This is a genomic window from Methylobacterium sp. (genome assembly GCF_019745455.1).
GTDB lineage: Bacteria > Pseudomonadota > Alphaproteobacteria > Rhizobiales > Beijerinckiaceae > Methylobacterium.
Genome location: NZ_JAIETD010000116.1, coordinates 1 through 41,008 on the forward strand (window position 1 = coordinate 1; position 41,008 = coordinate 41,008).

Consider the following 41,008-nt stretch of genomic DNA (forward strand, 5'->3'; position numbering starts at 1 on the left):
CTGGGGCGGCCGCCCCGCCGCCATCCTCGGCGCGCTCGATTCCGACAAGCGCACGCCCGCGCAGAGCCTCGATCACCCCCGCATCCAGATCCACGATCTCGTAGCGCGCAAACGTCCCCTGCGCCGTCGCAACATCCGCACCCTCCACAACCGCGCTCGTCGTCGGACCCGCCGCAGGCAAGACAGACGAACAGCCCGACACCGCCAGGGCGGTGAGCAGGAGGGGGAAGAGGTTACGCATCCAGGACAGCCTGTCGATTTCGCCAGCCTGCTGCCTAGACCATCACGTCGACCATGTCCGTGGCGGGTCTGTCACAGTCGCAGCGTGACGGCCCCGCATTGGACGCCGTCCCCGCTGCCCACACCAGTCCACCTCCCGGCTGACGGGTTGGTCGGGCAGGTGGATGCGATTGCCAATCTCACCCGGACCCGTATAGCGTCCCGCGAAGGATGACAGTCATCGACGCCGCCCAGCCGAGGGTGCGCCGAACAGAGCGCCAGCCTTCGATGACCTTAAGCCTGTCCTACACGCCTCCCGACCTGCAGGAGCCTCGGCCGGGCCAGGTTCGGCGCCGCCACGTCTTCTTCATCCACGGCTACGATCCGGAAGCGCGCAGCCGCTATCGCATGCTGTTCGTGCGCGAGCTCAGCCGTTACGCACGGCGCTTCGGCGAACCCGCGCGTAGGATCTCGCGCGCCGAAATGAGTTCGGACGGCCTCGTCCAGAGCTGGGACGTGGCCGCCCTGCCGGAGGTCGAGGGAGCCGAGACCCGCTACGAAGTGCTCCTCTGGGACGACATCGTCGCGCGGGATTTCGCGCGCTGGCGCGTCGTCAGCGTCGCGCTCCTCCTCGTCGGCATCCTGCACTGGATCGCCACCGGCCTCCTGGTGCGTTTCTATCGGCTCAACTGGAAGATGGGCAACGTCATCGTCTACCCGTTCTGCCTGGCGCTGATCCTCGGTCTCGCCGTCGGTCTGATCGCACATCTGGTCCATGCCCATCTCGGCGACGCCTTCGCACACAGCCTCGGCCTTCCGGTCTGGATTTCGGCCCCGATCGGCATCGTCGCCGGACTGGCCGCCCTGCGCGCGGCCGAGAAACCTCTCGTCAGAGCCTATTTCTGGCAGCTTCTGAACGACTGGGTGTTCAACTGGCAACACGGCAATGGCTGGCGGTCCGATTTCGAGCAGCGTGTCGAGGGAATGGCCGACACCATCCTCGCGGCGCTGAAGACACGGTCCATGCAGGGCGTCGAGGCCGACGAGGTGATGATCGTCGGGCATTCGTCGGGCGCGCAGACCGCCGTCGAGGTGACTGCTCGGATCCTGGCACGCGACGGGAACCTCGGGTCAGGCGGATCGAGCCTCGCACTCGTCACCCTCGGCTCCGGCATCCCCCTGGTGGCGTTTCAGGCCCGAGCCCACGGCCTGCGCCGGGAGATCGCCGAGATCGTCACCTCGCGCCGGCTGGTCTGGACCGAATTCCAGGCGCCGCAGGACTGGATGAACTTTCCCGGCTTCAACCCGGTCCGGCACCTCGCCCTCGACCTCCACGGACGACGCATCACCAATCCGCTCCTGCGGTCGGCGAGATTCCGCGATCTCATCAACCCGGAGACCTACCTGAAGGTCCGCCGCAAGCCGTTCCGGATGCATTTCCAGTTCCTGATCGCCAACGACCGCCGCGGTGACTACGACTTCTTCGCGATGATCCTCGGGCCTCAGCGACTGCGCGAGCGCGTCCTGGCGCCGGTGGTCCCCGGCGCTCGGAGCGCCGGCGCGGTGAGTGCGACAGCGGAGTAGACGCCGATGCCCGCCGGCCTCCCAGCGGACCCACAGGTGCTAGTGGTGATGGGAGTCTCGGGCTCCGGCAAGAGCACCGTGGCGGCCAAGGTCGCCGAGCGGCTCGGTTGGATCTTCGCCGATGGCGACGACTTCCACAGCGCCGCCAATGTCGCCCGGATGCGCTCTGGCCTGGCTCTCGGCGAGACCGAGCGGTCGCCCTGGCTCGCCGCCATCGCCGCCTGGATCGACGCCAAACTCGCTGAGGGCCGCTCCGCGGTGATCGCGTGCTCGGCCCTGAAGCGTCCATATCGCGACGCTCTGGTCCGGGGGCGGCCCGAGGTTCGGATCGCCTATCTCGCCGGCGATCGTGGAGTGATCGCGGAGCGGCTCGCAGGGCGAAGCGGGCACTTCATGCCAGCCTCGCTCCTCGACAGCCAGCTCGACGCCCTCGAACCGCCCGGCATCGACGAGCATCCCATCGTCGTGCCGATCACCGAGACGCCGGATCATGCCGCAGGGCTCGTGATCGAGGGGCTGGCGGCGCCGCTCTGACCGCCGATGCCGCCTGTGTCGTGTGCGCCACAACACGTGGGGAAACGGCGACGTCTGGGCCTGCTGCGCTGTGGCGGGCCGCTTTCCGGCCTCAATTGGGATCGACCTAGACCGTAACGGCTCACGTCATCGTCAGGTCTGCCACATGAATCATCGCCTCCTGCTCATCGCCGTCGCCGCCGCGTGCGTCCCCGCGTCGGCTCTCGCGCAGCAGGCGAATGCGGCCCGCGACAACATCAACGCGCTGATCGAGAGCCAGGCGAAGGCGGCGGGCCTCCCGTCGAGCTTCGTCCATCAGGTGATCAAGCGCGAGAGCAACTACAATCCGAATGCCAAAGGCGGCTCGGCGCTCGGGCTGATGCAGATCAAGCACGCCACCGCGAAAGGCATGGGCTATAGCGGTGACGCGGCCGGGCTCTACGACCCCGCAACCAACCTGCGTTTCGGCATCGCCTATCTGGCGGGGGCCTACCGGGCGGCCAAGGGCGACCTGATCCAGGCCTACACCTACTATAACCGCGGCTATTATTACGCCGCCAAGCGCCTTGGCATCAGCACCAACGTCGCCAGCCTCGAAACAGCTCCGGCTGCCGTCCCGCAATCGGGCGCCGCCTTCGGCAGCCTGTTCGGCCAGCGGCCGGTCGCCGACCCCAATATCACGGCAGCCAATACCGCGCTCGCCTACGCCGCCGCCGATCTGGCGCCGAGCGAGATGGTCGAGGTGCCGCTGCCGCCGCGCCGGCCCGCTTTCGCGGGCGATATGATGATGGCGAGCGCCGCCGTCACCAGCAGCGCGGCCCTCTCGTCCCTCTCTGTGGCGCGTGCAGCAGCAAGTCCGGCATCGACGATGTTCAACGCCGTCGCAGCAAGCGAGCCGCCGGTCACGGAGTCGGTCGAGGTGCCGCTTCCGCCGCGCCGGCCATCGCCTCAGCAACTCGCCTCGGCCGGGCGACCGATCGTCGCGAAGAAGCCCGCATCGGCCGACACGATCCTCGAAGCGTCGGCGCTCCCCGCGAACCAATAACAGCGAGGAACCGTCGGCACGCACGGCCCAGAGCTTCAGTCGGGCCGATTTCCAGTAGAATAGCGCCGAGATCGAGCGCGACGCGCCGAACTTTCCGGCAGCGGGTTCGTTCCGGCGACAAGAGGCGGCCGTCGGGCCCAGACGTGAACGCAGTGGACCCGGTACATGCCGCATGTTGCAGTGCGATGTGGAACATTGCATGCAGGCTTGGCGCGTTGGGCAGGTCGTGATGGCCGCCCGCCATCGTCGATTTGGATCCATGTTGTACGTTCTGAGTTCGCACAGAGATCGTCGGCCAACCGTGCCCGGTGGCTGTTCTCCGAGAAGCGGGGGCGACGTCGCCGAAGCTGCCGCGTTTCCACTCGGCTTCGTCTGCGAAGGTCAGCCTGCGTCATGACCGGTACGCCAGAACAGGAATCGCTCTTCCTTGCCGAGCTCGGCAGGCGAGTCCGCCATGCGCGCACCATTCGTGGCCTATCGCGAAAAGTGTTGTCGCAGAGTTCGGGCCTTTCCGAACGCTACATTGCCCAGCTCGAGAGCGGCCAGGGCAACGTCTCGATCATCCTGCTGCGCCGGGTCGCAAACGCGATGGGCGTTCGGCTCGACGATCTCATCGCCGGCGAGGAACCCTCGTCGGACTGGTACGTGGTCCGTGACCTTCTGGCGACCGCCTCACCCGAGCAGATCGGTTTGGCGAAGGGCATCCTATCGGGCAAGACCGGCTCGGGCGGCGAGACTCTGCAGCCACGCGTCGCTGTGGTGGGACTGCGCGGGGCCGGCAAGTCGACCCTCGGCCGGCGGGTCGCAGACCGGCTCGGATGGTCCTTCGTCGAACTCAATGCCGAGATCGAGCGCGAGAACGCCCTCTCGGTCAAGGAAATCTTCGCGATCTATGGCCAGGAAGGCTATCGGCGCCTCGAACAGGCTGCCCTGCGGCGCCTCACGGAGCGCCCCGGCCCCTTCGTGCTCGCCACCAGTGGCGGCATCGTCGCCGAACCCCTGACCTACGACCTCCTGCTGCAGGCGTTCTTCACGATCTGGCTTCGGGCGAAACCCGAGGAGCACATGCAGCGAGTGCGCGACCAGGGTGAGTTGCCGATCACCGGCGATCACGCCTCGGCGATGCAGGAATTGCGGGCCGTTCTGTTGAGCCGCGAACCGCTCTACGCGCGGGCATCTGCGGTGGTCGACACCTCCGACGTCGGCATCGACGTGATGGTCGACCGCCTGGCGGATGCCATCGAGGCACGGTTCGGGCAGGTGGAGACGACCTCCTAAGGTGTCGAGGTCCGATGGCGACACAGGGGCGCCGGCTCGGATGCCCTTGATCGGCGCCGCGTTGCACACCACGCTACGGATCAAGGTCTGGGCGTGCGGGTGCGAAACGGCGTCCGCCCGCTAAGACGCGGGATGCGCCGAAGAGCCGACCGATGAATTCGCATCCTCCCCGAGGAGCCACGATGTCCGCCAGCCCGTCCTTCTTCCCCGCCGAACCGGCGGTCCTCGATCCCGTCTGGAGTCGCCTGCGCACCGAGGCGGAAACGGTCTTGCGCGACGAACCGCAGCTCGCATCCTTCATCGTGGCGACCATCCTCAACCACGCGACGCTGGAGGCAGCCGTCTCGCACCGGGTCGCGGCGCGGCTCGGTCATGCCTCGCTGTCGAGCGAACTCGTCGCCCATGGCTTCAGCGAGGCCATCGCCGACGATCCGCGCATCGGCCAGGGCTTCAGGGCCGACATCGTGGCGGTGCTCGACCGCGATCCGGCCGCGAGCCGGGCGATCGAACCGGTCCTGTACTTCAAGGGCTTCCACGCCATCCAGGCCCACCGCCTCGCGCACTGGTACTGGAATCACGGCCGGCGCGACCTCGCACTCTACCTCCAGAGCCGCTCCTCCGAGGTCTTCCAGACCGACATCCATCCAGCCGCTCGGGTTGGGCGCGGCATCTTCCTCGACCATGCCACCGGCCTTGTGGTCGGCTCGACGGCGGTGATCGAGGACGACGTCTCGATGCTGCACGCGGTGACCCTCGGCGGTACCGGGAAGCAGGGCAGCGACCGCCACCCGAAGATCCGCCGCGGCGTGATGATCGGGGCCGGGGCCAAGATCCTTGGCAATATCGAAGTCGGCGCCTGCGCCCGCGTCGCCGCGGGATCCGTGGTGCTTCGCCCGGTCCCGCCCAACACCACCGTGGTCGGCGTGCCCGCCCGCGTCGTCGGCGCGGCCGGCTGCGCCGAACCGGCCCGCACGATGGACCAGTTCGTTAATATCGACCAGTTCATCCACATGGCCGAGGGCATCTGAACGCGGCGCTCATGGGTTGCCCGCTTGGGGCCAGCATGGCAATCGATCCCCGACAGCGCGCGAGGAATGCCGCGCGCAGAAGCGGCGCATGCGCCGCATGACGCGACAAAGAGGTTGAGCGTGAACAAGACCGATATCGCGAAGGTCCAGGATTATCTGCGCCGCACCTTCGCCAACACCAATATCCGCCTCGTGGCACGTCCCAAGAAGGACGATTCGGCAGAGGTCTATGTTGGCGAGGAGTTCCTCGGAGTCGTCTCCGTCGACGACGAGGACGGCGACCGATCGTTCAACTTCGCCATGGCGATCCTCGACATCGACCTCGAGGACTGACGCAACAGCCTTCGATGACCTGTGGGCCGCGTTTACCGTGCCGCAGGGAAATCCTTAACACTTCGTAAACATTCGGGCAGAGTGCGCTTCACCAATCGTACCCGGTGGAGCGCGCTCATCCATGGTCATCAGCCCTTCGGCCGTCGAATCGCTTCAGACACTCTTCCTCGGCCTTGCTTTGTCGGGCCTTCTGGCTACGGCCTTCGAACTGTTCACCGAGCGGCGCGCCAGCTTCAGCCTGCTCGAGCGCGGCGGTGTCTCAGCTGCCGCGGCCCTGCCGGTCCTTGCCTTCACTGCCCCATTCATCATCCTGCGCAACACCGTGCGCGGACGCCGCATCGAGGGACGGCCGATCCCCTTCGTGATGATCGCGACGATGATCGCCTGCGGTTGGAGCCTGCTCTCGGGCCGGGTCGTCCTCGACCTCGCCCATTCCATCGCCGGCACCTGAGACGACAGGCAGGGAGGCAGACCACCGGCTTCCTCACTCGGCCTCACGCTCCGCGCGGGGCGAAAAGGATCACGCCGCTACCGGCCAGGCAGATGCATGCGCCGACAATGTCCCACCGATCCGGAGGGTGACCCTCGACGCCCCATAGCCAGGCTATCGCGCCAACGATGTAGATGCCGCCATAGGCCGCGTAGGCCCGGCCTGCGGCGTCGCTCTCTGTCGCCGTCAGCAGGTAGGCGAACAGGACGAGAGCCGCGATGCCGGGCAGCAGCCACAGAGCAGACTTGTCGAGGCGAAGCCAGGCCCAGAAAGCGAAGCACCCGGCGATCTCGGCAAGGGCGGCACCGGCGAAAACGACGTAGGTTTTCATAGGATCGAGCTCATGCGTCCTCGATCCCACGCGGTCAAACCGCTTGGGGTCGCCGCCACGCGGACTGAAGCGGCCTGGACTGCGAGGCGGTTCGCCCCTTAGCGGTTGGCGGTGGTGACCGGCGAGGCGCCGCCGTTCAGGGCGACCCAGGCCATGCCGTGCTGGCCCTCGCGCTTCACGAAGGTGTATCCGGTTCGGGGACCCGAGAGGATCGCGTTGGTCTTGTTATCGAGGATGAGGTCGCCGCGATTGGTGCGGACCATCAGGACCGCATGACCTTCGCCGATATCGTCGATGACCACCGTCATCCGCAGGGCCCTACGGGGAATCCCGCGTTCGATCAGCATGCGGCGCTTGAGGAGCTGGAAGTCCTCGCAATCGCCGAAGCCGTCATCCGGGAAGTCCCAGCGGTCGACGATTCCCCAATGGGCGATGTCGGTGATCGGTTTGATTCGGGCGTTGACGCGGCGGTTGACGCTCGTCAGCGTCCGCCATACCGCCGGGTTGAGGGCGATCGTCACCGGCTGGCTGAGGTCGACGCCGCATTCAGCAGGATAGCGCCCGCACATCACGGTCCAGGCGGCGACAGGTTTGGCGCTGCCGTTCTCCTCGATCACGCTGGCTTCGGGGGGTGCGACGGAGGGCTCCTGCTGCGCGCTGGCGCCACCGAGCAGTAGGATCGAGCCGACGAGCGAGATTTGGATGGCACGGGCGAGGCGCTGGACGACTGGAGCGCCGCAGGCCTCGACATTCTGCAGACCCGCGTGCCGCATGACGCTCGCCTCGCCCTTCGTTGGCTGAGGCATGAGGTTTGCACGGTATGGGTCGAGGCTCAATCGAAAAAACTAAGGAGGAGTTAACTTCTCCCAGAAGGATTGGTTCCAAAAAAGATGCGATGCAATCCTGCAACTTCGAGGGAGGGGTTCCCTGGGGGGTTCGAATCGCGTCCGCACTTATTCGAGCCCAGCCGATCTCGTCCGTCCAGCCTGCCGGCTCAGCGGTTGGCGGTGGTCACCGGCGAGGTGACGCCGCCGAGCGAGACCCAGGCGAGGTTCCCCTGGCTCTCTCGTTTGATGAAGGTGTAGCCGGTCCGGTACCAGGGGAGGACATCGCCGGTCTTGTTGTCGAGGATATAGTCGCCGCGATCCGTCATCAGCGTCAGCACGGCGTGGCCTTCTCCCTTCTCGTCGATCACCACGGTCATCCGCATCGCCCGACGCGGCAGCCCGGCGGCCACGAGCATCTTGCGCTTGAGAAGTTGGTAATCCTCGCAATCGCCGGCGCCGTCCTCGGCGAGGTCCCAGCGATCGGGCACGCTCCAATGATCCATATCGGTCATGGCCCGGACCGACTTGTTGACCCGCTTGTTCACCGACACGACCACGCTCCACAAAGCCGGGGTGAGTGCAACGAGCGACGATTCGCCTGGGTCGAGGGCACATTCGGCCGCGTAAGTCTGGCAGAAGGTTACCCAGGCCGCGATCGGGCGGGCATCGCCGACCGGGACCGCCGCGGCGGAAGCCTGTGGAAGGGCCGCATAGCTCTGGGCGGAAGCGGCCGAAGGCCAGAGAGCGAGGAGCGCGGCACATGCCAGGGCGGAAGCCGCGGCGAATGGCTTGAGATCGGTCCTTGTGCGGCTGCGCATGATCGTTACCCCGTCGATGGAGGTGACGATGCCGCCGAGGCTCCTGTGCCGCGCTGAAACCGATCCGCGCAATTTTATGGAATTGGGCCTCGAGTGGCGGCGCTTTCGGACAGACCGAATTCCAGCCTGTGGCGACCACTCGAACCCGGCGGTTTTCGGTAGCGGTCCGGCAACCATGACGAGGGCGGACGTGGTCCTCGACAACGCCACGGGGCGATAGCCCCGCACCCCCGGTTCGGTCCTCTCCCTGCCAAGCGGTGAGTAAAGCACGTGGAGCTCGGAGGATGACCAGGTTCCGATGAGCTTCGACGGCTTTACAGCAACAGGCCTTCGTGGAAGCGGTCGGGCGAGATGGGCAGCATGAACTGCACGCCGAGACCCCCCTCGAAGTGGCGAACCACTCGGGCGGGCGTCTTCCCGATCATGACGCTCGTTCCGATCGACGGAATCGAGATCGTCGAGAGCGCGGCGCCCGACATCGACATGTCGATGACGCGGACCGGAACCTCTCGGCCGCTTTCGAGCCGCATCATCATGCCAGGCTGGAGCGGAACCAGGCGCTCGTGCGTGCGGCCTTCGGGCAGGCCCAGTATTTCGCGGTTGGTGAGCCAAGTGAGCTGCGAGGCGATCTTGTCGCGCTTGCGCAAGGTGGCCGAGAGCTTCACCGCGAGGCCATTGCTCGTCATCCGCGCGATCGTTCCCTCGATCCGGCCGATCTGCTCGAGATAGAGAACGATCCGCTCGCCGACCTGGCCGAGGACCGCGCAGGTGAGGCGCACTCCGCCCGGCGACATGTCCACCGTCTGGCACGGATATTCCTGCCGGTCCGGAAGCATGTAGCGGCCGAGCAACGTCACCTTGACGCGCTGGTGCCTGCGCATGTCCGAGGGGTTGGCAAGACGCAGCGCCGGCGCGTCGGAAAGGGTGCTGGCCTCGATCATGGCGATGGTGCGTCGGCTCCATCCCGGTCGGCCCGTCGCGACGGGCCTTCCTGGGAAACACGGGTTCACCGCCGGTCAGACGACGAAACGCCGGACTCACCAAGCTGTCCCGCCAACCTATCCTGATCTGGTTACGAAAGGATTTGCTGGTCCTTCCTTAAGAGCAGGGCACCGGCTTCCCTCTGGTCAGGCCCGGCCGCCGGGATGGACGAGGAGGTGGCCGTAGCGGCGCGGCGAGCTGTCGTTGGCCGGCTCGGGCAGACCCTGGAGGACGTCGATCCGCTCCTCAGCCCCAAAATCCTCCGTCCTCAGAACGCGCAGCGAGGTCGTGTCGAGCCGCACCAGCGGATGCAGGCCGAGCCAGTGCGGGACGACATGCGGGCTCAAGGAGCCGAGCACCCGCGATTGCGTCTGGCCGCGATGGCGGAGCGGAAGAAGCAGGAGTTCGAGGTCGACGGTCTCACCCATGGCGGTCTCGCCACGCAATCCCGCCACCATCCCGGCGGTATCGAGGGCGACGGTCTCGACGAGGCGCCACGGGTCGGCGCTCGGCATCGCCCAGAGGGAGGCTAAGTCGCGCCCCCTCAACTCGCGGCTGAACAGGGCGCAGACGCGGGTTCCCGCCAGCCGGAACGCGGCCTGCTCGGCAGCCACGTCGACGGAGAGGATCAGGGCGTCGGCGAGAAGGTTGCGGATCGCGCCGGGGTCGATCTCGCTGCGCTCGGGGGCGGCGCGCGCGCCACGAACACGGTCCCAATAGGCATGCAGCAGGCGGCTGGTCGGATGCTTCATGGTGTCCCGCAGATGGATAGCCCGAACCTGGGCTGTGCGATTACGGATCAGAAACGGATGCGTGACGGTCGCATCCGGGATTGTCCGGGTCGCTGGCGCACACCCTATGCCCGTCAGGTTCGAGCCGCCGCATTAAGCTCTCGGCAAGGTTAACGGCGCGGAGCTTCGGCGCGGGCGGGCAGGTCGGTTTTTCCTGCCGCAGGGGGTTGCGGCCTCCGCTCGTGCGACGACATGGTGCCGGGATGGATGCCATGCCCGATCTGCCGCGACAGAGCCGCGTTCCCGTCTTCAACCTCCCGGGCGTGGTCTCGGCCTCCATCGGCCTGATGGTGGCGATCCATGCGCTCAGGGTGTTCGTCCTCCCCGATACCTGGGACATCACCCTGCTTCTCGACCTCGCTCTGGTTCCCGGGCGTTGAACCGTTGCGCTCGATCCCTCGCGGGCGGATGCACTGCTGGCCGCCGCCTCGGCCCGCATCACCGACCCGAACGTCCTCGACGCCTATCTCGCCTTCGCCCGCTACATCGTCGCCGAACCGACGGCGATGCCCTGGACCTTCGCGACCTACGCGCTTCTCCACGGCTCGTGGATGCACGTCATCTTCAACAGCGTCTGGCTCGCCGCCTTCGGGTCACCGGTGGCCCGGCGCTGCGGGGCGATGCGCTACGGCATCCTCGCGCTGGCCGGCGCGATCGCGGGGGCCGCGCTCCACCTCCTCATCGATCCCTTGAGCCTCGCGCCCTTGGTCGGGGCCTCGGCCGGCGTCTCGGCCCTGATGGCGGCGGCGGCGCGGTTCGTGTTCCAACCGCCGGTCCCCCGCGGCGCGGCGCCGCCCTGGCAGATCCCGGCGCCACAGCCGCTCCAGACGATCCCGGAATTGCTGCGCAATCGCACGGCCGTGGTCTTCCTCGCCGTCTGGCTCGTCACCAATTTCCTGTTCGGAGTCATCGCCCTGCCGCTTGGGGCGGATTCGGGCGCGATCGCCTGGGATGCGCATCTCGGGGGCTTCGCGGTCGGCTTCTTCCTGCTGCCGCTGATCGACCGGCGTGGCCGGCGCGGATCTTAAGGAAACCCTTCCAAGCCGGCGCTTAAGCCACGGCACACGCTTGCCAGATCGCCGCAGCGGCGACACACTCTCCCCATGCAGAGCCGGGAGCCAACCCGTGCCGCCCCGTTCGCGCGATCACTGAACCGCGCTTCATCGACATCTCAGAGGGAGGGAGATCCATGACCGTCGCACGTATCCTGGCCGAGAAGGGCCGCTCGGTCGTCACCATCCAGCCGCATCGCAGCATCGACGAGGCGATCCACCTGCTGGCGGAGAAGCGCATCGGAGCCGTGGTGGTGGCCGAGGCCGATGGCGTGGTGCTCGGCATCCTGTCGGAGCGCGACATCATGCGGGCGCTCGCAGCCAGCGGAGCCGCCGCCTTCGACGCCCCGGTGGCGAACCACATGACCGCCGACGTGGTCACCTGCCAGCGCAGCGCCAGCGTCGAGGAGCTGATGCAGCTCATGACCGATGGCCGCTTCCGCCACGTGCCGGTGGTCGAGGATGGCAAGCTCGCCGGGCTTATCTCCATCGGCGACGTGGTCAAGCGCCGGATTGCGGCCGTCGAGGCCGAGCACCAGGCGATGCGCGACTACATCACCATGGCCTGAGCCGCAGCACCTGGCCGCTCACACCCTCGCGGCGGCGGAGGCCATCATGGCGCGGAGCTCGGGCAAGGCCGCCTTCGCCGCCTCGCGCCCGAGCCGGATCGCGTCCTCGGCCTTGTGGAACTCGAACAGCCCCATTGCGGCAAGCTGGGGATGCACCGAGACATCGGGCGGATCGGTGGCCAGGCGCGCGCGCGAGATCCGGTCCTGGGTGATGTTGAAGGCATCGAGCATGACCCGCGCCATGCCGGGCGCTCCGGGCTCGCGGGCCGGAGGGCGCCGGCCGGAGAGGCGGCGTCTCGCGCCGCGCAGGATCGCCCAACCGCGCCGCGCCGCGATGACCTCGCCGATCTCGCCGGAGACGGTCTCGACCTCTGGCGGATCCTCCGGCGCGGGCAAGCCCGGCCGGGACTCGCAATTCAGGTTCACGCAGACGACGAGGTCGGCGCCGAGGGCGCGCGCGACCTTGACCGGCACCGGGTTCACCAGCGTCCCGTCCATCAGGAGCTTCGCGTCGAGCCGCACGGGCGGGAAGATGCCCGGCAGCGCGTAGGAGGCGCGCATCGCCTCGACCAGCGGTCCGCTTCTCAGCCAGACCTCCTCTCCGCTGCCCAGCGCCGTGGCGACGCTGGCGAAACGTATGGGGAGATGCTCGATGCGGCGGTCGCCGAGGTCCCGCTGCAGCCGCCGCTTCAGGCGGTCGCCGGCGATCAGCCCCGAGCCGAGCCGCACGTCGATCAGGCCCATCACGCTGCGCCGGGTGAGCGACAGTGCGAAATCCTTGAGGATGCCGAGCTTGCCGGCAGCATAGCAGCCCCCGACCACGGCGCCGATCGAGCAGCCCGCCACCACGTCAGGGTGGATGCCGGCTTCCTCCAGAACCTCGATGACGCCGATATGCGACCAACCCCGCGCGGAGCCGCCGCCGAGCGCCAGCCCGATCCGCGGCACGCGCGGTGCCGGAATCGCAACCGGCTCCACCATCCCGGGCGCGAAACCCTCGCGATAAAGCGCGGGGCCGCGATAGGGCAGGCCGTCCCAACTCACGAAGCGGTTCCGAGGCTCGCCCTACCGGTGGCGGGATCGAACGCGACGATGCGGTAGAAGCAGTCGCGCCTCCCCGTGTGGCAGCACCCGCCGTCGCCTCCGACCTCCACGGTGATCAGGAGCGTGTCCTGGTCGCAATCGACCCGCATCTCGACGACCCGCTGGATCTGCCCGCTGGTGGCGCCCTTGTGCCAGAGTTCCGCCCGCGAGCGCGACCAGTACCAGGCCTCGCCCGTCTCCAGGGTCCGCGCCAGGGATTCGGCGTTCATGTACGCCATCATCAGGACGCGGCCGTCCTGCGCATCGACCGCGATGCAGGCGATCAAGCCTTGCGCGTCGAAACGGGGCGTGAAGGCCGTGCCCTCCTCGACCTCGGGGCGCGAACCGGGGCCTGCGAAGCGGGAGGTCCGATCGGTCATCGTGCTCGGCCCGGCCACACCCGTCGCGTCAGGACTTGCTGCGCACGAGAGTGAGGAAGCGGACCTGCTCGCTGGAATCATCCTTGAACACGCCGCGGAACTGCGTGGTCAGGGTCGAGACGCCAGCCTTTTGGACACCGCGCATGGCCATGCAGAGGTGCTCGGCCTCCACCATGATGGCGACGCCGCGGGGCTTCAGGATGCTCTCGATCACGTCGGCGATCTGCGCCGTCATGGTCTCCTGCGTCTGCAGCCGCTTGGCAAAGGTGTCGACCACGCGGGCGAGTTTCGACAGGCCGACGACGCCTTTGCTCGGATAGTAGGCGATGTGCGCGAGACCCATGAACGGCACCATGTGGTGCTCGCAATGCGAATAGAACGGAATGTCGCGAACGAGCACGATGTCCGAATAGCCCTCGACCTCCTCGAACACCCGCTCGAGCAGGGAATCGGCGTCCTGGCGGTAGCCGGAGAAGATCTGCTCGTAGGCCTTGGCGACGCGGGCGGGCGTATCGAGCAGGCCTTCGCGGTTCGGGTCGTCGCCGGCCCAGCGCAGGAGCACGCGAACGGCGGCCTCGGCCTCCTCGCGGCTCGGGCGGCCGAGGGCGATCTCGGTCGGCACCCGCTCTGCGGAAGCCGGCAGCGGCGCCACCTCGACGGGGGCGTTGTCGTTGCGCCGGTCGGCGGGATCGACCACGGCGGGAAGGAGTTCGGGACGGTCCTGGCTCTCGTTCAAGCGATACGAGAGGGACTTGAGCGCGGCATCCATGGCATCTCCCGCCCGCGCGACACGGGACTTCATCGTAGTCGAGTCGGGCTTTACGTACATCGTCGAACCGTCTCAGAGACCGGCAAGCGCCCGAACGATGCGGTCTTCAGAGCCGTGGGCGCGGCACTGTTCGACGAGCCGGATCCTCGCGAAACGGCAGAGTGGCGCTTATATCGTCGTTCTGAGGCCAACGTGCAATGCGCTCGGCGCGGAACCGGCGCCCACGAAGGCGAGCCGGGGCGACCAAGATGATGCGCGTGGTGTGTGGGAGACGTTCGACCAATGCTCGATGACATCTACAACCGCCGCATCCTCGAACTGGCCGCCGACATCCCGCGCCTCGGGCGGCTCGATATGCCCCAGGCCAGAGCCAGCGCCCACTCCAAGCTCTGCGGCTCCACCGTGACAGTCGACATCGCCCTCGATGAGGACGGCCGGGTGAGCGATTTCGCCCACGAGGTGAAGGCCTGCGCCCTCGGCCAAGCCTCGTCCTCGATCATGGCCCGCCACGTGGTCGGCGCCTCGGCCGAGAGCCTGCGCGAGATCCGCGAGATCATGCGGCGGATGCTCAAGGAGAACGGCCCGGCACCGGACGGCGACTGGGCGGATCTCGCCGTCCTCGAACCGGTGCGCGACTTCAAGGCACGCCATGCCTCAACGCTCCTCACCTTCGACGCCGTGGTCGACGCCCTCGATCAGGTCGCCGCGCGGCGTCAGGCCGCAGAGTAGAATGACGCGCCGCGCCGCGCATTGGGCCATCCGGGGCTATCAGCTCACCCTGTCGAGCCTCATCGGGCGCCAATGCCGGCACTGGCCGTCCTGTTCGACCTATACCGACGAGGCGATCCAGCGGCACGGCCTCTGGGCGGGAAGCTGGATCGGCGTCGCCCGGATCTGCCGGTGCGGTCCATGGGGTACCGACGGCATCGACCTCGTCCCGGAAACTCTTTCGCCTCGCGCAGCCTGGCACCGCCCCTGGGCCTATGGCCGCTGGCGGGGGGTCGAGGCACCGCCTTCATCATTCTCGTGCGAGACCGTGGCGGAGGAGGGGTGATCGTTCACCCACCCCGTCATCGCCCTCAGCACCGGCAGCGATCTCGTATCGCCAGTGCCCCGCCGACCTGCCTGTCGAACGAGGAGAAGGGGATCTGAGCCGTTCGGTTGCCTGCCACCATGTCTTCGGCCTGGATCGCCTCAAAGGCGTGGCCGGTGCAAGCTGAGGAGTCGCGGCTAGACCGCCGCCCTGTTCGTGGTCCCACACGGCGGATCGGCCGTCCTTGGCGCCAGCCGGAATGCGAGCCGGCCTGCGGCAGGTCGAGGACACGATCGAACGGACCGACCCGGTTATGGTTCTGTTGCAAGCCGACGTCCGGTCTTTGTCCCAATGAGAAATCACGCCAGCTTGCGGGCGACCTGAGTCATCGTGCTGACCGATGAGCCCACCTCCTGGGTCGCCGCGGCGATCGCACTCGTATTCTGGCGGACGCGCTCGACACCGTTCGCCGCGGTCTGCATGTTCAGGGACATGTCACGTGTGACCGCCGCCTGTTGGGTCACCGCGGATGAGACGCTGAGCGAGATCTCGCTCAAGTGCCGGATCACGGCCGTGACGGTTCGGATCGCCGCCACCGCCTGATCGGTCGAACCTTGGACGTCGGCGATCAGGGCGCCGATCTCTTCCGTCGTCTTCGAAGATTGACTGGCGAGCGCTTTCACCTCGGTGGCGACCACGGCGAAGCCGCGGCCGGCCTCGCCAGCGCGCGCCGCCTCGATGGTGGCGTTGAGGGCCAGAAGGTTGGTCTGGTCGGCAACGGCGCGAATGGCCGTGACGGCGTGCCCGATACGCTCGGCCGCTTGGGTCAATCCTCCGATGATCACGCCGGCTTCTTCGGCTTGCAGGACCGCATGATCGCTGGCCGCCCTGGCCTCGACCGCATGGCGGCTCAGTTCCTCGATGGACGCCGCGAATTCTTCGGCGCCAGCCGCCACGGCCTGGACGTTCGAGGAGGTCTCGGCAGCAGCGTCGGCCGTGCTCGAAACCTGGCTCGCCACGCTCGCGATGCTCCGGTCGATGTCGTCAAGACTGGACTGGATAGAGGCCTGAGCCTCGGCCCGTTCGCGCCGCTCCCGGACCACCTTGGTTGCATCGGTCGCGTAGGTCACGATTTTGACCGGGCGGCCGCCTTCGTCGAAAATCGGATTGTAGATCGCCTGGAGCCAGAGTTCGCGACCGTCCTTGCCGAGCCGCTTGGCCTCAACCGCCTGATAGTCACCACGCAGGAGCGACGTCCAGAAGGCCTCGTCGTCCCTGCGGTCCGGTTCGGCCTCGTCCAGGAAGATGCGATGGTGCTTGCCCCGGATCTCCTCCAGCCGATAGCCGATCAGGTCGAGAAACTTTGCGTTGGCATCGAGGATGTTGCCCGAGGGATCGAACTCGATGGAGGCGCGCGAATGGTCGATGGCTCTGAGTTTGCGCTTGGCATCGGTAGAGACGGCGTGCTGCTCCGTCACGTCGGCGGCGATCTTGATGATCTTCCGGGTTCTGCCGTTCCGGTCGAGGATCGGATTGTAAGTCGCCTGAAGCCAGATCGGCTTCCCGCTTTTTGAAAGTCGCCGATACTCGCCAGATTTGAAGGCGCCGGTCGCGAGTTCCGACCAGAACACCTGATAGTCCAGACTGTGGTGTTCGCTCGGATCGACGAAGGTGCGATGGTGACGGCCCTTGATCTCATCGAGGCCGTAGCCGACCACCTTCAGAAAATTCGGATTGGCCGTCAGGACGGTTCCATTAGGCGCAAATTCGATCAATGCCTGGGAGCGTCCGATAGCCTCAACGAATTCATCATAGTGGCCGAATAGATTCATGTAATATCCTCCGATATTTCAACGGATATTATTCAAACCATCTATAAATTTCTCTAAATTATTACCTATATTATAGGTAGTTCATTCGATAATACTTATGATGATTTTTCTTTGGCGATATGCTGATAACGCTTAAATAAGATATCATGCGGCCAGTAAAACAATTCATAATTGCACAAACGAACTTCTTTCATTTGATGACCTAGCTAGATCGGTTGATGGTACTCGGGGGCGGGGGTCCCCCCGCAGCACCTCAACCGCCGATTCCGTCCCGTCCGGTTTCGGTCTAAAGGGCTACGCCTGTTCCATCGGTTGGACAGAGACATGCCCGCTTACCTGCCTCGTTCGCAGGAGTGAGCGAAGGAGACGAGACGCGATGCCCATCCTGACATTTCCCGACGGCAATTCACGCAGCGTCGAGGCGGCAACGACCGGACGCGCGGTAGTCGAGGGCATCGCCAAGTCGCTCGCCAAGCGCACCGTGGCGATGGCCCTCGACGGCGTGGTTCACGATCTCGACGATCCGATCGACCGCGACGCCGCCATCGAATTCCTCGACCGCGCGGACCCGCGCGCCCTCGAACTCATCCGCCACGACTGCGCTCACGTGCTCGCGGAGGCCGTGCAGGCCCTGTGGCCGGGGACGCAGGTGACGATCGGCCCGGTGATCGAGAACGGTTTCTACTACGACTTCGCGCGCGACGAGCCGTTCACGCCCGACGACCTGCCCAAGATCGAGGCGAAGATGCGCGAGATCATCGCGCGCGATGCGCCCTTCACCAAGGAGATCTGGTCGCGAGACGAGGTGCGAAGCCTCTTCGCGGAGAAGGGCGAGGCCTACAAGGTCGAGCTCGTCGACACGATCCCCGCCGGTGAGGACCTCAAGATCTACCGCCAGGGCGATTGGTTCGACCTCTGCCGCGGGCCGCACATGACCTCGACGGGCAAGGTCGGTACCGCCTTCAAGCTGATGCGGGTTGCCGGCGCCTATTGGCGCGGCGATTCCAACAACCCGATGCTGACCCGCATCTACGGCACCGCCTGGGCGACGAAGGAGGACCTCGACGCCTACCTCCACCGCCTCGAGGAGGCCGAGCGCCGCGACCACCGGCGCTTAGGGAGAGAGATGGACCTGTTCCACTTCCAGGAGGAGGGGCCCGGCGTCGTGTTCTGGCACGCCAAGGGATGGAGCGTCTTCCAGGAGCTGATCGGCTACATGCGCCGGCGCCTTCGCGGCGACTATGCCGAGGTCAACGCGCCGCAGATCCTGGACAAGGCCCTGTGGGAGACCTCCGGCCACTGGGACTGGTACCGCGAGAACATGTTCGTCACGCAGACCGAGGACGACCGTGTCTTCGCGATCAAGCCGATGAACTGCCCCGGCCATGTCCAGATCTTCAAGCATGGTCTGAAGTCCTACCGCGATCTGCCTCTGCGGATGGCGGAATTTGGCGCCGTCTCACGCTACGAGCCCTCGGGCGCCCTTCATGGGCTGATGCGGGTGCGCGCCTTCACGCAGGACGATGCCCATGTCTTCTGCACCGAGGACCAGCTCGCCGCGGAATGCCTCAAGATCAACGACCTCATCCTCTCGACCTATGCCGATTTCGGCTTCGAGGAGATCGTCGTGAAGCTCTCGACCCGGCCCGAGAAGCGGGTCGGCTCGGACGCGCTCTGGGATCATGCCGAGGAGGTGATGACCCGCGTGCTGGCACAGATCGAGGAGCAGTCGGGCGGCCGGATCAGGACGTCGATCAATCCGGGCGAGGGCGCCTTCTACGGGCCGAAATTCGAGTACGTGCTGCGCGACGCCATCGGCCGCGACTGGCAATGCGGCACGACGCAGGTCGATTTCAACCTGCCCGAACGCTTCGGCGCGTTCTACGTCGACGCCGACAGCCAGAAGAAAGCGCCCGTGATGGTCCACCGGGCGATCTGCGGCTCGCTCGAGCGCTTCACCGGCATCCTGATCGAGCATTTCGCCGGGCATTTCCCGCTCTGGCTGGCGCCGGTCCAAGTCGTGGTCGCCACGATCACGCAGGATGCGGACCCCTATGCCCGCGAGGTCATCGCCACCCTCGACCGGGCGGGCCTCAGGGTCGAGGGCGACCTGCGCAACGAGAAGATCAACTACAAGGTCCGCGAGCATTCGCTCGCCAAGGTGCCGGTGATGCTCGTCGTTGGCCGCAAGGAGGGCGAGGAGCGCACCGTCTCGATCCGCCGGCTCGGCAGCCAGCAGACGCGCACCGTCGCCCTCGATCAGGCTCTGGCCGGCCTCCTCACCGAGGCGACCTCGCCGGATCGCAGGCGGGCGGATGCCGTTGCCGCGACGGTGCCGAGCGAGGGGGTGAGCTTGGACGGACAGCACGAGCGAAGCCCTGCCCCCTAAACAGGGGGCTCCCCACCACCCCACCCCCGGAGACGGTTTCGGGCCCTGACGAACGAACCCGATCCGGCCGTCGCCTAGGCCTTGGAATGGTGCGTCCTGGCAGGCGCCCGAGCGTCAAGAGGAATGGCGATGACCGGCTTGCTCGATACGCCGCAGCGATATGGCGCCGTCAGCCGTGGCTTCCACTGGTTGATGGCTGTGCTCTTCGCTTGGCAGTTTGCCGGAGCTTTGCTGTACGTGAGCATCGGCGACACGGCTCTCACGCGTTTGGTCGGCGGGTCCCACTTCACCTTGGGCTTCACGCTCTTCACCCTGGTGCTGCTCCGGGGGGCCTGGGGTCTGGCCAATCTGAGACGGCGCACGCCCCATCCCGGTCGCCTCGGCCGCGCCGCGACGGCCGGCCATGCCGTCATCTACGCCCTGATGGTCGTCGTGCCGGGAATCTCCCTGATGCGCCAGTACGGGTCGGGTAAGGCCTTCGCACCGTACGGCATCCCGCTCATGCCGGGACGTGACGACAAGATCGCCTGGATGATGGTCCCGGGGGACCTGCTCCACTACTGGCTGGGCTTTCTCCTCCTTGCCGTGGTGCTCGGTCACGCGGCGATGGCCATTCTCCACCACGCGCTGTGGAAAGAGGACGTGCTGACCCGGATCACATGACGCGCCCGGGACTGAGTCGTGGCGGATCTTGTTCGCCGTGGCGTTCGCGGATGCCGAACTCTCGGCCCCGCTTTGGCTCGCGACCTCTCTACGCGAACGAAGGCCGCTCGAGCCGACCGATCGGACGGGGGGGGCAGCTCTACCCCGCCTTGGCGATCACCTCGATGTCCCGGTCGAGCCCGCTGTCGACCTTGAACTCGCGGGTGTAGACCTGCCCGTCGTGGCGGGCGATCAGCACGTAGTCGCCCTCAGCCAGGGTCACCGTCGGAAAGGCGCCGATCGCCTCGCGGATGGTGTCGCCGCCCGGCGTCAGCACGCTGAAGGCGGTGCCGGCGAAGGCTTCCGCGCCGGGGGCGGCCACGAGCTTCAGGGTCAAGGTGGCGGCGCGATGGTTGAGGGTCGCCTCGGTGACCTTGCCGACATCGACCTTGAGGTCGGCCCGCTGGATCGCATTCGATCCGCCATAGGTCGAGACCACGTGGTAGGTGCCCTCGGGCAGGCGGATCAGCTCTCCGGCCTTGACGCCGCTTCGGACGAGGCGCCCCTCTGAGTTGGCGCCGATCGGCACGAAAATCGAGAAGGCGAGGTCGCTGCCCGCGATCTTCATGTCGCCGATCGCTCCCGAAAGACTGAGCGCGCCGGCATTGATCCTGATCTGGTCGGCCATGGCCGGGCCCGACAGGACGACACGCTTCGAGGCGCTGGCGAACCCGTAGGTGACCGTGGCCACGTAGGCACCGGGCGCCAGGGTGAAGCTCGGATCGGCCAAGTCCGAACGCGCGACGATCGCCGGGCGTACGCCCTCTGCCGGGTCTTCGTAGATGCGCCAGGCGAGGCCCGAGCGCAGGGTTCGGTCGCTGCCGGCGAGCATCGCCGAGAGGTTCAGCGTCGTCGCGCCTTCCGCGGCAGGGGGAGGCAGCTGCGGGCCTGTGATCGACGGCGAGGGCAGGCCGCTGCCACGGTTGGGAATGCCGTTGTCCTGTGCCTTCGCCGCCGCAATGGCCGCCACAATCGCGAGAGCGGTGAAACCGAAGGGCCGGCCGAGTTTCAGCACAAGCGCGGACATCGAGCCTTCACCGCATGAGGGACCATAAGCGAACCGCCATGCCGCGCGACCATGGCGGCTCCGTGACGAAGATGGGAGTCTGTGCGGGCGACAGGCGCTCCGCAGGAGGATAAAGCGGTAGCAATCCCCTGCACCCTCTCTCGAAGCGACCCGATGACAGCGACCCTCGACCTTCTGCGCGCTCGCCGCTCCGTGCCGCCCCTCAACCTCAACGAGCCCGGCCCGAGCCGGACCGAGCTCGACGCGATCCTGACGATCGCCTCCCGCGTGCCGGACCACGGCAAGCTGGCGCCCTGGCGCTTCATCGTCATCGAGGGCGAGGCGCGCACCCGTATCGGCGCAGTCATCGCCAAGGCCTACGCCGCCGACCATCCCGAAGCCGACGCGGCCCGGCTCGACATCGAGCAACGCCGCCTCGCCCATGCGCCCTGCGTCGTGGCGGTTGTGTCGCGGGCGGGGCCTCACATCAAGATTCCGGAATGGGAGCAGGTGCTCTCGGCCGGAGCCGCGACCATGAACCTCGTCGTCGCCGCCAACGCCGCGGGCTTCTCGACCGCCTGGCTGACCGAATGGTTCGCCTACGACCGGAGGGTGCTCGACGCGCTCGGCCTCGAACCGCGCGAGCGGATGGCGGGCTTCGTCCATATCGGGCGCGCCAAAGAGGTCCCGCCCGACCGGCCGAGGCCGGAGCTCGACGCCATCGTCACCCGGATCTGAGCCGATGCATTACGATGCCGCCGACCGGACCCTGCCGCACAATCCGCTCAAAGCCCTGGTGGCGCCGCGGCCGATCGGCTGGATCAGCGCGATGAACAGGCAAGGTGCGGTGAACCTCGCTCCCTATTCCTACTTCAACGCCGTCGCCAGCGACCCCGACATGGTGATGTTCTCCTCCGCCGGGCGGAAGGACGCCATGACCTTCGCGGAGGAGGGGGGCGAGTTCGTCTGCAGCCTCGCCACCTTCGGCCTGAGGGAAGCCATGAACGCGACCTCGGCGCCGCTGCCGCGTGGCGAGAGCGAATTCCCCTTTGCCGGCCTGACGCCGGCCCCATCGCGAAAGGTCCGCCCGCCTCGTGTCGCCGAGGCGCCGGCGGCGATCGAGTGCCGCTGGGTCCAGACCGTACCGCTCAGCCCCCTGAATGGCGGCAGGGCGAACCACTTCATGGTGATCGGACAGGTGGTCTCGATCTATATCGACGACGCCTTCATCAAGGATGGCCGGGTCGAGACCGGCGCGATGCGGCCGATCCTGCGCGGCGGCTATTTCGACTATTTCGCCGTCTCGGAAGAGAACCGCTTCGAGCTGAAGCGGCCGCCGGGAGCGGGGCAGTAGGGCAAGACAGCTTTCGAACCTTCGGCCGACCGCAATCATCGGCGCTCGAACCCATCGCAGGCAGCCGCCTCGACATCAGCGAGGGGCGCCTCGTCCGAACCCGCGGCTACGAGCGCCTCGACACCGGCCGCCGCAGCCACCAGCAGCACCTGGCTGCGAACCAGCGCCAGCGGCGGGATCAGCGTACCATTCGCGTCTCGCCCCCCCCGTGTACCGATATCGCGGGCCAAAGCCTCGGCGTCCCAGGCGATGCCGCATAGGCGCGGGCTCGACCTGACGAGACTCGGCAGCGCCAGCACGGCCGCAGCGCACTCGACCAGCGCCAGGATACGGGTCGATCCATCGGGTAGTCCGGCCTCGGCCTCGTGGACGGCGAGGTGGCAGCCAAGGCGGGCGACGTCCCGACCGCCGCCGGGAACGGACATCGCGAAGCCGGCCGCGTGCGGCGCCAAAGCGGCGGGAAGGCCATTGTCCGCCACGCGGACATAGACCTCGCTGCCAGGGATGGCCGGCTCATCCGGCCCGACGATCAGGATCGCGCGCATGGACCGATCAAGACTTTCACCACCCAAGACTTGCAATGAATGAACGGCTTAGCAGCGCCTTCAGTCTTCCTTTACCATAAGCAACACAACATCGCGCGATCGAGGGGCGGCCTGCCGCGCCTCGCGCGCATCGCCGAAACCGGCCGCGCTCTCGTTCGGACGGCGCATGTACCTTTTCACCACGCCCCCCGCGACCACCAGGGAGACCAGCGCCAGCCGCGACACGGTCGCCCGGGGTGCGGCCAATGCGGGCGTAGTCGATGCCATCCGCGAGGGTGCGCAGACCTCCGGCGCCGGCTTCGACTATCTCCTCGCCACCGCAAAGCGGGAATCCGGTCTCGACCCGAGCGCCAAGGCCGGCACGTCCTCGGCCACCGGGCTGTTCCAGTTCATCGAGCAGACCTGGCTCGGCGTCATGAAGAATGCCGGGCCGAAGCTCGGCCTCTCGACCTATGCCGACGCGATCACCGCCAGATCGGACGGGACCTACACGGTCCAGGACCCGGCGGCGCGCCAGTCAATCCTGGACCTGCGACGCGATCCCACCATCGCGGCGACGATGGCGGGCGCCTTGACCCAGGCGAACCGCGATAGCCTCGGGGCCGCCCTCGGCCGCGAACCCACCAGCGGCGACCTCTATGCCGCCCACGTTCTCGGCGCCCGCGGCGCCGCTTCCCTCATCAACACCGCCCAGGTGAGCCCGGCCCGTGCCGCCGCCCTCGACATGCCGGAGGCGGCAGCCGCCAATCGAAGCCTGTTCTACGACAAAGCCGGCCGGCCGCGCGGTGCGGCCGAACTCTACGCCCTTCTGAGCACGAGCCAGAAGACCGGGCCGGTCAGCGCGTCCCCGGCCGCCTCCAGCGTCACCGACCTGCCATCGGGCGCCACCGCCTACGCGTCGCTCGACGGAGGCGGATTGCGCTCGATGTTCCAGACAGACCGGCGCCAGGGCGCCGTCTCCGACGGCGTCGCCAGGCTGTGGCAGGGCCGTGGCGCGGCCGAGGCCGCCCGCAGCGCTCCGAGCTACTTCCCGCGCTCCGATCAGGCGGCGACGCGAAGCGAGCCCGCCGAGGCCGCTGCTGTCCCTGCGGCGCCCGAAACCGCCATGGTTTCCGTCGCCCTCGTCGGCTCGCCCCTGCCGCCGCGCAGGCCGGCCGAGTTCGCGGCGCCCGTCAGCAGGCAGGCGGGTGCCCTCGTTCCTTCTCTCTACACGACCCGGAGCGGTCCATGATCATCCGCCAGTTCCTCGCCTGGACCCAGCACGATTCGGCGGCCCACCGGGCGGAGGCGGCGACGCAACTGGCGCGAGCCCTCCTCTACGGCGCCCTCGGACCCGACGAGGCCCTGGACGCCAAGACCGCCCTGATCGGCCTCCTCGACGATCCCTCGCATCAGGTCAGGAGGGCGCTCGCCACGGCTTGCGCCAGTTGCGCCACCGCCCCGCGGTCCCTCATCGTCGCCCTCGCCTCCGACCAGCCCGACATCGCCGCCTTGGTCCTGAACCGCTCGCCGGTGCTCAGCGACGCCGACCTCGTCGATGGCGTGGCGATCGGCTGCGAGACCGTCCGCGCTGCCATCGCCGGCCGCGATCGCCTCAGCTACGCCGTGGCCGGAGCATTGGCCGAACTCGGCGGCGTGCAATCGCTCGTCGCGCTGGCCGGCAACCACGAGGCCGAAGTCACCACCGGAAGCCTTCTGCGGATGGTCGCCCGGCACGGCGATGCCGCCGCCTTGCGCGAAGCTCTGCTCGCCCGTCCCGGCCTGCCGCTCGAAGTCCGCCAGGCGGTCACCGCCCGGCTCGCCGAGACCCTGGCTTCCTTCGCGGTCTCGTCGGGCTGGCTCACGCCTGTTCGCAGCGAGCGCGCCAGCCGGGAAGCGCGCGAGCGCGCCACCCTCGCCTTCAGCGTCGACGCTCACCCGATCGAGCTTGCCCGCCTTGTCACGCATCTGCGCCGCACCGGCGAGCTCAATTCCGGCCTGCTGCTCAGGGCTATCCTGTCCTGCCGGATGGCCTTCGTCGAAGCGGCCCTAGCCGACCTCACGGGCTTGAGCATCAATCGCGTCGCCGGCCTGATGCTGGACGGGTCGGGCGCCGGGTTCGTCGCCCTGCACCGCCGTGCCGGCCTGCCCGAGGCGCTGCTTCCAGCTTTCTCCGGTGCCCTCTCGGCGTGGCGCGAAACGGTTCGCGGTCGCACCGACCTCTCGGAGCTTGCCCTCTCCCGTCGTATGATCGAGCGGGCGCTGACCGCCTGCGAGACGATGCCCTTCGCCGAAGCCGCCAGCGTGCTGGCCCTGCTGGCGCGCTACGAGGCGGAAGCCGCCCGCCACGAGGCCCGCACCGTCGCCAAGTCCCTTGGCGAGGTTGCGCAGGCCGAGGAGAAGACCCGGCTCGAAGCCGAGGTCGTCGATGCGGAGTGGCGAGACGCCCAGGCCAGGATTACCAAGGCGCCGGATGCCGAGATCCCGGGTGCGGACGCCCCGGATCTGAAGGCACCGAAGGCGAAGGCTCTTGAATACGCCGACCTCGAAGCGACGCCGGCCGGCAAGGCCGCCATGATCGGCTTTGACGCCGTGGCCGCGGCCCTCGACGGGTTCAACGTGACAGTCCTGGGCAATCCTGTCTCGCCGGCGGATCAGGACAAAGCCGAGACTGCCCGAGATCTTGCCGTCGAAGATCTTGCCGTCGAAGATCTTGCCGTCGAAGTTCGCCTGATCGAAGAGCAAGCCGTCGAAGACATCGCCGCGCTTGCTGCCATCGATGACACCATCTCGGACGCCCTGGTGGCGAGCTACCGCGGCGACCGGGAGCGGCTCGCGGCCTGAACCGGCCTCACGTCACCCGAACTGCTCGCGAAGGATGCGCTCGTCGAGGCTGTGGTCGGGGTCGTGCAGAAGGACGAGGTCGGTCTCCTGATCGAGCCAAGTCTCGACGGTGGAGACGCGGCGGAACTCGGTATGGTCGGCAACTGCCGCCACCGGCCGGTGCTGGGGCTCGATCACCTCGACGCGGATGCGGGCGTAATCGGGCAGAAGCGCCCCTCGCCAGCGCCGGGGCCGGAAGGCCGAGATCGGGGTCAGAGCGAGGAGTTGCGCGTTGAGCGGCAGGATCGGACCGCCGACCGAGAGGTTGTAGGCTGTGGATCCGGCCGGGGTGGCCACGAGCACGCCGTCTGCGATCAACTCGGGAAGGCGGACATGGCCGTCCACCGAGATTGTGAGCTTCGCCGTCTGGTGGGTCTGGCGAAGCATGTAGACCTCGTTAAGCGCGCGCGCGACGTGCTTGCGCCCCTCGATGTCGACGGTCTCCATCACGAGCGGGTGGATGATGCTGAGCTGCGCGTTCTCCAGGCGCTCGATCAGTCCGTCTTCGCGGAACTCGTTCATTAAGAAGCCGACGGTACCGCGATTCATGCCGTAGATCGGTGTACCGGCCTCCATGAAACGGTGCAGCGCCTGGAGCATCAGGCCATCGCCGCCGAGCGCCACGACAATATCCGCCTCCTCCGGCGCCACGTGGTCGTAGCGCCGCATCAGCGCCGCTGCGGCCTGGCGTGCATCCGGCGTCGGGCTCGCGATGAAGGCGATCCGATGGAAGCGCCGCGGCTGGGCCATGCATCCGCCTTCTTGACGCGGGGGCCGCCCGCGAGATCTCAATCCGGGCGCACCGCACCCGTCATGGAGTCTCATAGCATGGAGCGTCCGCTCCTCGTCTACACCACCTTTCCGGACCGCGAGACGGCGCTGGTCGTCGGTGAGGAGCTGGTGCGCGCCAGGCTTGCGGCCTGCGTCAACGTTCTCCACGCCATGAGTTCGGTCTATGCCTGGAAGGGCGCAGTAGAGCGGGGGGAGGAGGTCGCCGCCATCGTCAAGACCCGCGAGAGCCTGGGGCCGGCGCTAGCTGCCGCCCTCAAGGCGCGCCATCCCTACGAGACGCCGATCATCCTGCATCTGCCGGTGGTCGAGGCCGACCCGGACACGATGGCCTGGATCGTCGCCGAGACCGGAAAGTCTCACGCGCCGCCAACGGGGTAGCTGCGCCCCTTCCAGACCGCCGCTCCGGCCTTGCGCGGGCGCAGGAGCACGTTCCACTGGATGGCGAGCGCCACCGCCACGCCGATCGGATGAAACGGGATCGTCGCTGCCGGCTCGGCGGTGACGAGGGTGATCGCCGCCCGGGTCGCCAGAGAGAGGACGAGGGCCGCCACCGCGACGAAGGCCGCCGCACCTGTGACGATTCCGACGATCGCCGCCAGCACGAGCAGCGCAGGAAGGATCTGACCGCCGAAGAGCAGCAGGGTCCAGATTGGCAAAGCGCGAGGCGTCGCCATGCCCTCATGGGCGTTCTTCGAAAACCCGGCCCAGGCCTCGCGCAGGTTCCGATACATCCTGCAGGTCGCCAGGGCGTGGCCGGCGACGAGGTCGGTGCGGTGTCCGGCGCTTCTGAGGACGCGCGGCAGGAATACGCCGTCATGGAGCCTTGCCCGGATGGCGCCGTGTCCCCCGATCTCGGCATAGACGGCCCGATTTATCAGGACGAGCTGGCCGCAGGCCGCCCCCAGCGACGGGCGCAAGGACGCACGCATCATGGCGATGGGCAGGAAGCCGACGAGGAGGAAGTTGATCATCGGCACGGTCAGGCGCTCGCCGAGGCTTTCCATGCGCTGTCGCGGCACGCCGCTCACCAGGGCGGCGTCGACGCGGGCGGCATGGGACGCGAGGCCGGAAGCGGCACCCGATTCGAGGGCGACGTCGGCGTCGATGAAAAGCAGGTGCTCGCCCCTTGCCTCGGCCGCCAGCGCCCAGCAGGCATGGTTCTTCCCCGTCCATCCCTCGGGAAGGGCCGGGACCGGGACGAGGCGCACACGTGGGTCGCGCGCCGCGAAGGCGGTCACGATGGCGGCGGTCGCGTCGCCAGAATGGTCGTCGCCGACCAGGACCTCGACGGCGATCCCGGTGCTGCGCAGGGCCGCCTCGACGGTCGCCGCGATGATCTCCGCCTCGTTGCGGGCCGGGATCAAGATCGAGACGAGGCCCTGAACGGCCGGGTCGGGTTCAGGCGTGCGCAGCAGTGTCAGGTTGACCGCGGCGAGGAGCGCGGGGAGGAGCGCCAGGGCGAGAGCGAGGAGCGCGAGCACGAGCGTCACGGGGCAGGGTTCCGAGGCGCGTCTGACGCGCGGTGGGCCGGGTCGAAGCGGCGGCCTGCGGCGAGAGCCTTGAGCCGACGCCAGCCATCATAGATGCCGCCGACGCCCTTGGCGCCCGCCACGAGATCGGTGAAGGGGGCGGGGTCGCGGGCGATCACATCGGCGCTGAGGCGGTCGAGGGTCGCGGTCAGGTCGTCATCAAGCCTCGCGAGGCGCTGTGGCCTCGACAAGCCGAGGAGGTCTCTGGCGGGAATCGGCTTGCCGAACGCGGCGAAAGCCTCGGCGCCTCGTTCGTCCCAGAAGGCGTATTCCAGGGCGAGCGGCACCAGAACCGCATCGGGCGCGAGCTCCGGGAGATGCGCGATCCCGGCCTTCAGGCCGAGGGGCCGCACGCGGATGTCGACGAAGCGGCCTTGCGCGGTGACCCACATCATCGTGCCGGGACGGGAGAGGAGCGAGCGAGCGGCGCGCAGGAACTGGGCCGCACCACGAGCCGACTCGAGGTCGACGGCGAAGGCGCCGATGCGGGAGAAGACGCCGTAGCGCTCCAGCATCCTGGCATCGAAGGGCGCGTAGCTGACGCGGTTCGGGAAGAGCCTGTCAGCCAGCAGGATGATGATCGCCGCATCCCACCAGGACGGGTGGTTGGAATAGACGACGACCGGGCCGGGATGGCCGGCGATCGCCGGCCTTCCCCATTCGGCGAGCCGCAGGGCGTTCAGGTGCCGGCGCACGAAACGGCCGAAATACGCGACCATGAACGCCCAGGCGATGCCGGACACCGCCGCGCCGGGATCCTTCGCTGGCTCCCGGCTCAAATCGACACCCTGGTTGCGACAGCCCTCACGCAGCGCTGCGGCCGGTCTTGATGCCGCCGCGCGCATCGGCGTCGAGGGCGTCGGCCGCGATCCAGCCGGACATCATCACCATCGGCATTCCGGGGCCGGGATGGGCGGCGCCACCGGCGAGATACAGGCCGCGCACCTGCCGCGAGCGGTTGCCCGGCTTGAAGGCGCCCATGAACTTGCCGTGTGAGGCAAGCCCGTAGATCGCTCCGTTGAGCACCTTGTAGCGCTCGTGGATGTCCTGCGGCGTGAGGTGACGCTCGACCACGATGCGTTCTTCGAGATCCGGCATGTTCGCCGTGCGCTTGAGCTTATCGAGGATCACCTGGCGGTAGGCCGGGAACATCTTCGACCAGTCGTGATGCGGCCGCAGGTAGGGTGTGTGGACGAGGACGTAGAGCGCCTCGCCGCCCTCGGGTGCCACCGACGGATCGGTGGAGGAGGGGGCTGCGAGATAGGCGGTCGGGTCCGGCGCCGGCTCACCCTTGCGGTAGATGTAGTCGAACTCCTCCTCCGGATCGCGGGAGAAGACGAAGTCGTGGTGGTTGAGGTGCTCGTAGCGCTTGTTGAGGCCGAGATAGAGCACGACCCCCGAGCAGGCCGGCTCGAAGCTCTTCTTCTCGTAGGCCTTGCCGACATCGCCGCCGACGAGCTCGCGGTAGGTACGAACGGAATCCATGTTGGATATCACCGCGTCGAAGGGGGTTGTTCCCTCCTTCGTACGAACGCCGGTGACGGCGCCCTTCTCGATGGCGAGGCCCGTGACCTCGTCGCCCGGTCGCAGGGTGGCGCCGAGTTCCCCGGCGAGCTTGGCCAGCGCCTCGGCCACGGCACGGGTACCGCCCATCGGATACCAGACGCCCTCGGCCGTCTGCATATGCGCGATCGCGCAGAGCACCGCGGGCGCGCCGTAGGGCGAGGAGCCGACATATTGCACGAAATGGTCGAGCATCTGCGCGAGGCGCGCATCCTTGACCTTGCCGCGGATGGTGCTGGCGACGGTGGCGTGCATGCGCAGAGAGAGCACGTCGCGCAGGGTGCCGGGGTTCATGTTGGCGCGGATGTCGATCGTATCGAACAGATCCTCCACCGGCTTCCAGAAGAAGAACTTTTCGGACACGCCGTGGAGGTGCTGGGAGATCTCGATGAACTTCTTGTAGCCCTCGCCGGCCCCGGCGCCGGGGGCGAAACGGTCCATCTCCGCCGCCATGGTGGCGACATCGGCCATCAGGTCGACACGGCTTCCGTCATCGAAGAAGCAGCGCCATTGCGGATCGAGGCGGCGCAGATCCAGGTAATCGTTGATGTCGCGCCCGGCCTCCTGGAAGATCCGCTCCAGAACCTTGGGCACGGTCAGGATGGTCGGCCCCATGTCGAAGCGGAAGCCGCCCTCGTGCAGCACCGCCGCCTTGCCGCCGAGCCAGCCGTTCTTGTCGTAGAGCGTGACCTTGTGCCCGCGAGCGGCGCTGACGCAAGCCGCAGCGAGCCCGCCGAGACCGGACCCGATGACGGCGACTGAAGACTCGAGACTCATGTTTGTGTCGCTCCCGAGCGCGCCTCGACAGCCGCGCCTTTGATTAAGCTAGACCGGATAGTGACGTGGTCAACGCGCTACCCGGTCGCGTCAACTTGAATATCCTTCCCGACAGCGGATGGAAGCCGAAGCCCCGCCATTCCCCTCACACCACCCGCCGCGACACAGCCGCCACGGCCGCCACCAGCCCGAAGGCCGCCACCGTGATCATCACGCCCCAGGCGGGGAGCGCCGCGGCGAAGCCCTCGCCGAGCGCCATCTGGTAGGCCTCGATCGCCCAGGCGTTGGGGGTGAGCCAGCCGGCCTGCTGCAGCCAGGGCGGCATCAGGAAGCGCGGCACCATGCTGCCGCCCACCGCCGAGAGCAGGAGCACGCCGAAGGTCGAGGCGAGATGGGCCTGCTGGCGGGTCGCCGCGGCGGCGCAGGCCGCCAGCGCCAGGGCGGCGGCCATGGCGGAGACGAGGAATGAGGTCGCGAGCCAGGCCACCCAATGCGGCGCCACGTCGACGCCGTAGAAGATGGCCGCCGCGGTGAAGATCAGCGTCGCCTGGACCACGCCCTGGAGGACGAGGAAGCAGAACTTCCCGAGCACGATCACGGCGAGTCCGCCGGGGCCGGCGACCAGCCGGTCGGCAAGGCCGCTCTGGCGCTCGTCCACCAGGGACATCGCCCCCTGCATCGCCGCGAACAGGAGGAACACCGCCGTGATGGCACCCGCATAATAACCGACCCGCTCGTTGGCCCGGCCCGAGGCAGTGCTGCGGCGCTCCACCAGGGTGGCGAAGGAAAACGGCTCCTTGCGGGCGCGCTGCTCGGCGAAGGCCTGATTCAGGAAGGCACGTTCGTCCGGCCCGATCTTGCCCGAACGCTCGACGTCGGCGACGATCCGCGCCAGCACCACGTCCGGCAGGGACTCGTTGAGGACGCGCTGGAGCTGGCCGAGCGCGATCGGCGTCGCCAGGGCACGGGCCGGGTTCTCGATGAGCACCACCGGCTGGTCGGAGCCGGAGGCGGCGTCGAGATCGCCGCGCAGGACGAGGGCTGCATCGACCTCGCCGCGGCGGACCGCTCGAGCCGCGGCCTCGATGCTCGTCGCCGGCAGGGTTTCTATGCGGAGAGACGGGTCCTGCGCCAGGGCAGCCACCAGACGCTGCGTGGTCTCGGTTCGGGCAAGGTCCATCAGCCCGAGATGGATGCGGATGCGGTCGCCGATCGCGCCGGAGAAGATCGCCGCGAAGATGAGGAAGATCACCGTCGGCAGCACGAAGGCCATGACCAGGGCGGCGCGGTCGCGCAGCAGGCTCAGCCACATCACCCGGAAGGCGGCGCCGATCATCGCCCAGGCCTCGTCTCGGTGCGGGACGCGAGAGCGGCTCGGTAGAGGGTCTCGATTCCGGCGGCGCGGATCCGCACCTCGCTCACCGGCACGCCATGCTCGCGAAGGACATCGAGGAGAGCAGCTCCATCCGGGCCATCCAGATGGCTCGCCCGCCAGGTGAGGCCGGTATCGACCGGCCGGAACCCGGCGTGGTGCAGGGCCGACGCGGCGGCCGTATCGGGGGGGGAGGCGAGGGCGACCTCGTGCTCCGGCGCCGCCTTGCGAAGGTGCGTCAAGAGGGTGTCGAGGCGGCCCTCCTGGACGAGTCGTCCCTCCGACAGGATGGCGACGCGGTCGGCCAGCCGTTCGACCTCGGCGAAATCGTGCGTGGCCACCAGGATCGCGGCTCCGTCCGCCCTGAGGCGCGAGAGGACCGCGTGGATCGCCGCACGGGCGGCGAGGTCGACGCCCTGCGTCGGCTCGTCGAGGAGGACGAGGCGCGGCCGGCCGATCAGGCTCGCGGCGATGTTCACCCGGCGCTGATACCCGCCGGAGAGGAGCCCGACCGGCCGACGGGCCATGTCGTCGATCTCGGCGAGATCGAGAGCCGCCCGTACGAGGGCCGGCCGTTCATGCCCGCCGATGCCGGAGAGCCGGGCGAAGACGTCGAGATTCTCGGCGACGCTGAGGCGCGGATAGAGCGCGATGTCCTGAGGCACCCAGCCGATGCCGGCGCGGACGGATCGGGTTCGGAACGGGTCCTCTCCGCCGATCCGCACGGTGCCGGCCTCCGGCGCGAGCCGGCCGGCCACGAGCCGCATCAGCGAGCTCTTGCCCGCACCGTTCGGCCCGAGCAGCGCCAGGGTCTCGCCGGCAGCCAGGTCGAGATCGATCGAATCGACGACCCGTCGGCCACGGAACGAGAGGGAAGCCCCCTCGATCCGTATCAGGGGCTGCTCGGCGGCTGTCATCGGGAATTCGATCAGCGCGGCGGGAGGGCGCGGGAGAGGCGGACGCGCAGGGAAGCGCCCGGCTCGCGCAACGCGAAGGCCGCGCTCTCGAATTCAGGCCGCGCCCGGCGGGCGACCTCGCCCGAGAAGCCGTAGGGTTCGAGCGGCAGGCCGAGGCCGGTCCGGTCGAGCTTGCCGTTGCCGTTGACGTCCTGGAACGCCGCCACGGCGTAGACGCCCGGCTGTACGCCCCTGAAGACGACGCGCTGGCCGGTGCCGCGGACGGGATCGTCCTGTCCGATCCGGCATTCCGTCTCGGTCAGCCCGCCCTGGCACAGGGCGACGTAGAGCCGGCTCGTCACCGGTTCGATACCCTCGACGTCGACCTCCACGGTGGCGGCTTGTCCGGACGCGATCGCGCCGGGCAGCGCGATCGCCGAACCGAATACGACGAGGAGGGCGGCCGTCCGGCGCAGGCTCAAGTGGCCTCGCCGGAGGTGGCGAGCGGCGAGGTCGCGGGCAGCCCGGAGGTCTCCACCGGCACGCGGCCGGCAGCGAGTTCCTCCATGAGGAGGCGCGCGGTGATGCGGGCGCCTTCGTAGATCACCGGCAGGCCCGAGCCCGGATGGGTGCCGCCGCCGACGAGGTACAGGCCCGGCCCGAACCGGTTGTGCGGCCGGAAGTACAGCATCTGCATCAGGTCGTGGGCGAGGTTGAAGGTGGCGCCCTCGTGAACGAAGAATTCGTCGCGCCACTGCGTCGGGTCGACGATGCGCTCGTAGCGTATGCGGTCCTCGATATCGCCGAGGCCCAGGAGCTTCAGGCGGTCGAGCACCAGCCGCCGATATCCCTCCCGTACGCTCGGCCAGTCGATGCCCGCCTTGAGGTTCGGCACCGGCACCAGGACGTAGAGGCTGGTTTGCCCGCGAGGTGCCATGCCCCCATCGGTGTAGCCCGCATGCTGGACGTAGAGCGATGGTTCCTGCGACAGCGTCCCATCGGTGATTTCGCGGATGTTGCGGGCGTAATCCTCGGCGAGCAGGATCGTGTGATGGCCGAGCGCCTCCGGCACGGTGCCGTCGATCCCGAGATACATCATGAAGGTCGAGCAGGAGAGCCGGGCCTTGGCGACCTTGGCGTCGCGCCAGCGAGGCCGGTGCGTCTCCGGAACCAAGTCCTGGATGACCTTGGCGAAGTCGCCGTTGATCACCACCGCGTCGGCGGCAATGCGCTCGCCGCCGACGACGACGCCGTCGGCTTTCTTGCCGGTGAACGTGACGCGCTCGACGGCGCTGTTGAGGCGGATATCGACCCCCATGCGACGCGCCAGCCCTGCCATCGCCTCCGACACCGCGCCGCAGCCGCCGACCGGGTGGTAGACCCCGTGCTCGTATTCGAGGAACGAAAGGATCGTGAACAGGCTCGGGCAGCGGAACGGCGACATGCCGAGGTATTTGGTCTGGAATGCGAAGGCGAGGCGCACCCGCGGGTCGGCGAAATAGCGCCGAAGATCCTTGTCGACGCTGCGACCAGGATGGAGATGGGGGAGGGCGGTCAGCATCGCCGGCGATGCCATGGACCGCAGGGTGTGGAAGGCCTGCTGCAAGATCGGCTTGAAGAACTTCAGCTTGACCCGGTTGTCGGAGAAGAACTTGCGGACGTTCTTGGCGTCTTCCGGAGCGATCCGGGCGACCTCGGCCTTGAGTCGGTCCATGTCGTTGGTGGCTCGGATCTCGCCGCCGGATTCGAAGACGAGGTGATATTGCGGGTCGAGCCGTTCGAGCTTGATGTGATCCTCGAGCCGTTCGCCACAGGATTCGAAGATGTCGGCGAGGATCTGGGGGTAGAGGAAGAAGGTCGGCCCGATATCGAACCGGAACCCGCCGGGCGCCTCCACGGTCTTGGTCCGGCCGCCGACCGCCTCGTCCTTCTCCAGGATCGTGACGTGGACGCCCGCCTTCGCGAGGAGCAATGCGGTCGCCAAGCCGCCAGGACCGGCGCCGACGATGATCACCCGGCGTCCGGACAGGGTCCGCAAGCCGTCCCGTGACTGAAGCAACGCGCCCAACTCCCGTTCTAGATCAGGACTTCCAAGGATAGCGCACCGGCTCGTGAAAACGAGCCGTCCCGCTTCGAGGCATCCCCAGCCCACCCGCCGGGGAACATCGGCTACGCTTGGGTATGCGACAATTGCCACTCATTGTCGCGCACCGCACTGCGATAACCGGCGAGATGGTGAAGCGCGATGGCGCCGGCGGTGCCGACGTTGAGGGAATCGAAGCCAGCCGCCATCGTGATTCGTAGCGTCCGGGCGCGTGCGATCACCGAATCCGGCAGGCCCGGCCCCTCCGCGCCGAGGAGGAGGAGACTTCGGGCAAGGGGCTCCAGGCGCGAGATGTCGGTCGTTCCCCGCGGCGTCATGGCCAGCGGCGTGAGGCCCTGGCGGTCGGCCAGCGCAAGGAGGTCGCCTGCCTGACCGAGGCGCGCGAAGGGCATGGTCAGCGCCGCCCCGGCCGAGACCCGGATCGCCTTGCGGTAGAGCGGGTCGCAGGTCTCGCCGTCGAGGATCACCGCGTCGGCCCCGAAGGCGGCGGCGTTGCGGAAGACGGCACCGACGTTGTCGTGGTTGGTCAGCCCGACGAGGCCGACGACGAGGGCCTTGCCCTCGGGAATCAGCGCGGAAGCCTCAGGATCGATACCGCGAAGACCCACCGCCAGCACGCCGCGATGGATCGGGAATCCGGCGATGGCGCTCATGACAGGCCGCGCCGCGACGTAGACCGGCGGAGGATCAGGCAGGGCGGCGATGCTTGCCTCGAGTCCGGCGACCCGCTCGGGCAGAAGCAGGATCGATTCGAGGGTAAATCGCGAGCGCGGCGACAGCGCGATCCGCAGCGTCACCTCGCCCTCGACGATGAAGCGCCCGCCCCGCCCGATCAGGTCGCGCTCGCGCATGGCCCGGTAGGCGGCGATGCGCGGGTCGGCGGGGTCGTCGATCGGAGTGGGCGTGGTCAACCGGGGATCAGGCGGTCGGGTCGGCCGCCCGGCCGCCCATCCGCACCGCCAGCGGGTCGGCCTCTTCCTTGGTCGGCACCTTCACCAGGGCCTCGCCGTCCAAGACGACCTCGCCGGCCACCGAACAGGTGCATTTCAGGCGCGCCCGACGGCGCTCGGGGACGAGTTCGGCGACCTCCACGGTGACGTCCACGGTATCGCCGATGCGCACCGGCGCACGGAAGTTCAGGGTCTGCGAAATGTAGATCGCGCCCGGGCCCGGAAGTCGAGTGCCGAGCACCGCCGAGATCAGCCCGGCGGTGTAGAGGCCGTGGGCGATGCGGGTGCCGAAGGGCGTGCGCGCCGCGAAATGCTCCGACAGATGGATCGGGTTGCGGTCGCCGGTGATCTCGGCGAAGCCGATCACGTCGGACGAGGCGATCGTCTTGTGCAGCGTCTCGGACAGGCCGACTTCGAGGTCCTCGAAATAGAGGACGCGCAGTTCGGGCATCATCGTCGGGTCTCCGTCTCAAAGCGTCGCAGGCGGTTCCGAGGCCGTCGCACAGGCGGCGAGCCGAATCCAGTGCGCAGACCACCGAAAGTCGTCCCTCGACAGGCGTGCCCGACTCGCGCCAAGAGGCGGCACCCTCAAAGCCAGGCCGCCGCATGCCCAGCCATTCACCGCCCGATCCGGCCCTTCGCCCGGTGGTCGCCCGCGTCGCCGGGCTGAATCTCGGGTATTTCGGGATCGAGATCGCCGTGGCGCTCGCCATCGGCTCGGTCGCGCTCATCGCCGACAGCCTCGACTTTCTGGAAGATGCGGCGATCAACCTGCTGATCTTCGCGGGCATCGGCTGGAGCGTGCGCAACCGCGCACGGCTCGGCATGGCTCTGGCCGGCATCCTGCTCTTGCCTGCCCTCGCCACGGCCTATGCCGCGTGGGAGAAGTTCGCCACCCTCGCCCCGCCCGATCCGTTGCCCCTCACGCTCACCGGCCTCGGCGCGCTCGCCGTCAACATGACCTGCGCGGCGATGCTCAGCGCCCATCGCGACGGCAGCGGCAGCCTGACTCGCGCGGCCTTCCTCTCGGCCCGAAACGACGCCTACGCCAACCTCGCGATCATCGCCGCCGGCCTCGTCACGGCACTGACCCTGTCGCCCTGGCCCGATCTCGTTGCCGCCGCCGGGATCGCGGTACTCAACGCCGATTCGGCCGGCGACATCATCCGCGCCGCGCGGGCGGAATGGCGGGCTGCGACGACCGCCGACGGCACCTGACCATGCGCCTGTTCCCGATCTCCGACCTCCACCTCGAACGCCGCCGGCCCGAGACGATCCAGCCTCCGACGGCGGCCTTCGATATCCTGGTCTGCGCCGGCGACCTCCACGAGGGCCGTCCCGAAAGCGGGCTCGCCGCCCTCCTCGCCCTGGCCAGCGGGCGCCCAATCGTCCTGGTACCGGGCAACCACGAGCGTTACTCGCCGACAGGCGATCCCCGCACGGCACCGGAACTCATCGCCTCCCTGACGGCCGAGGTAGCGCGGATCAACCGATCCGGGGCAGGCACCATCCACCTCCTCGCCCACGGCGCCGGCGTCATCCTCGACGGGGTGCGCTTCGTCGGCACCACCCTATGGAGCGACTGGTCGCTCGCCGGCCGCTGGCTCACCGCCGACACCCTGGACCGGCCTGCCGACCCGGTCGCCTACGCCGCCGCGCGGATGACCGATCCCGTCACCGGCTCGCGCGAGTATCGCGGCTCGATCCGCAACGGCGACGGCTCGGTCTGGACTCCGGCCGACGCCATGGCGGCGCATCTCGCCGAGAAGGCAGAGCTCACGGCCTCCCTCGCCCTGCATTATCCGGGCCCGACGGTCGTCGTCACCCATCACCCCGCGAGTCCGCTCGCCGCCGACGCCTTCCGGAACGCTCCCGGCGTGCCCTGGTGGATGCCGGCATTCTACGCCTCCACCACCCTCGACGACCTGCCAGAGGCGAACCGCCCCGACCTCTGGGTCTCCGGCCATTTCCACGCCGCCCACGACATGCAGCTCGGCCGCACCCGCTGGGTTGCGAACCCCGTGGAGGGGGCGAGCTATTCGGCGGAGCGGGTAGTGGAGGTCGGGTAGGGATGCCCCTTGGCAAACGTTCGATCACACCCCGAGCCCGATGCGATGCAGGCCATCCACGGCCGCAGCCTCAGGCGGCGGCCTGGTCGCCGAGGTGAAGGTAGTTGGGCTTGAACTCGGCGGCCGCCTTCAGGCCGGGAAGGTTGAGGATCCTGAGGCTCCTCGATTTCAGCTCGATCAGGCGTTGGCGCCGCAGCTCCTGAAGCGTGCGGTTGACGTGCACGTTCGACAAGCCCGTCGTGTCGGCCAGATCCTGCTGCGTCAGCGGCAGGTCGAAGCCGTCGCCGGTGGCCCGGCCCACCACCTGCAGCCGCAGGAGCAATTCGCAGAACAGGTGCGCGATGCGCTCCAGGGCCGTGCGTGCTCCGACATTGACCAGCCACTCGCGCAGGGTCGCCTCGTCGACGAGGGTGCTCTTGCGCAAGGCCCTGGCGATCCCCTCATGCGCGAGGAGCGCTTCGACCTGGCCGGGCTCGATCTGGACAACGCGGCAGGGTGCGAGCGTGCCGATGCTGTGGTCCATGCGGTCGAGGAGGGCGACGTCGAGGTCGCAGATATCGCCGGGCAGGAGATAGGCCGCGATGTGGCGGGCGCCGCCCGCGCGGATCTTGTAGCGGCAGGCGAAGCCATCGAGGATCAGGAACACGCCGCCCGGCGGCTCGCCCTCGCGAATGATGTCGGTCCGGGCTTCGACAAGGCGCGACCTCCCGCTGACCTGGCTCAACAGCGCCTTCTCGGCGCGGCTCAGCGTCACGAAGCCACAGAGTTTGCGGATCAGCGGATTGGAGGCGTCGAAGGGCTGGTCGCCGGCCTCGGACGTGGTTTGCGGCATCCCGCTCCATGTGTCCCGAATCGAAGTGTCCCGCATCAACTCGCCGCCGCGGGTACGAGTTCGTCGAGCGACGCGATGACGTCTGTGGGCAGGGCTGGCTTCGACAGCCATGGGACGCCCTGGAAGTCGACGGTGAGGCGCTGGTCGCGCCGGCAGCCCGAATGGACGAGAAATGGGACGCCGCGAGCCCGCAGCCCGCGGGCGAGGGCGGAGCAGCGGCCGTCCTTCAGGAGCACGTCGATGACGGCGAGGGTCGGCTGCTCCTCCTCCAGACGCCGCAGTGCCTGCGCCGCCGTGGCAACCGGCCCGATCACCCGGTAGCCCGCCCTGGCAAGGGCATCGCTCAGGTCCAGGCCGACCAGCGGATCGGCTTCCGTGAGCAGCACCATAGGCTGCGCGTCCTCGCGTTCCATGTTAGAGCTCCCGGATGATGAGCCGAGCACTGCGCAAGCACTCCGAGGCTCAATGGCGAGCGCCATAACCAAGAACTGACGGCATTGGAAGTTATATACCGATTAGGTCTGCTACCGGACACTCTCCTATGTTAGAAACCACACGAAACTGACGCTATCGTTGGATTTTCACGGCAGATGATCTAGACTTGAATCGTCGCTTGCAGGCTATCTGGGCGCAGGCGCTTGAGAGACCGCGCGTGCTCTTGCCCCTATTGGGAGCAGAGCAATGTCTCAGGTCCAGCAATCTGAGATCCGCAATCGTCTGCTGAAGGCGCTTTCGGCCGAGGATTTCGCGCTGCTGCAGCCGCACCTGCAGCCATTGGCGACGCCGTTGCGCCATACCCTCATCGTGCCGAACGCGCCGATCAAGCAGCTCTTCTTTCCGGAGATCGGTTTCAGCTCGACGACGACCTCGGGCGCCGGTGGCCGGGCTGAGGTCGGCCTCATCGGCCGGGAGGGCCTCGTCGGCGCCTCGCCGGTGCTGCTCGGCACCGACCGCACGCCTCACGATCACTTCGTCCAGAGCGCGGGCGAGATGCTGTCGATCGAGACGGGCGCCCTTTGCGATGCCGTCCACCAGAGCCGAAGCCTGCGAAGGCTGCTGCTGCGCTCCGTCCAGGTACAGATCATCCAGACCGCCCAGACCGCCTTCATCAACGCCACCTACACTATCGAGATACGCCTCGCGCGTTGGCTGCTGATGTGCCGGGACCGGCTCGACGAGGACGAGCTCCACATCACTCACGAGTTCCTGTCGCTGATGCTGGGCACCCAGCGGTCCAGCGCGACCCTGGCGGTTCAGTCCCTGGAGGGGCACCGGCTGATCAAGGCGCGGCGCGGGCGCATCACCCTCCTAAACCGCAGGGCCTTGGAGGAGGTGGCCGACGACGGCTACGGCCTCCCGGAGGCCGAATATGCCCGGCTGATCGAGGGCGCCTGATGCCGCGCTACTACTTCAATCTTCGGCACCGGCCCGGACCTGGGGGCCTCGCCGTCGACGAGGAAGGCGACGAGTTGGCCGATCCGGAGGCCGCCCGCGCGCACGCCCTGCTGCTGGCACGCGACATGATCGCCCGGACCCGCACCGAGATCGTGCGCGACTGGATGGCCTGCGCCTTCGAGATCACGGACGAGGCGGGCGCACTCGCGACGACGGTGCGGTTCGGCGAAATCGTTCCGGAGATCGAAGGCTGAGGCGTCACGCTTCCTTGATCGAGAGCGAACGGACCCGACATTGGCCGGCAACGGGTCAGAGCCTGGATCACGATGTCTGAGCGAGGCGCCGCTCGATCCAGGCCTGCGCCTTGTCGAGATTCGCGAAGGTCGGCGGATTCGGATGGTCGACACGCCCGAAACCTGCCTCCAGGAACCACATCCCGGCTTCGTCATCATGCTCGTCCGAGAGCTGGACCAGCACGGCGACAAGGTAGCCGTCGGCAAAGACGAGGTGGCTCTCGATGTCGTGGCTGCCCGTGCCGACATGCACAGGCTGTAGGTGAAGGCTCATCCCGCGGCCCGCTTCTCCAGATGCAGATACGTCTCGTCAAACTCCGCAAACCGCAGAAGTTCATCCCAGGCCTCGATGACGAGCGTATGGCCACGCAAGGTGATCAGGCTTTTGCCGCGCATCTCCTGGAGGACGCGGTTGACGTGCACGTTGGAAAGCCCGAGCGCATCGCCGAGATCCGCTTGGGTGACCGGCAGCGAGCAGCGATAGCTTTGCGCCAGCCCCACCGCCTGCAGCTTCAGGTACAGCTCGCAGAAGAGATGCGCGATCTGCTCGAAAGCCGAGCGCCGGCCCATGCCGACCATCCACTCGCGGAAGACCGCCGCGTCGACCAGCGTGTCGCGCCAG

The 41,008-nt window shown here is 68.0% G+C and carries 46 protein-coding genes and 2 pseudogenes; 22 read left to right on the forward strand and 26 right to left on the reverse strand.

Annotated elements, in window-relative coordinates:
* Nucleotides 1-241: pseudogene (locus K2Y56_RS20730) on the reverse strand (hypothetical protein); the annotation flags it as partial.
* A gap of 266 nt (nt 242-507) precedes the next feature.
* Here K2Y56_RS20730 and K2Y56_RS20735 point away from each other — a divergent pair.
* From K2Y56_RS20735 to K2Y56_RS20765, 7 genes are all read left to right on the forward strand, one after another.
* The gene (locus K2Y56_RS20735) at nt 508-1,803 is read left to right on the forward strand and encodes an alpha/beta hydrolase (protein WP_292512253.1); all 1,296 of its coding nucleotides are present in this window, start codon (nt 508-510) and stop codon (nt 1,801-1,803) included.
* Between the two features lie 6 nt (nt 1,804-1,809).
* A complete protein-coding gene (locus K2Y56_RS20740) occupies nt 1,810-2,337 on the forward strand; it encodes a gluconokinase (protein ID WP_292512126.1) in 528 nt (175 codons plus the stop codon).
* A gap of 145 nt (nt 2,338-2,482) precedes the next feature.
* Nucleotides 2,483-3,361, forward strand: a complete 879-nt coding sequence (locus K2Y56_RS20745) for a transglycosylase SLT domain-containing protein (protein WP_292512128.1) — start codon at nt 2,483-2,485, stop codon at nt 3,359-3,361.
* A 393-nt stretch (nt 3,362-3,754) separates the two neighbouring features.
* Entirely contained in the window at nt 3,755-4,639 is an 885-nt protein-coding gene (locus tag K2Y56_RS20750; protein WP_292512131.1) for a helix-turn-helix transcriptional regulator, read from the forward strand.
* A gap of 182 nt (nt 4,640-4,821) precedes the next feature.
* Nucleotides 4,822-5,667, forward strand: coding sequence for a serine O-acetyltransferase (cysE, locus tag K2Y56_RS20755; protein WP_292512134.1), 846 nt, complete (start codon nt 4,822-4,824; stop codon nt 5,665-5,667).
* A 120-nt stretch (nt 5,668-5,787) separates the two neighbouring features.
* Nucleotides 5,788-6,000: a DUF3126 family protein gene (locus K2Y56_RS20760; protein WP_292512137.1), complete on the forward strand. Its 213-nt coding sequence runs from the start codon at nt 5,788-5,790 to the stop codon at nt 5,998-6,000.
* A 121-nt stretch (nt 6,001-6,121) separates the two neighbouring features.
* Nucleotides 6,122-6,451 (forward strand): hypothetical protein, encoded by a 330-nt coding sequence (locus tag K2Y56_RS20765; protein WP_292512141.1) that lies wholly within the window; start codon nt 6,122-6,124, stop codon nt 6,449-6,451.
* A 43-nt stretch (nt 6,452-6,494) separates the two neighbouring features.
* On the opposite strand, the gene K2Y56_RS20770 is transcribed toward K2Y56_RS20765, so the two are convergent.
* The 5 genes from K2Y56_RS20770 to K2Y56_RS20790 all read right to left on the reverse strand — a co-directional run bounded on the left by K2Y56_RS20770 (nt 6,495) and on the right by K2Y56_RS20790 (nt 10,199).
* Entirely contained in the window at nt 6,495-6,821 is a 327-nt protein-coding gene (locus K2Y56_RS20770) for a YnfA family protein (RefSeq protein ID WP_292512144.1), read from the reverse strand.
* Nucleotides 6,822-6,919: 98 nt separating this feature from the next.
* Nucleotides 6,920-7,594, reverse strand: a complete 675-nt coding sequence (locus K2Y56_RS20775; RefSeq protein ID WP_292512256.1) for a transglutaminase-like cysteine peptidase — start codon at nt 7,592-7,594, stop codon at nt 6,920-6,922.
* Between the two features lie 221 nt (nt 7,595-7,815).
* Entirely contained in the window at nt 7,816-8,466 is a 651-nt protein-coding gene (locus tag K2Y56_RS20780; protein WP_292512146.1) for a transglutaminase-like cysteine peptidase, read from the reverse strand.
* Between the two features lie 314 nt (nt 8,467-8,780).
* On the reverse strand, nt 8,781-9,407 hold the full coding sequence (locus K2Y56_RS20785) for a PilZ domain-containing protein (protein WP_292512149.1): 627 nt from the start codon (nt 9,405-9,407) through the stop codon (nt 8,781-8,783).
* Nucleotides 9,408-9,593: 186 nt separating this feature from the next.
* Complete coding sequence (locus K2Y56_RS20790) at nt 9,594-10,199, reverse strand: PAS domain-containing protein (protein ID WP_292512152.1); 606 nt, start codon at nt 10,197-10,199, stop codon at nt 9,594-9,596.
* A gap of 242 nt (nt 10,200-10,441) precedes the next feature.
* Between K2Y56_RS20790 and K2Y56_RS20795 the strand changes: the two are divergent.
* Both K2Y56_RS20795 and K2Y56_RS20800 read left to right on the forward strand, forming a co-directional pair.
* Nucleotides 10,442-11,266: pseudogene (locus K2Y56_RS20795) on the forward strand (rhomboid family intramembrane serine protease).
* A gap of 161 nt (nt 11,267-11,427) precedes the next feature.
* Nucleotides 11,428-11,859, forward strand: coding sequence for a CBS domain-containing protein (locus K2Y56_RS20800; RefSeq protein WP_292512155.1), 432 nt, complete (start codon nt 11,428-11,430; stop codon nt 11,857-11,859).
* Nucleotides 11,860-11,877: 18 nt separating this feature from the next.
* Here K2Y56_RS20800 and K2Y56_RS20805 read toward each other — a convergent pair whose 3' ends face one another.
* The 3 genes from K2Y56_RS20805 to folE are packed head-to-tail and all read right to left on the reverse strand — an operon-like array spanning nt 11,878 to nt 14,151.
* A complete protein-coding gene (locus tag K2Y56_RS20805; RefSeq protein WP_292512158.1) occupies nt 11,878-12,903 on the reverse strand; it encodes a patatin-like phospholipase family protein in 1,026 nt (341 codons plus the stop codon).
* The gene (gene hisI / locus K2Y56_RS20810; RefSeq protein WP_292512162.1) at nt 12,900-13,322 is read right to left on the reverse strand and encodes a phosphoribosyl-AMP cyclohydrolase; all 423 of its coding nucleotides are present in this window, start codon (nt 13,320-13,322) and stop codon (nt 12,900-12,902) included. Before hisI ends, K2Y56_RS20805 begins: the two co-directional genes overlap by 4 nt.
* A 28-nt stretch (nt 13,323-13,350) precedes the next feature.
* Complete coding sequence (folE, locus tag K2Y56_RS20815) at nt 13,351-14,151, reverse strand: GTP cyclohydrolase I FolE (RefSeq protein ID WP_292512165.1); 801 nt, start codon at nt 14,149-14,151, stop codon at nt 13,351-13,353.
* A gap of 222 nt (nt 14,152-14,373) precedes the next feature.
* Here folE and K2Y56_RS20820 point away from each other — a divergent pair, with 222 nt between their 5' ends.
* Both K2Y56_RS20820 and yidD read left to right on the forward strand, forming a co-directional pair.
* Nucleotides 14,374-14,820, forward strand: coding sequence for an iron-sulfur cluster assembly scaffold protein (locus tag K2Y56_RS20820; RefSeq protein WP_292512168.1), 447 nt, complete (start codon nt 14,374-14,376; stop codon nt 14,818-14,820).
* A gap of 1 nt (nt 14,821) precedes the next feature.
* Complete coding sequence (gene yidD / locus K2Y56_RS20825; protein ID WP_292512171.1) at nt 14,822-15,145, forward strand: membrane protein insertion efficiency factor YidD; 324 nt, start codon at nt 14,822-14,824, stop codon at nt 15,143-15,145.
* Nucleotides 15,146-15,483: 338 nt separating this feature from the next.
* On the opposite strand, the gene K2Y56_RS20830 is transcribed toward yidD, so the two are convergent.
* Entirely contained in the window at nt 15,484-16,956 is a 1,473-nt protein-coding gene (locus K2Y56_RS20830) for a PAS domain-containing methyl-accepting chemotaxis protein (protein ID WP_292512173.1), read from the reverse strand.
* Nucleotides 16,957-17,332: 376 nt separating this feature from the next.
* Here K2Y56_RS20830 and thrS point away from each other — a divergent pair, with 376 nt between their 5' ends.
* Together thrS and K2Y56_RS20840 are read left to right on the forward strand one after the other, a co-directional pair.
* On the forward strand, nt 17,333-19,345 hold the full coding sequence (gene thrS / locus K2Y56_RS20835; RefSeq protein ID WP_292512176.1) for a threonine--tRNA ligase: 2,013 nt from the start codon (nt 17,333-17,335) through the stop codon (nt 19,343-19,345).
* 129 nt (nt 19,346-19,474) lie between these two features.
* Nucleotides 19,475-20,008, forward strand: coding sequence for a cytochrome b (locus K2Y56_RS20840; RefSeq protein ID WP_292512180.1), 534 nt, complete (start codon nt 19,475-19,477; stop codon nt 20,006-20,008).
* A gap of 139 nt (nt 20,009-20,147) precedes the next feature.
* Here the strand turns inward: K2Y56_RS20840 and K2Y56_RS20845 are convergent, their stop codons facing one another.
* Nucleotides 20,148-21,074 carry a hypothetical protein gene (locus K2Y56_RS20845; protein WP_292512183.1) on the reverse strand — a complete coding sequence of 309 codons (927 nt, stop codon included), beginning with the start codon at nt 21,072-21,074 and terminating at the stop codon, nt 20,148-20,150.
* Nucleotides 21,075-21,227: 153 nt separating this feature from the next.
* On the opposite strand from K2Y56_RS20845, the gene K2Y56_RS20850 reads away from it, so the two are divergent.
* A complete protein-coding gene (locus tag K2Y56_RS20850; RefSeq protein ID WP_292512186.1) occupies nt 21,228-21,791 on the forward strand; it encodes a nitroreductase in 564 nt (187 codons plus the stop codon).
* 4 nt (nt 21,792-21,795) lie between these two features.
* Nucleotides 21,796-22,407 carry a flavin reductase family protein gene (locus tag K2Y56_RS20855; protein WP_292512188.1) on the forward strand — a complete coding sequence of 204 codons (612 nt, stop codon included), beginning with the start codon at nt 21,796-21,798 and terminating at the stop codon, nt 22,405-22,407.
* A 35-nt stretch (nt 22,408-22,442) separates the two neighbouring features.
* Here the strand turns inward: K2Y56_RS20855 and K2Y56_RS20860 are convergent, their stop codons facing one another.
* A complete protein-coding gene (locus tag K2Y56_RS20860; RefSeq protein WP_292512191.1) occupies nt 22,443-22,952 on the reverse strand; it encodes an aldolase/citrate lyase family protein in 510 nt (169 codons plus the stop codon).
* Nucleotides 22,953-23,118: 166 nt separating this feature from the next.
* Between K2Y56_RS20860 and K2Y56_RS20865 the strand changes: the two genes are divergently transcribed.
* A complete protein-coding gene (locus K2Y56_RS20865) occupies nt 23,119-24,183 on the forward strand; it encodes a lytic transglycosylase domain-containing protein (RefSeq protein WP_292512194.1) in 1,065 nt (354 codons plus the stop codon).
* Nucleotides 24,180-25,775 (forward strand): DUF2336 domain-containing protein, encoded by a 1,596-nt coding sequence (locus K2Y56_RS20870; RefSeq protein WP_292512197.1) that lies wholly within the window; start codon nt 24,180-24,182, stop codon nt 25,773-25,775. Before K2Y56_RS20865 ends, K2Y56_RS20870 begins: the two co-directional genes overlap by 4 nt.
* A gap of 12 nt (nt 25,776-25,787) precedes the next feature.
* On the opposite strand, the gene K2Y56_RS20875 is transcribed toward K2Y56_RS20870, so the two are convergent.
* Nucleotides 25,788-26,564, reverse strand: coding sequence for an NAD kinase (locus K2Y56_RS20875; RefSeq protein ID WP_292512200.1), 777 nt, complete (start codon nt 26,562-26,564; stop codon nt 25,788-25,790).
* A 78-nt stretch (nt 26,565-26,642) separates the two neighbouring features.
* On the opposite strand from K2Y56_RS20875, the gene cutA reads away from it, so the two are divergent.
* Nucleotides 26,643-26,984, forward strand: coding sequence for a divalent-cation tolerance protein CutA (gene cutA, locus K2Y56_RS20880; protein ID WP_292512203.1), 342 nt, complete (start codon nt 26,643-26,645; stop codon nt 26,982-26,984).
* On the opposite strand, the gene K2Y56_RS20885 is transcribed toward cutA, so the two are convergent.
* The 9 genes from K2Y56_RS20885 to croR form a co-directional block, all read right to left on the reverse strand.
* Nucleotides 26,963-28,096: a glycosyltransferase family 2 protein gene (locus K2Y56_RS20885; protein WP_292512207.1), complete on the reverse strand. Its 1,134-nt coding sequence runs from the start codon at nt 28,094-28,096 to the stop codon at nt 26,963-26,965. The two genes, cutA and K2Y56_RS20885, sit on opposite strands and share 22 nt — an antisense overlap.
* Entirely contained in the window at nt 28,093-28,854 is a 762-nt protein-coding gene (locus tag K2Y56_RS20890) for a lysophospholipid acyltransferase family protein (protein WP_292512259.1), read from the reverse strand. The genes K2Y56_RS20885 and K2Y56_RS20890 overlap by 4 nt, the downstream gene beginning before the upstream one ends.
* A gap of 85 nt (nt 28,855-28,939) precedes the next feature.
* A complete protein-coding gene (gene crtI, locus K2Y56_RS20895) occupies nt 28,940-30,475 on the reverse strand; it encodes an NAD(P)/FAD-dependent oxidoreductase (protein WP_292512210.1) in 1,536 nt (511 codons plus the stop codon).
* Between the two features lie 145 nt (nt 30,476-30,620).
* Nucleotides 30,621-31,811, reverse strand: coding sequence for an ABC transporter permease (locus tag K2Y56_RS20900; RefSeq protein ID WP_292512212.1), 1,191 nt, complete (start codon nt 31,809-31,811; stop codon nt 30,621-30,623).
* A complete protein-coding gene (locus K2Y56_RS20905; protein WP_292512215.1) occupies nt 31,808-32,764 on the reverse strand; it encodes an ABC transporter ATP-binding protein in 957 nt (318 codons plus the stop codon). The genes K2Y56_RS20900 and K2Y56_RS20905 overlap by 4 nt, the downstream gene beginning before the upstream one ends.
* Before the next feature lie 11 nt (nt 32,765-32,775).
* A complete protein-coding gene (locus tag K2Y56_RS20910; protein WP_292512262.1) occupies nt 32,776-33,177 on the reverse strand; it encodes a DUF2141 domain-containing protein in 402 nt (133 codons plus the stop codon).
* Between the two features lie 44 nt (nt 33,178-33,221).
* Entirely contained in the window at nt 33,222-34,802 is a 1,581-nt protein-coding gene (crtI, locus tag K2Y56_RS20915; protein WP_292512218.1) for a phytoene desaturase family protein, read from the reverse strand.
* A 110-nt stretch (nt 34,803-34,912) separates the two neighbouring features.
* On the reverse strand, nt 34,913-35,758 hold the full coding sequence (locus K2Y56_RS20920; protein WP_292512221.1) for an RNA methyltransferase: 846 nt from the start codon (nt 35,756-35,758) through the stop codon (nt 34,913-34,915).
* Between the two features lie 7 nt (nt 35,759-35,765).
* Entirely contained in the window at nt 35,766-36,251 is a 486-nt protein-coding gene (croR, locus tag K2Y56_RS20925; protein ID WP_292512224.1) for a 3-hydroxybutyryl-CoA dehydratase, read from the reverse strand.
* A 152-nt stretch (nt 36,252-36,403) separates the two neighbouring features.
* On the opposite strand from croR, the gene K2Y56_RS20930 reads away from it, so the two are divergent.
* Both K2Y56_RS20930 and K2Y56_RS20935 read left to right on the forward strand, forming a co-directional pair.
* Nucleotides 36,404-37,015, forward strand: a complete 612-nt coding sequence (locus K2Y56_RS20930) for a cation transporter (RefSeq protein WP_292512227.1) — start codon at nt 36,404-36,406, stop codon at nt 37,013-37,015.
* A 2-nt stretch (nt 37,016-37,017) separates the two neighbouring features.
* On the forward strand, nt 37,018-37,866 hold the full coding sequence (locus K2Y56_RS20935; RefSeq protein ID WP_292512230.1) for a metallophosphoesterase: 849 nt from the start codon (nt 37,018-37,020) through the stop codon (nt 37,864-37,866).
* Between the two features lie 70 nt (nt 37,867-37,936).
* Here the strand turns inward: K2Y56_RS20935 and K2Y56_RS20940 are convergent, their stop codons facing one another.
* Both K2Y56_RS20940 and K2Y56_RS20945 read right to left on the reverse strand, forming a co-directional pair.
* Nucleotides 37,937-38,698 (reverse strand): Crp/Fnr family transcriptional regulator, encoded by a 762-nt coding sequence (locus K2Y56_RS20940; RefSeq protein WP_292512233.1) that lies wholly within the window; start codon nt 38,696-38,698, stop codon nt 37,937-37,939.
* A gap of 35 nt (nt 38,699-38,733) precedes the next feature.
* The gene (locus K2Y56_RS20945; RefSeq protein ID WP_292512237.1) at nt 38,734-39,111 is read right to left on the reverse strand and encodes a histidine kinase; all 378 of its coding nucleotides are present in this window, start codon (nt 39,109-39,111) and stop codon (nt 38,734-38,736) included.
* Between the two features lie 268 nt (nt 39,112-39,379).
* On the opposite strand from K2Y56_RS20945, the gene K2Y56_RS20950 reads away from it, so the two are divergent.
* Both K2Y56_RS20950 and K2Y56_RS20955 read left to right on the forward strand, forming a co-directional pair.
* Complete coding sequence (locus K2Y56_RS20950; protein WP_292512240.1) at nt 39,380-40,093, forward strand: Crp/Fnr family transcriptional regulator; 714 nt, start codon at nt 39,380-39,382, stop codon at nt 40,091-40,093.
* Entirely contained in the window at nt 40,093-40,347 is a 255-nt protein-coding gene (locus K2Y56_RS20955; RefSeq protein WP_292512243.1) for a hypothetical protein, read from the forward strand. The genes K2Y56_RS20950 and K2Y56_RS20955 overlap by 1 nt, the downstream gene beginning before the upstream one ends.
* 67 nt (nt 40,348-40,414) lie before the next feature.
* Here K2Y56_RS20955 and K2Y56_RS20960 read toward each other — a convergent pair whose 3' ends face one another.
* The gene (locus K2Y56_RS20960) at nt 40,415-40,660 is read right to left on the reverse strand and encodes a hypothetical protein (protein ID WP_292512246.1); all 246 of its coding nucleotides are present in this window, start codon (nt 40,658-40,660) and stop codon (nt 40,415-40,417) included.
* Nucleotides 40,657-41,008: helix-turn-helix domain-containing protein (locus tag K2Y56_RS20965; protein WP_292512248.1), on the reverse strand; the 352-nt coding region annotated here is incomplete at its 5' end. The genes K2Y56_RS20960 and K2Y56_RS20965, both read right to left, overlap by 4 nt.

Excerpts from the sequence above, each read along its gene's own strand:
- K2Y56_RS20820 (WP_292512168.1), top strand. The coding sequence starts at position 14,374 with ATGCTCGATGACATCTACAACCGCCGCATCCTCGAACTGGCCGCCGAC.
- K2Y56_RS20800 (WP_292512155.1), top strand. The coding sequence starts at position 11,428 with ATGACCGTCGCACGTATCCTGGCCGAGAAGGGCCGCTCGGTCGTCACC.
- K2Y56_RS20780 (WP_292512146.1), bottom strand. The coding sequence starts at position 8,466 with ATGCGCAGCCGCACAAGGACCGATCTCAAGCCATTCGCCGCGGCTTCC.
- K2Y56_RS20875 (WP_292512200.1), bottom strand. The coding sequence starts at position 26,564 with ATGGCCCAGCCGCGGCGCTTCCATCGGATCGCCTTCATCGCGAGCCCG.
- K2Y56_RS20870 (WP_292512197.1), top strand. The coding sequence starts at position 24,180 with ATGATCATCCGCCAGTTCCTCGCCTGGACCCAGCACGATTCGGCGGCC.
- K2Y56_RS20935 (WP_292512230.1), top strand. The coding sequence starts at position 37,018 with ATGCGCCTGTTCCCGATCTCCGACCTCCACCTCGAACGCCGCCGGCCC.
- K2Y56_RS20900 (WP_292512212.1), bottom strand. The coding sequence starts at position 31,811 with ATGATCGGCGCCGCCTTCCGGGTGATGTGGCTGAGCCTGCTGCGCGAC.
- K2Y56_RS20770 (WP_292512144.1), bottom strand. The coding sequence starts at position 6,821 with ATGAAAACCTACGTCGTTTTCGCCGGTGCCGCCCTTGCCGAGATCGCC.
- K2Y56_RS20955 (WP_292512243.1), top strand. The coding sequence starts at position 40,093 with ATGCCGCGCTACTACTTCAATCTTCGGCACCGGCCCGGACCTGGGGGC.
- K2Y56_RS20775 (WP_292512256.1), bottom strand. The coding sequence starts at position 7,594 with ATGCGGCACGCGGGTCTGCAGAATGTCGAGGCCTGCGGCGCTCCAGTC.
- K2Y56_RS20790 (WP_292512152.1), bottom strand. The coding sequence starts at position 10,199 with ATGAAGCATCCGACCAGCCGCCTGCTGCATGCCTATTGGGACCGTGTT.
- croR (WP_292512224.1), bottom strand. The coding sequence starts at position 36,251 with ATGATGCCCGAACTGCGCGTCCTCTATTTCGAGGACCTCGAAGTCGGC.
- K2Y56_RS20930 (WP_292512227.1), top strand. The coding sequence starts at position 36,404 with ATGCCCAGCCATTCACCGCCCGATCCGGCCCTTCGCCCGGTGGTCGCC.
- K2Y56_RS20750 (WP_292512131.1), top strand. The coding sequence starts at position 3,755 with ATGACCGGTACGCCAGAACAGGAATCGCTCTTCCTTGCCGAGCTCGGC.
- K2Y56_RS20850 (WP_292512186.1), top strand. The coding sequence starts at position 21,228 with ATGACAGCGACCCTCGACCTTCTGCGCGCTCGCCGCTCCGTGCCGCCC.
- K2Y56_RS20950 (WP_292512240.1), top strand. The coding sequence starts at position 39,380 with ATGTCTCAGGTCCAGCAATCTGAGATCCGCAATCGTCTGCTGAAGGCG.
- K2Y56_RS20855 (WP_292512188.1), top strand. The coding sequence starts at position 21,796 with ATGCATTACGATGCCGCCGACCGGACCCTGCCGCACAATCCGCTCAAA.
- K2Y56_RS20745 (WP_292512128.1), top strand. The coding sequence starts at position 2,483 with ATGAATCATCGCCTCCTGCTCATCGCCGTCGCCGCCGCGTGCGTCCCC.
- folE (WP_292512165.1), bottom strand. The coding sequence starts at position 14,151 with ATGTACGTAAAGCCCGACTCGACTACGATGAAGTCCCGTGTCGCGCGG.
- yidD (WP_292512171.1), top strand. The coding sequence starts at position 14,822 with ATGACGCGCCGCGCCGCGCATTGGGCCATCCGGGGCTATCAGCTCACC.
- K2Y56_RS20960 (WP_292512246.1), bottom strand. The coding sequence starts at position 40,660 with ATGAGCCTTCACCTACAGCCTGTGCATGTCGGCACGGGCAGCCACGAC.
- K2Y56_RS20860 (WP_292512191.1), bottom strand. The coding sequence starts at position 22,952 with ATGCGCGCGATCCTGATCGTCGGGCCGGATGAGCCGGCCATCCCTGGC.
- K2Y56_RS20735 (WP_292512253.1), top strand. The coding sequence starts at position 508 with ATGACCTTAAGCCTGTCCTACACGCCTCCCGACCTGCAGGAGCCTCGG.
- K2Y56_RS20905 (WP_292512215.1), bottom strand. The coding sequence starts at position 32,764 with ATGACAGCCGCCGAGCAGCCCCTGATACGGATCGAGGGGGCTTCCCTC.
- hisI (WP_292512162.1), bottom strand. The coding sequence starts at position 13,322 with ATGACCGATCGGACCTCCCGCTTCGCAGGCCCCGGTTCGCGCCCCGAG.
- K2Y56_RS20945 (WP_292512237.1), bottom strand. The coding sequence starts at position 39,111 with ATGGAACGCGAGGACGCGCAGCCTATGGTGCTGCTCACGGAAGCCGAT.
- K2Y56_RS20765 (WP_292512141.1), top strand. The coding sequence starts at position 6,122 with ATGGTCATCAGCCCTTCGGCCGTCGAATCGCTTCAGACACTCTTCCTC.
- K2Y56_RS20830 (WP_292512173.1), bottom strand. The coding sequence starts at position 16,956 with ATGAATCTATTCGGCCACTATGATGAATTCGTTGAGGCTATCGGACGC.
- cutA (WP_292512203.1), top strand. The coding sequence starts at position 26,643 with ATGGAGCGTCCGCTCCTCGTCTACACCACCTTTCCGGACCGCGAGACG.
- crtI (WP_292512210.1), bottom strand. The coding sequence starts at position 30,475 with ATGAGTCTCGAGTCTTCAGTCGCCGTCATCGGGTCCGGTCTCGGCGGG.
- K2Y56_RS20940 (WP_292512233.1), bottom strand. The coding sequence starts at position 38,698 with ATGCCGCAAACCACGTCCGAGGCCGGCGACCAGCCCTTCGACGCCTCC.
- K2Y56_RS20840 (WP_292512180.1), top strand. The coding sequence starts at position 19,475 with ATGACCGGCTTGCTCGATACGCCGCAGCGATATGGCGCCGTCAGCCGT.
- cysE (WP_292512134.1), top strand. The coding sequence starts at position 4,822 with ATGTCCGCCAGCCCGTCCTTCTTCCCCGCCGAACCGGCGGTCCTCGAT.
- K2Y56_RS20740 (WP_292512126.1), top strand. The coding sequence starts at position 1,810 with ATGCCCGCCGGCCTCCCAGCGGACCCACAGGTGCTAGTGGTGATGGGA.
- K2Y56_RS20890 (WP_292512259.1), bottom strand. The coding sequence starts at position 28,854 with ATGGTCGCGTATTTCGGCCGTTTCGTGCGCCGGCACCTGAACGCCCTG.
- K2Y56_RS20785 (WP_292512149.1), bottom strand. The coding sequence starts at position 9,407 with ATGATCGAGGCCAGCACCCTTTCCGACGCGCCGGCGCTGCGTCTTGCC.
- thrS (WP_292512176.1), top strand. The coding sequence starts at position 17,333 with ATGCCCATCCTGACATTTCCCGACGGCAATTCACGCAGCGTCGAGGCG.
- K2Y56_RS20865 (WP_292512194.1), top strand. The coding sequence starts at position 23,119 with ATGTACCTTTTCACCACGCCCCCCGCGACCACCAGGGAGACCAGCGCC.
- K2Y56_RS20845 (WP_292512183.1), bottom strand. The coding sequence starts at position 21,074 with ATGTCCGCGCTTGTGCTGAAACTCGGCCGGCCCTTCGGTTTCACCGCT.